The organism is Pseudomonas sp. KB_15 (genome assembly GCF_052114525.1).
Taxonomy (GTDB): domain Bacteria; phylum Pseudomonadota; class Gammaproteobacteria; order Pseudomonadales; family Pseudomonadaceae; genus Aquipseudomonas.
This window is the reverse complement of the sequence record NZ_JBFREX010000017.1, coordinates 56,426-113,116: the sequence shown is the minus strand read 5'-3', so window position 1 is coordinate 113,116 and position 56,691 is coordinate 56,426. Positions and strand designations below refer to the sequence as shown.

Here is a 56,691-nt window from a genome sequence, read left to right as displayed (position 1 = left end):
ACAAACAATGCCAGCAGCAGCCAGAACGTCAGGTGCAACGGCGCCGGGGCGAACTCGGCTAACGCACCGCAGCCCAACCCGCCAATGGCCATACCGGTCAACGGTGCAACGCTATTGACCAACGGCCCCCGTTCGCGGTCGGTATCCAGCAGCGTTGCGCCCAGCACCGCGGTAGCCATGCCGGTGGCAAAACCTTGCAGGACCCGGGCACTGATCAGCCACGCAACGCTATCGGCGTAGATAAACAGCAGCATCGCCAGGACGTTCAGCACCACCGCTGTGAAAATCACCGGTTTGCGCCCCAGGTAATCCGACAGCGATCCGACCGTCAGCAACGCCGCCAACAGACTGAGGGCGTAGACGGCAAAAATCAGGGTCAAGGTCGCGGCCGAAAACTGCATCTGCTCCTGATACAGGTGATACAGCGGCGTCGGCGCGGTGGAGGCCGCCAGGAAACTGAGCAAGGTAACGGCGAGAAACCACAGGCTGGCACGGTTTGAATGAGAATTGGGCATGGGCGCGCTCCACAAAAGCTAACTTTTTGCTTTTGCCGAGTGTGCTACTGGATCCCTCTTAAAGCAAATTCTTTGTGTTAAGGTCCGAGGCATGGCTTTTACGGGAAACCCAGGATGACAGCTCCCACCTTACGCCCGGGCGGACGCAGCGCGCGGGTACAAGAATCGATTCATTCGGCCGTGCGTCAACTCCTCGAGGAGCAGGACCGCGCCAGCCTGACCGTGCCGCAAATTGCTGTGCGCGCAGGCGTTACACCCTCGACCATCTATCGTCGCTGGGGTGATTTGTCGGCGCTGCTGGCCGACGTCGCCCTCGCCCGTATGCAGCCCGACAACGACCCCACCCACACCGGCAGCCTGCGCGGCGATATTCGAGCCTGGGCGGAACAGTACCTGGACGAAATGAGCTCCGAACCTGGCCGCAATATGCTGCGCGACGTACAGGCGGCTCTCAAGCCAAGTTACTGCGCGACTATTATTGCCGGRCAGTTGCAGACAATCCTCGACCGTTTTCCCAACGAGTCCGTGCCGGGTGTCGATCGGCTGATCAACCTGATCGCCGCCCCCATCGTTTTCCGCATTCTGTTTTCCGAGGCAGCGCTGGAGGTCGAAGAGCTGCATCGGTTGATCGAAATTGCGTTGATTGCGTAGTACCGCTATTCGCGAGCAAGCCCGCTCCCACAGTTGATCGCGTTTTTCCTGAAAGAAACCGCTCGAATGTGGGAGCGGGCTTGGTCCGGGCGGCGTTCCGACGAAGAGGCCCGTCCAGACACTGGAAACTCCCCTGCGACACCCCGCCACGCCACGACCTTGGTCGACACTGACTAACGCTGGCGGTCGTGCGAGACTGTCTGTCCGGGCGGGAGGTCCGGGTGTCTTTTGTCTGGAGTTCCCATGTCGCTGTCCAGCGGGTTGATTGCCGCCGTCGCCCTGGCCTATATGGCCATCATGTTCGCCATCGCCTTCTATGGCGACCGTCGCAGCGCGCCCTTGCCGCCGCGTGTGCGCGCCTGGGTGTACAGCCTGTCGCTGGCGGTCTATTGCACCAGCTGGACGTTCTTCGGCGCCGTGGGCCAGGCCGCCGAACAGCTCTGGTCGTTCCTGCCGATCTACCTCGGGCCGATCCTGTTGCTGGTCGGCGCGCCGTGGGTCCTGCAGAAAATGGTGATGATCAGCAAACAGGAGAACATCACCTCGATCGCCGACTTCATCGCCGCGCGCTATGGCAAATCCCAGTCATTGGCGGTGGTGGTGGCGCTGATTTGCCTGGTCGGCGTGCTGCCCTACATCGCGCTGCAACTCAAGGGCATTGTGCTCGGCGTGAACCTGCTGATCGGCGCCGGTGCCGACGCCATGGGCACCCGCGCCCAGGACACCGCACTGATCGTGTCACTGGTATTGGCGCTGTTCACTATTGTCTTCGGTACCCGCAACCTCGACGCCACGGAACACCACCGCGGCATGGTGTTGGCCATTGCCTTCGAATCACTGGTCAAGCTGTTCGCATTTCTCGCCGTCGGCGCCTTCGTGACCTACGGCCTGTACGATGGTTTCGACGACCTGTTCGACCAGGCCATGCTGGCGCCGCGACTCGAACAGTACTGGAAGGAAACCATCAACTGGCCGTCGATGGTGGTGCAGACCGGTGTGGCGATGATGGCGATCATTTGCTTGCCGCGGCAGTTTCACGTGACCGTTGTCGAGAACATCGAGCCCCAGGACCTGCGCCTGGCCAAATGGGTATTTCCGGCCTACCTCGCCCTCGCCGCATTGTTTGTCGTGCCGATCGCGCTGGCCGGCCAGATGATGCTGCCCAGCTCGGTGTTGCCGGACTCGTTCGTCATCAGCCTGCCTCTGGCCCAGGCGCATCCGGCATTGGCCCTGTTGGCGTTTATCGGTGGCGCATCGGCGGCCACCGGCATGGTGATTGTGGCCAGCGTGGCGCTGTCGACCATGGTTTCCAACGACATGCTGTTGCCGTGGCTGCTACGTCGCAATAACGCCGAGCGCCCTTTCGAAGTGTTCCGCCAGTGGATGTTGTCGGTGCGCCGCGTCAGCATCGTGGTCATTCTGCTGCTGGCCTACGTCAGTTATCGCCTGCTGGGCTCGACTGCCAGCCTGGCGACCATTGGCCAGATCGCCTTCGCCGCCGTGACCCAACTGGCCCCCGCCATGCTCGGTGCGCTGTACTGGAAACAGGCCAACCGCCGGGGCGTTTTCGCTGGTCTCGCCGCGGGCACGTTCCTGTGGTTCTACACCTTGATCCTGCCGATTGCTGCCCTCAGCCTCGGCCTGTCCTTGAGTACATTCCCGGGGCTGGCCTGGTTGCACAGTAATCCACTGAACCTGCCAATCACCCCGCTGACCCAGGGCGTGGTCCTGTCGCTGGCCGGCAACTTCACGCTGTTTGCCTGGGTCTCGGTACTGTCCCGCACCCGGGTTTCCGAGCACTGGCAGGCAGGCCGCTTCATCGGCCAGGAAATCAGCGCCCGCCCTAGCGCACGCTCGATGCTGGCCGTACAGATCGACGACCTGCTGCAACTGGCGGCTCGCTTCGTCGGCGAAGAACGCGCCCGTCAGAGCTTCATCCGTTTTGCCTATCGCCAGGGCAAAGGTTTCAACCCGAACCAGAACGCCGACGGTGAATGGATCGCCCATACCGAACGCCTGCTGGCCGGTGTGCTCGGTGCCTCTTCGACCCGCGCGGTGGTAAAAGCGGCCATCGAAGGTCGGGAGATGCAACTGGAGGACGTCGTACGGATCGCCGACGAAGCCTCTGAAGTCCTGCAATTCAATCGGGCGTTGCTGCAAGGCGCCATCGAAAACATTACCCAGGGCATCAGCGTGGTCGACCAGTCGCTGAAACTGGTGGCCTGGAACCGTCGCTACCTGGAGCTGTTCAACTACCCGGACGGCTTGATCAGCGTCGGTCGGCCGATTGCCGATATCATCCGCTACAACGCCGAGCGTGGCCTGTGCGGCCCCGGTGAAGCCGAAGTGCACGTCGCCCGTCGCCTGCACTGGATGCGTCAGGGACGAGCGCATACTTCCGAACGCTTATTCCCTAACGGCCGGGTGATCGAACTGATCGGCAACCCGATGCCGGGCGGCGGCTTCGTCATGAGTTTCACCGACATCACCCCGTTCCGCGAAGCCGAATACGCGCTGACCGAAGCTAACGAGGGCCTGGAGCAGCGGGTGGCGGAACGTACCCATGAACTGTCGCAGCTCAACGTGGCCCTGACCGAAGCCAAGGGCACCGCCGAAGCGGCCAATCAGTCGAAAACCCGTTTCCTGACGGCCGTCAGCCATGACTTGATGCAACCTTTGAACGCTGCTCGACTGTTTTCCGCAGCCCTGACCCATCAGGAGGAGGGCTTGTCGGACGAGGCGCAAAAACTGGTGCGGCATCTGGACAGCTCACTGCGTTCAGCTGAGGACCTGATCAGTGACTTGCTGGATATTTCCCGCCTGGAAAACGGCAAGATCAATCCGGATGCCAAGCCGTTCGCGCTAAATGAATTGTTCGACACCCTCGGCGCCGAATTCAAGGTACTGGCCCGGGAACAAGGGCTGGAGTTCCGCGTCCGGGGCAGCAGGCTACGTATCGACAGCGACATCAAACTGTTGCGGCGGATCTTGCAGAACTTCCTGACCAACGCCTTCCGCTACGCCAAAGGCCCTGTGCTACTGGGGGTTCGCCGGCATAAGGAAGCATTGAGCCTGGAAGTCTGGGACCGTGGGCCGGGTATCCCGGAAGATAAACGACAGGTGATTTTCGAAGAGTTCAAGCGCCTCGACAGTCACCAGACCCGGGCCGAAAAAGGCCTCGGCCTGGGGCTGGCGATTGCCGACGGGCTCTGTCGCGTGCTCGGCCATACCTTGCGCGTACGCTCCTGGCCGGGACGCGGTAGCGTGTTCAGCGTCAGCGTGCCGCTGGCCCGGGCGCAAACCGCAGCGCCAGTCAAAGTCGCCGAGCTCAATGGCAAATTGCTCAATGGGGCGCAGGTGCTGTGTATCGACAACGAGGACAGCATCCTGATCGGCATGAACAGCTTGCTCAGTCGCTGGGGCTGCCAGGTCTGGACCGCGCGCAATCGCGAGGAATGCGCAACGCTGCTGGGCGAAGGCGTACGCCCGCAATTGGCGCTGGTGGATTACCACCTCGATCATGGCGAGACCGGAACCGATTTGATGGCCTGGTTGCGCACGCAAATGGGCGAGCCGGTTCCAGGGGTGGTGATCAGCGCCGATGGCCGGCCGGAGACGGTCGACCAGGTGCATGCAGCGGGGCTGGATTACCTGGCCAAACCGGTGAAACCGGCGGCGTTGCGGGCGTTGTTGAGCCGGTATTTGCCGTTATAGTCTTCTGGCTGGTAGTGCTGCATCTGACGCCTTCGCGGGCAAGCCCGCTCCCACAGAGGATTGTGGCGAAGCACAAAAACTGTGAACTTCACTGATTCCTGTGGGAGCGGGCTTGCTCCGGGCAGCGATCCGACGAAGCTTTTGATTGGAAGCTACTCCGGTAACTCTACCAACCCATCGACATCCGTCATCGCCCGCTCCAGCAAATCCGCCGGCAGGCTCTTGCTCGCCCGTGCCCCCAGCAACTTGAGCTGTTCACTGCGACTGACCAGGTTGCCACGCCCTTCTGTCAGCTTGTTGCGTGCCGAACTGTAGGCTTTGTCCAGCTGCTGCAGGCGATTGCCGACTTCATCCAGGTCCTGGATGAACAGCACGAACTTGTCGTACAGCCACCCGGCCCGTTCGGCGATTTCCCGGGCATTCTGGCTCTGGCGCTCCTGCTTCCACAGGCTGTCGATGACGCGCAGGGTCGCCAGCAGCGTGGTAGGGCTGACGATCACGATGTTGCGATCGAATGCCTCCTGGAACAGCGTTGGCTCGGCCTGCAACGCGGCAGAAAACGCCGCTTCGATCGGCACGAAGAGCAACACGAAATCCAGGCTGTGCAAGCCATCGAGGCGTTTGTAATCCTTGCCGGCCAGGCCTTTGACGTGATTGCGCAACGACAGCACGTGCTGCTTGATGGCGATCTGGCCGATGGCCTCGTCCTCAGCCGCGACGTATTGCTGATAGGCCGTCAGGCTGACCTTGGAGTCGACCACCACCTGCTTGTCGCCCGGCAGGTAAATGATCACGTCCGGCTGGAAGCGCTCGCCGTCCGGTCCCTTGAGATTGACCTGAGTCTGGTACTCGCGCCCCTTCTCCAGCCCCGCATGCTCAAGCACACGCTCAAGAATCAGTTCGCCCCAATTGCCCTGGGTCTTCTGCCCTTTCAAGGCACGGGTCAGATTGGTGGCTTCATCGCTCAAGCGCAGATTCAACTGCTGCAGACGCTCCAGCTCCTTGGCCAGGGAGAATCGCTCGCGAGCCTCGTTCTGATAGCTTTCCTCGACACGCTTTTCGAAGGACTGGATGCGTTCCTTGAGTGGATCGAGCAACTGCCCCAGACGCTGTTGACTGGTTTCGGCAAAACGCTGCTCACGCTCATCGAAAATTTTCCCCGCCAGCTCGGCAAACTGCGCACGCAACTCGTCCCGCGAACCTTGCAGGTCATTGAGGCGTTGCTGGTGACTGTCCTGTTGCTCGCGCAATTCGGCGTTGAGCGACGCGGCCTGGGCATCCAGGCGGCGCAATTCGGTTTCCTTGCCGGCGCGCTCGATATTCCACGCATGGGCGGCGTCCCGGGCGTCGTCGCGCTCGATCTGCAGCAGTTCGACTTCACGACGCAGCGCAGCCAGATCAGCCTGTTTGGCGGCGTTGGCCTGGGTCAGATCAGCGACTTCATCACGGCTGGATTCGAGCTGTGCATTCAATCCGTCCTGCGCCAGTTGCGCCATAACCAGGCGCTCCTGCAGCAGTGCAACGTCCGCTTGCGTGGTGCTGGCCCGACGCTGAAGTTGCCAGGCCAATACCAGCAACGGCAACGCAGCCGCTGCCAGGCCCAGCAATACGCTGGTCAAGTCCATTGCCATAGCCACTCCTGCCATTCGGATTAAGCCTGAAGGTTAACCAAGGCGTCCGGTCTTGGACAGCTCAGTCTTCGATCAGCCCCAGTTCCCGTTGAGCGCGGCGATCGCCTGCCCGAGCGGCCTGACGCAGCAGGTCCTGACCGATCCGGCGGTCCCGGGCGTTCCCGCACTCCCGGCACATCAACTGGCCAAGGCGACTTTGCGCAGCCACCACGCCTTCACGGGCCGGTTGCTTGAGCAAACGTCCGGCGATGTGTTTGACGTTACGGTTTTCACCCAGATGCGGACTGTCCAACAGCCACTCCGCCACGCGCATGGAAAAGCGCTTGGTAGGGGCAATAGAGGGTATTGTGGAGGAAGAGGAAACAGGGGCTGAGCGAAACTTCATAAAGCACTGTGGGGCAGATCAGAAGGCGCGCAACTTTACTCTCTTTTTCTTACAGGTAAAGCTGAAAATATCCCGGCACGCCCGTGCTAGAGCAAGCGCTCGGGACAATCCACAGAAGCTGTGGATAACWCAGTGGACAACCGCCCTCGAACCCGCTCAAAGCCCTGTGGAATGGGGCTCGCAGTCAAACTGACGATTTTTTCACCAGTAAAAAAAAGCGATGTTTTTCATTGACTTAAATTTTCGTTACAGGCAGCCATTGCGCTTGAACGTGAGATGACAGCGGGGTGACAGACTGCGCAACTAATGTGCACAAGTGCCTTTGCGACGGTTATCTCCATGCACTTTTTCGGCGCATTTTTTTGTCATGCCTGGGGATAAGCCTTGGCAAACCCGGTGTTTAGACGGCTGCGTTGCTACCAACGTCGATGACCGATGGTCGGATTTTGCTCTGCTACAGGGCGTATCAATCGGAGGCAGCGCAGCTTCATACGCTTATCTACAAGGCAAAACAGCCCGATTGAGCACCTGTTGGAAAATTCTTTTTGCTAACACACTTCCCTTGGCCAGTTCAATCCGTTAGTATCCGCGGCGTTAGTACCAAGCTGAAAGTCAATTCTGGTCGAACAAATCCCCCCGGTCAGCCTTCCCGACGGAAGCCTCCACCGAACAAGCGGGATCGACCACCTCGATGGTTTCCAGGTAAATCTTGCGCCAACACAACCTTTGAATCGAAAGCAAAGGGCGTTGCTCCGCCTGCTTACTCTGCTCGAACCAACCTGCAAATTGATCAGGATCTTCACCCCGGGCCCAGAACCTTTGCCCTTGATGTGTTGCCTGCCCTCCTAAGTACCTACCTGCCAGCCCAAGCGCGCCAACTTGTCAGCGCTTCAAACTGGCTGCTTTGTTCCAGTCGGGTTCTTCGTTCGATCAATGGTGATCGACGTTACTGGAACGTTTTAACGTTGCACGGTTCTTATCCGTGTCATATGCAGGAACACCATTAATGTCTACTCAAATCCACGCTCAGGATGCCATTCGCACCCTAACCAACGCTTTTGCTCCAATGAACTGCCTGATCATGGCCGCTCGCAAAGGCTGCTTCAGCTTCACACTGGTCAACGAACACGGTATCGCTCGTCACAGCGAACGCCTGTACCCCGATCAATACTCCAGCGCCGAGCCGCTGCAGGCCGTGATCGAGCGTACCCGTCAGGCACTGGTTGCCTGAAACGCCAGAAAGGCTGGAAACCCGAAAGCCCTGCCCGAAAAGCAGGGCTTTTTATTGCCCGATGTTTCCCTCACCCTCGAACCACGACTAAGCACGATCCGATATAACGGTTATAACTGCTCGCTGGAAATATTTTAAAAACAGGCCTTTACAGCGCGAATATGACACTACACTTCAACTCAAGCGGCTTGACCCGCTTGCGGCGAGCCTGAGTCGATTCACTGCTGCCAAGCCCCCCTTCAGGTATCGCCGTCCATTTCAGGTTTCGAGGGTTTTATGGGTATCGCTGCCAGCGAACTGTGCCGCTACGTGATTCGTCCGACCTTGATCTACCTCGGACGTCATAGCGCTACTGCCGAATCCCTGCTGCTGGGCATTGCCGCCAGCCAGTCTGCCCTCGGTTCCGCCCTGCATGACCGCCGCGGGCACGGCCTGTACCGCATTGCCGAGCCCCGCCACCAGGCCCTTTGGGACCATTACCTGGCCCTTGATCCGGAACGTGCGAGCCTGGTCCGCGGCCTGGCCAGCCAGCATGCGTTTCTGAGTGGCCCGCACCTCGAACTGACCGTCAATCTGCGTTACGCCACAGCCATCGCCTGGCTGCTGGTGGAAGAACAGAATACCCCCCTCCCCGCCCCTGATGATTTGTTGGGTATGGCCAGAATCTGGCGCCAGACCTTTCAGCCCCAAGGGCGTCTGCGTGACTTCACCTGCGCCTGGCAAACCTGTGTTTCACCCCTGAATCAGGTAGCCTGCTGACACCTCTGGATCCAAAAATCGCGCAACACGTCGCGAATCTGGTCGGATTGTCCTACAAAACCGCTCTAAATCAAGGCATACAGCCTATGGCGCCGGGACGAAAATGTTGGTAATTTTCGCCCCGGTGATCACCCGGAGTTCTAATAATGAAAAAAGTAATGCTCAAAACCACCCTTAGTCTCGCCGTTGCCTTGGCATCCACCCAGATCTTCGCGAGTGGCTTTGCCCTCAACGAACAGAGCATCAGTGGAATGGGGACTGGTTTTGCGGGACGCTCTTCATCTGCCGATGATGCAAGCACTGTTTTTGGCAACCCTGCCGGCATGTYGCKAATCAAGCGCCAGGAAGTCACTGGCGGGATCGCAGCTATCGATGCCTCGTCTGATATCAAAGACGCCCAAGGCGCCCACCCGGGTACCAACAAAGGCGACATGGTGCCATTCACAGCCGTTCCGATGGGCTATTACGTCAAGCCGATTGATGATCACTGGGCATTCGGCCTCGGTGTCTACGCACCTTTTGGTCTGATTACCGACTATGAAAATGGCTTCCAGGGTGCCGGTTTCGGCAGCAAGAGTGAAGTCAAGGTTGTCACCTTCCAGCCTACCGTCAGCTACGCCTTTAACGACAAAGTTTCGATTGGTTTCGGCCCGACCATCAACCGCATTGGCGGCACTCTGGAGTCGGATGTACCTCTTTTTGGCGATACCCACGTCAAAATCAAAGGGGATGATGTCGCTCTTGGCTACAACTTCGGGGTCCTGGTACAAGCAACAGACACCACTCGTGTCGGCCTGACCTATCACTCGAAAGTGAAATACAAGATTGAAGGTCATACCGATATCACCGCAGGCGCAAATTCACCTTCCGCCTTCCTGAAAAGCAATCGATACGATGCTTCGCTGAAAATCGAAACACCTGAATCTGTCGACTTCTCCGTGACACAACAGCTGACGGATGCGTGGACCCTTTATGCAGGTTCCACCTGGACTCGCTGGAGCCGTTTGAAAGACATCACCGTCAACAACGACGGCGTAACAGCGGCACAAGGCGGTGCATTGTCCCCGGCCCTGTTCAGCACCATTACGGAAGAGCAGAACTGGCACGATACCTGGGCCTACGCCATCGGTACCTCCTACCAGCTGAATAAGCAGTGGGTATTGCGCACCGGCCTGAGCTTTGACCAGTCGCCTACCAACAATACCGACCGATCCCCACGTATTCCTACAGGTGACCGCACAATCTTCAGCCTTGGCGCCGGCTACAACGTCACCGATGATCTGACCATCGACGTCGCCTACTCCTACCTGAAGGAAGAAGCTGTCAAGGTGAATCACTCCAACCTGGTAGACAGTTACAGCGCCAAGTACGAAAACAGCGCCAACGGTTTCGGTGTCGGTGCGACCTACCGCTTCTGATGATTCCCGGCGAGCCTGAACCGCTCGCCATCGGAATCAAAAAAGCCCCGCTCTCCTCACGGAGGCGGGGCTTTTTTTGTGGGAGCGAGCCTGCTCGCGATGGACGCGAACGATGACGCGTGCTTTCAGGATGTACGAGGCGCCTTGAGGTTTTGGTTTTCGCGAGCAAGCTCGCTCCTACAGGTCAAGGGGTCGAAACCAGCGGTGGCGAAGCCAGGGCTTTTTCTACCGCGGCGATGAGTTCGGGATCATCCGGCTTGGTCAGGCTGGAAAAACTGGCGATCACCTTGCCTTGGCGATCCACCACGTACTTGTAGAAATTCCACTTCGGCGCGCTGGCTTGACTGGCGAGCACCTTGAACAAGTGCGTCGCCTCTTCGCCGCGAACCTTTTGCGGCTCGGTCATGGTGAAGGTCACGCCATAGTTGACGTAGCAGACCTTGGCGGTCTCGGCGCCATCCTTTGACTCCTGCTTGAAGTCGTTGGACGGAACGCCAATCACCTCCAGCCCTTGATCCTTGAAGCGCTGGTTCAGCGCCTCAAGGCTTTTGAACTGCGGAGCAAAGCCACAGAAGCTTGCGGTATTGACCACCACCAACGGTTTACCAGCGAAGCGCTGGCACAAATCGATGGACTCCCTGGCATGCAACTTGGGCAAAGAGCCTTGCAAAAGATCCGGGCAATCTGCCGCTTGAGCCAACCCGGTGAACGCGACCAGTAACGCAGGAACTGCAAGCCAGCGCATCAACATGTCTGGACATCCTTGAGAAATCGTCAGGATTCGACGTTACTCGCCCCGCCATCCCCCTAGCAAGTCCCCATGCCCAACTGCAAAAGCGCCAGCCCGCCCTGATGCCAGCCCCACCACGTCAGGGCAAGCAGCAAGGTGAAGACCGCGAAAATCGTGATACGAGGCCAGAGACTGTTCATGTTGCACTCATTTGTGTTTGCAGACGCTCCACCGGCCGCTCACGCACCGGCCAGTTCAGGGCGGCAGCCAACAGACTGAGAAGAATCGCGACCTGCCAGATCAAGTCATAGCTGCCGGTACGATCGTACACCACGCCACCCAACCAGCCGCCCAGGAACGAACCGAGCTGGTGAAACAGGAAAACAATCCCACCGAGCATGGACAGGTTTCGCACGCCAAACAAGGTCGCTACCGTGCCGTTGGTCAAGGGCACCGTCGACAGCCACAGGAAACCCATGGCCATGCCGAACAGGTAGGCCGTGGTCGTGGTCACCGGCGCCCACAGAAACAACGCAATGACCACCGCCCGCAACAAGTACAAACCGGTGAGCAAACGCGGCTTGGACATGCGCCCGCCAAGCCACCCAGCGGTATAGGTGCCGAAAATGTTGAACAGGCCGATCAGTGCCAGCACCGTGGTGCCGACCGTCGCCGGAAGATGTTGATCCACCAGATAGGCCGGCAAATGCACCCCGATGAACACCACCTGGAATCCGCACACAAAGAAACCGAACGCCAGCAGCCAGAATCCGGAATGCGAGCAAGCCTCGCGCAGCGCTTCGCCAAGGGTTTGCTCGTGACCCAGGACGGGCAGCGGCTTGTCCTTGAGCATGCTCACCAGCGGCACGATCAACGCGACCAGCAAGCCCAGCGCCAGCAGAGCCATCGACCAGCCCAGCCATCCGATCAAACCGAGCGTGCCGGGCAACATCGCGAACTGGCCGAACGAACCGGCAGCACTGGCGATCCCCATGCCCATGCTGCGTTTTTCCGGCGGTACTGCGCGACCAACCACCCCCAGAATCACCGAGAACGACGTACCGGACAGTCCGATGCCGATCAGCAGGCCGGCGCTCAGGGACAGGGTCACCGCCGAGTCGGAGAGCCCCATGCAAATCAGCCCCGCCGCGTACAGGATGCCACCGACCAGCACCACTTTCGCCGCGCCGAAGCGGTCGGCCAGGGCGCCGGTGAATGGCTGGGCAAGACCCCAGATCAGGTTCTGCAGGGCGATGGCGAAGGCAAAGACTTCACGGCCCCAACCGAACTCGGCGCTCATCGGCGCCAGAAACAGCCCGAAGCCGTGTCGAACGCCCAGAGACAACGCAAGGATCAGCGCACTCCCCAACAGAACCCAGCCGCATGTACGCCACATCGATGTCATTATTGTTCTCCGGTAGCGGGTATATACCCGCTTAAGATCGAAAAAACCGGCATCACGCCAGTTCGTCCAGCAGCTTCAATAAGGTTTCACGCTTCTCGGCGCCCAGGCGATCGATCAAACGCTGCTGCGCGGCTTCCCAGGCCGGCAAGGCCGCTTTCAGGCGCTCTGCCCCGGCCTCGGTCAGCAGGACGATGCGGTTGCGCATGTCCTCGCCCTCGACCAGTCTCACCAGGCCCTCGCCCTCCAGCACCCGCAAATTGCGCCCCAAAGTGCTGCGATCCAGGCCCATGGCCTCGGCCAGGGTTGAGATGCTCGGCTGATCCAGGCGCTGCAAATTGCACAGCAAAGAATACTGCGCAACATTGATCCCGAAGCCGTCGAGGGCGCCGTCGTAATGCCTGCTGACGCCACGGGCGGCGCGACGCAGGTTGATGCATAAGCATTGGGAGTCGAGCATGGTGCGTGTATATACCCGTGAGTGTGTTAAATCAAGTTACAAGGGAGTGGCGCCTGTTAGATCGCTATCGCGAGCAAGCTCGCTCCCACAGTTGATCGCATTCCAATGTGGGAGCGAGCTTGCTCGCGATGAGGCCGGAACATTCAATGCAACCCAATCAGGCCAGCACCAAGCCTACCAGCACTGAAACTTCCAGCAACTCCAGCATCGCACCTGCCGTGTCACCCGTCGTACCACCCAGGCGCCGCAGCATCACCCGGCGCAGCCAGACGAACCCCAGCGCCGCCAGCACCACCGCCACCACACCACTCAAACCGGCAATCAGCACACAAGCCAGTGCACTGACCGCCAACACCTGCTTGCCCGCCGAACGCGGAAGATGATCGGCCAATGCCTGCCCCAGGCCACCGGCGCGCACATAGGGTGTAGTCAGGAACAAGCCGAGCAATGCGCTGCGACCTATCAGCGGTACGATGATCAATGCCAGCGAATGCGGCTGCTCGATCAGCGCCAGCAGCGCGGTGAACTTGAGCAGCAACACCAGCACCAGCGTCACCACGGCGATCGGCCCGCTACGCGGGTCTTTCATGATGGTCAGTGTGCGCTCACGATCGCCAAACCCACCGAGCCAGGCGTCGGCACTGTCGGCCAGGCCATCCAGATGCAACCCGCCGCTGAGCAGCACCCAAAGACTCAGCAACAACGCCGCATGCAACAACGTCGGCGTGCCCAGCAGCAGCCAGTTGAATGCCCACAGAATGGCGCCAAAGAGTAATCCCACCAGCGGATAGAACAGCAGAGACCGCCCCAGTTCCCGGGGCTCAGGCATACCGGGCAGGCGAACCGGCAGACTGCTTAGAAATTGCAGGGCGATCCAGAATGGCAGCATGGTCAGCGCATTTCCTTCAACAAGCCAGCAGGCTCCACGGTCAGCGAAAACAGCGCGCCATGCCCGACCTCAACGTTGAGTAGTTGCTCCCGCGGCAACCCGCGAGCTTGTGCCAGCAACAGGCGCATCACCCCGCCGTGGCTGATCAGCAGAATGCGCTCACCGGCACAGGTCGCGTGCAAACGCTCCAGCGCTGCCAGCACCCGCGCCGAAAAGTCTGCAACCGGCTCACCCTGAGGCGGCGTGAACGAATAAGGATCGGCCCAGAACAAGCCCAGGGCCTGTGCGTCAGTTTCCATCAACGCCGCCGCGCTTTGCCCTTCCCAGGCGCCGAAATGCAACTCCTGCAGGTCTTTATCCAGGTGCACCGGCACACCCAGTTGTGCACCGAGTTCCTCGGCAAACCGCGCACAACGCTGCAACGGCGAACTGACCAGCCGATCCCATGGCCCCTGCCCGACCACGGCGGCGCGCATCTGCGCCCAGCCCGTATCGGTCAACGCATCATCGATGCTGCCGCGCAAGCCGCCGCCGAGTTCGGTTTCACCGTGACGCAACAGATCCACGCGCAAGGTCATGCCGGGCGATCTGCCACAGCGGCTTCGGCGAAGGTCGCCATCTGCCCGTGCAGGTCGCAAGCCAGGCGCAGCAGCGGTACGGCCAATGCCGCGCCACTGCCTTCGCCCAGCCGCAGGCCGAGATCGAGCAACGGTTGCGCATTCAGGGTTTCCAGCACATGACGATGCCCAGGCTCGGCGCCGCGATGACCGAACAACAGCCACTGCCGACACTCGGGATTCAAGCGCACCGCAACCAACGCCGCGACACTGCAAATGAAGCCGTCCACCAGCACCGCGACACCCTCCTGGGCGCACGCGAGATAGGCACCGACCAGCGCGGCGATCTCAAAGCCGCCGAGGTTGAACAACGTCTGCAAGGCATCGCCACGCTGCGCGCCATGCAATGCCAGGGCGCGCTCGATCACCTGGGCTTTGTGGCTGACACCGTCAGCGTTGAGCCCGGTGCCAGGCCCGGTCAAATGGCCCACCGGGCAATCGAGCAGCGCACACGCCAGGGCGCTGGCGGCGGTGGTGTTACCGATGCCCATTTCGCCACCGACAAACAACTGCGCACCCGTGGCAATTGCCCGCTGCACACTGTCACGGCCGGCTTGCAGGGCAAGTTGCCCTTGGGCCGCGGTCATGGCCGGCCCCTGTACAAAATTGGCCGTGCCCGGGCCGACGTTCAGGTGGCGCACGCCCGGCAGGTTCAGCGACGGCGTCACCGTGCCAAGGTCAACCACCTCGAGGGAAGCGCCCAGTTGCCGCGCCAATACGCTGATCGCTGCACCACCGCTGACGAAGTTGAGCAGCATCTGCCCGGTGACTTCCTGGGGAAACGCCGACACGCCCTCGGCGACGACGCCATGGTCGCCGGCAAAAATCGCGATCCACACCTGCTCCAGACTCGGCTTGACCCGCCCCTGCAATCCCGCCAGTTGCACCGCCACCGATTCCAGCTGACCGAGGGAGCCGGCCGGTTTGGTCAGTTGCTGTTGCCGCGCCTGCGCCTGTTCGACCACTTGGGTATCGACCGGCTTGCACGGGTTCAGCCACCAGGATTGAGTCATAACGCAGTTCCTTTCAGAGTCAGGGGCAGGCCGGCGACGGTCAGGACGACACGCTGACAGCGCTCAGCCAGAGCTTGATGCAGCCAACCGGCTTCATCGACATAGCGGCGAGTCAATTCGCCCAGCGGCACGACGCCCATTCCGGTCTCGTTGCTGACAAAAATGATTTCACCCGGCAACGACGCCAGGCAGTCCATCAGGGCATCACGCTCGGCGGTCAGGCGCTCGGCATCGTCGAGCATCAGCAGATTGGTCAGCCACAGGGTCAGGCAATCCACCAGCAGGCAGCGGTCGGCGCGGGCGAATTCGCGCAGTACCCGGGCCAGCTCGACAGGTTCTTCGATCAATGCCCATTCGGCAGGACGACGAGCGCGGTGATGGGCCACCCGTTCGCTCATTTCTCCGTCCAGTGGCTGGCTGGTAGCGATATAGGTGACAGCCAGAGCGCTGTCGATGGCGAGTTTTTCAGCCAGGCGACTCTTGCCGGAGCGGGCGCCGCCGAGGATCAGTTGGAGCATGGTTACATCCTTTCAAATGGGCGGTGAGGCCACCTCAGTCTTCGCGAGCAAGCCCGCTCCCACATTAGAACGCGGTCAACGGTGGGAGCGGGCTTGCTCGCGAAGAGGCCAGAGCTTTCACCTCAGATTCCACAGAGTTGCCGCAACAGCCCGGTATCCAGATGCTTCTCCACCAGATCCGCCAGCCGCTCGATATCACGCTCGCGCAAGGCGTGGTAATCCACGTCCTGTACATCCTGCAAACCGGCCCAGCGCAACAGCGCACTGCACGCCGCCGGCGATTCGAACAGGCCGTGCAGGTAGGTGCCGAAAATCTGCCCGTCAGCACTTTGCGCACCATCACAGCGGCCGTCATCCAGTTGCACGGCGGCGTTTTCCAGCGCCGGCCCGGAGGTCACGCCAGCATGAATTTCATAGCCTGATACCTGCGCATCCTCCAGCGCCAGGCGACCACGCACATTGCGCAGTTGCTTCTCTTGTTCGAGCTGGGTCTGGAACGCCAGCAGACCCAAACCGGCGCTGGAACCCGGTGCACCTTCGAGGCCCAGGGGGTCATGCACCTGCTCGCCGAGCATCTGCAGGCCACCACAGATCCCCAGCAGTTTTCCGCCATAACGCAGATGCCGGGCGATGGCGGTTTCCCAGCCGCTGGCACGCAGGTGCGCGAGGTCGCTGCGCACACTTTTCGAGCCAGGAAGAATGATCAGGTCGGCGGGCGGAATCGCCTGGCCGGGGCCGATGAATTGCAGATCCACTTGCGGATGCAGGCGCAGCGGATCGAAATCGGTGTGATTGCTGATGCGCGGCAGCACCGGCACCACCACCCTCAGCACCTGTTCGGCTTTATCGGTCTGGCGTTGATCGATGCCGTCCTCGGCCTCCAGGTGCAGGTCCATCACGTACGGCAGCACGCCGATCACCGGTTTGCCGGTGCGCTCTTCGAGCCAGTCGAGACCGGGTTGCAGCAACGCGATGTCGCCACGAAAACGATTGATGACGAACCCTTTGACCCGCGCCTGTTCGCTCGGCGACAGCAGTTCGAGGGTGCCCACCAGATGGGCGAAAACCCCGCCGCGATTGATATCGGCGATCAGCACCACCGGGCAATCCACCGCTTCGGCAAAGCCCATGTTGGCGATATCGCCGGCGCGCAAATTGATTTCTGCCGGCGAGCCCGCTCCCTCGACCATCACCAGCGGATACGCCGCGCTCAAGCGCTCGTGGGAGGCCAGCACCGCTTGCATGGCGATGGTTTTGTAGTCGTGATAGGCGACGGCGTTCATGGTCGTGACGGCGCGGCCATGAATGATCACCTGGGCACCGGTGTCACTGTTGGGCTTGAGCAATACCGGGTTCATGTCGGTGTGCGGTTCGAGGTGCGCGGCCTGGGCCTGTACCGCCTGGGCGCGGCCAATCTCGCCACCGTCGGCGGTCACCGCACTGTTGAGGGCCATGTTCTGTGGCTTGAACGGCACCACCCCTACGCCCTGACGTGTGACCCAGCGGCACAGCGCGGTCACCAGCGTACTTTTACCGGCATCCGATGTGGTGCCCTGCACCATCAGCGTGGTCATTGGTTTTCCTTGGCGAAATCATCGAACGCCTGCGCCAGTCGCACCCAGGCGATTTCATCACCCGGCAAGCCGAATCGCAGGCTGCTGTTGTGCGTGAACAACCGCAGGAGAATGCCGCGCCGGGCCATGAATTCATGCAGTTCTTCGGCGCGTTCGGTGATCAGCCACTGGAACAGCGCGCAACCGCCTTCGGGCTTGAAGCCGTGTTGTTCCAGCAACGACGCCAGGCGCTCGCTGGCCGCTTCGGCGCGCACTCGTTGCCGCATCTGCCCTTCGGTATCGCGCAGACAGGCCTGGCCCACTACCCTGGTTGCCCCGCTCACAGCCCACGGCCCCACTTGTTCAGCCAGCAGCTTGAGCAACTTGCGCTCGGCCAGCACAAACCCCAGGCGCACACCGGCCAGGCCGAAAAACTTGCCGAACGAGCGCAAGACGATCAGCCCGACTTGATGGGCAAACGGCGCCAGGCTCAGTTGCGGCGTGTTATCCATGAACGCTTCGTCCACCACCAGCCAGCCACCGCGCTGGGCCAGTCGCGTGTGCCAGTCGAGCAGGCGACTGGGGGTCAGGCTCAGGCCCGTAGGGTTATTCGGATTGACCACCACCAGCACGTCGAAACTGTCGATAAAGAAGTCGACTTCCTGCTCCAGCACTTCCCGCACGATGTAGCCGTTGCGACGCCACGCTTCGGCGTGCTCGGCGTAGCACGGCGACAAAACACCCACCTTGCCCGCCCGCCGCAATCGCGGCAGCAGCTGGATCGCCATTTGCGAACCGGCCACCGGCAATGCCTGCAAGGTGCCGTAGTAATCACAGGCAGCTTGCTCCAGACCGTCGTCCGCCTCCGGCAAACGGGCCCAGGCCCGCAGCGGCACATCCGGCACCGGGAACGGCCAGGGCGCAAGACCCGTCGACAGGTCCAGCCAGTCGGCTTCATCTATGCCGTATTCGAGCGCGGCCTTGCGCAGTCGCCCACCGTGCTCAAGCATAAAATTCGGCCCCCAGGCAGAGAATCAGCAACCACAACCATACCCCGCGCTGGACCAATTGCCAGCCCCGGTCAATTGAGTCGGCATCCGCCGGCACGCCTTCGCCCAACTGCGGACGCTGATGCAGTTCGCCGTGATAAATCGCCGCCCCGCCCAGTTCGACGCCGAGGGCTCCCGCCCCTGCCGCCATCACCGGACCAGCGTTCGGGCTGTCCCAGGTCGGGCCCTGGGTGCGCCAGCATTTCAACGCAAGCCGGGTTTTGCCCAACAGCGCGTAGGTCAGTGCCACCAGACGCGCAGGAATGTAATTGAGCACGTCGTCGACCTTCGCCGCCGCCCAGCCGAACCGTTCGAAGCGCTCATTGCGATAGCCCCACATCGCRTCSAGCGTATTGCTCAGGCGGTAGAGCACCACGCCCGGCGCACCGGCCACGGCAAACCAGAACAACGCCGCGAACACCGCGTCGCTGCCATTTTCCAGTACCGACTCGGTGGCGGCACGGGCGACTTCGGTTTTATCCAGATCACTGGTTTTACGACTGACCAGATAACTCACGCGTTTGCGTGCTTCATCAAGATCATCGCCGCGCAAGGCCTTGGCTACAGGCGTGACATGTTCACCTAGGCTACGCATGCCGAGGGCGCAATAGAGCGCGAGAATCTCGACGATCCAGCCGATATAAGGTGCCCAGGAAAATGCCGTGACCAATAGCGTCAGCGGCAACACGGCAATCACCCACGCGGTGACGCCATGGCTGCGCCAGCCGCGACCGTCGCCATTGAAACGTTGCTCGATGCGGTCGGCAAAGCGGCCGAACGCCACCAGCGGATGCCAGCGTTTGGGTTCGCCCAGCAGCGCATCCAGCGCCACCGCGGCGACACTCAACAACGCCACACTCATTGACTCACTCCCCAATAGTTTTCATACAACAATTCATGCAGTGGACGCGCCTGCGCCCAGCCTTCGAGCACCAGCATCGGCGCCGGATAGAATTCCTTGACCGGCCCCAGGCACAGCACCGCCAGCGGTTTGGCTCCCGGCGGCAGCCTTAACAGGTCCGCCAGTGCCTGGGGTTCGAACAGCGACACCCAGCCCATGCCCAGCCCTTCCGCGCGGGACGCCAGCCACAGGTTCTGGATCGCACAGGACAGCGAAGCCATGTCCATTTCCGGCAAGGTGCGGCGGCCGAAGATATGCCGTTCGCGGTCGTCCATCAGCGCGGCGACCAGTACCTCGGCGCAATCGTGGATGCCTTCCACCTTGAGCTTCATGAACTCATCGCTGCGCTCGCCGAGGGCTTCGGCAGTACGGACGCGTTCTTCTTCCACCAGGGCCTGGATTTGCCCACGCAAGGCGCGATCACTGATGCGGATGAAGCGCCAGGGTTGCATCAGGCCGACACTGGGCGCCTGGTGTGCAGCCTCGAGCAGACGCCGGAGCAATTCGGGCTCGACGGTGCCGCCGCTGAAGTGGCGCATGTCGCGGCGCTCGGCGATGGCGCGGTAGACCGCTGCGCGCTCGGCTTCGGTGAATGCGTTGTCGGTCATGGCCTCTTCGCGGGCAAGCCCGCTCCCACATTTAAAGGTGAGCTGCCTGAAGAAATGCATTCCTCTGTGGGAGCGGCGGTGCGGCGATCCGACTTGCTCGCGAAGGCGGCCTCAAGGTCAGGCGCAAACAATGCGGCAATCGCCGAGGGATTGGACGGAAAATAAAAGTGCACATAAGAGGCGGTCATACGCCCCTCGCGATAAACCGCTTCCGCGCCGCGCCCACCATTCGGGCTCAAGCCTCGGGCAATCGGCGCCAGTTCCGTGCTAGTCAGCGAATGGTGATAGGTGTGCCCGCGCAGCGAACCTTCCGGCAACTCCACCGCTTGCAACGCCAGCGCTGCCAGACGCTTTTGCATGACCGCATCACCGGCCAGCAAGCCCGCCAGCTCGGCGCGAGTGCCCTCGACATCGGTCAGGGAGTCGAGCAGATACAGCATGCCACCACACTCGGCGAGCAACGGTTTGCCGGCGGTGTGGTGCGCGCGGATCGCGTCGAGCATCGCGGTATTTTGCGCCAGCGCAACATGGTGCAGCTCCGGGTAACCACCCGGCAGATACAGGCTGTCCGCCTCCGGCAACGCACGGTCGCGGATCGGCGAGAAGAACGACAACTCGGCGCCCATTGCCCGCAGCAAATCCAGGCTCGCGCCGTAAGTGAACGCAAAAGCTTCATCACGGGCGACGGCAATGCGCACACCGGCCAGCAGCGGTTCGACTGCGATGGCATCAGGTGCGGCGAACTCGACCGCCGGTGGAAGCGCGACCTCGCAACTGCTGGCCAGGGCATCAGCTGCCGCATCGAGGCGCAGGTCGAGATCGTTCAATTCACTGGCCTGCACCAGCCCAAGGTGTCGGCTCGGCAATTCGATCCCGGTTTCCCGGGACAGCGCGCCGTACCAGCGCAAACCTTCCGTCAGGCTGCCTTCGAGCAGTTGCGCGTGGCGCAGCGTGCCGACACGATTGGCCAGCACGCCGGCGAACGGCAAGTCCGGCTGATAACGCGCCAGCCCCAGGGCCAATGCACCAAAAGTCTGGGCCATGGCGGTGCCATCGATCACGCCCAATACCGGGACACCGAAATGCCGCGCCAGATCGGCGCTCGACGGCGTACCGTCGAACAGCCCCATGACACCTTCGATCAGGATCAGGTCGGCTTCAGCGGCGGCTTCCCACAACAGTCGACGACTCTCCTGCTCGCCGACCATCCACATGTCCAGTTGATACACCGGCGCACCGCTGGCGCGCTCGAGGATCATCGGATCGAGAAAATCGGGGCCGCACTTGAACACGCGAACCTTGCGCCCCTGATTGCGATGCAATCGGGCCAACGCCGCGGTGACGGTGGTCTTGCCCTGGCCGGAGGCCGGCGCGGCAATCAGTACCGCCGGACAGTGCCGAGGCTGACTCACAATTCGACGCCTTTCTGCGCTTTGATCCCGGCTTGAAAGGCGTGTTTGATCATGCCCATTTCGGTGACGGTGTCGGCCATCTCGATCATTTCCGGCTTGGCGGCACGACCGGTGACCACCACGTGTTGCATCGGTGGTCGGGACTGCAGGTCGCTGAGCACCTGATCGAGATCGAGGTAGCCGTGCTTGAGGGCGATGTTCAGCTCATCCAGCACCACCAGACCGATGGACGGATCACGCAGCAGTGCCTGCGACACCGCCCAGGCGGCTTCGGCGGCGGCGATGTCGCGCTGACGATCCTGGGTTTCCCAGGTAAAGCCTTCGCCCATCACGTGAAAGCGCACCTGCTCGGGAAAACGTCGGAAGAACAACTCTTCGCCCGTGCTGCTGCGGCCCTTGATGAACTGCACCACGCCGCATTGCATGCCGTGCCCCAAGGCGCGGGCGAGCATGCCGAAGGCCGAACTGCTCTTGCCTTTGCCGTTGCCGGTCAGCACCAGCAACAGGCCGCACTCGTTCGGGGAATTGGCGATGCGCTCGTCGATCACGGCTTTTTTGCGCTGCATGCGCGCCAGGTGGCGTTCGTCACGATCGGGGGTATCAGTCATGGGGGAGCTCTCCGTTGAGGCTGGAATAACGGCGGGCAGGCACAACAATAGAAGGCAAAAAGCCTGGCATCGCCCACCGTGATGCCGCTGGATGAATCAGGCCGGTCTCCGGGCTCATGAGTGGCGCAGGGCCAGACTGTGCGCCTTCCCGCATCGAATCGACACAGTGGCACCAGACACAGTTTTCACTCATTTACCGTTGCGGGGGCAGCGCCGGAATTGCGGGCCTTCGACCAACAGAAGAACTCACTCACCGGCTTCCCTGTTTCACTCTGTCGACCCAAGCCACAGAGCACCTGAAACAAGCCGCGAAGGTTAGAGGGTTGGGGGTGGAGCGTCAATTAAAGCCGGGAGGCCACCTGCCGAATAACTGCTGCCAATCAATAAACTGACGTCAATCTTGTGCCACGCTCTCAGCAATGATATCAAAGAGCCACAATCCCGTAACACAACAACAAGGGTGAGCCCATGCAAGGCATGATCATCAGCAATCCAAAGCTGGAATTCCTGCGCCCGGTGCTCGAGCGCTGGTTTGAATGCATCGACCGCTATAACGCCGTCCGCGGTGATGGCGACACACCGTACTGGCACGACGAAAAAGCCAATCTCGGATTGCTGTCTGCCGCCGCCTGGATGGCCGGGATGGTCACGCTGCAACAGACGCCAACCCGTAAACAGACCGAAGAAGGCGAACGCAACAGCCGCGCCGACCTGTTCCTCGCCTCACCCGAGACCCGCGCCTACATCCAGACCAGCCAGCGCTGGCCACGGGTCAACAGCCTGAATCTGAACCAGGCCCTGCTCGACATCGCCAGCGACGCGAAGCGAGTGAGCCATGCCAGCGACCTGAAGCTCGGCTGCCTGTTTGTCGCCCCGCAAAAAGCCCAGCAAGGCGCTACGCCGGAAGAACTCCAGGACATGGTCGACGACCTGCAAAAGGAACACACCTGCGCTGTCGCCTGGTATTTCCCTTACGCCTATCGCAAGTTGCGCAACGAAGCCGGCAACTATCACCCCGGCATTGCCGTGCTGTTCAAGGAGGCTCGCGGCTGAGAGGTTGAACCATCGGACGACAACGCTTCTCTATGATTAGAACAAGGCATTCATAGGGAACACCAGCATGCACACGCCCCCGCTCGTTCTCGTTATCGCGCTCTGCGGAGGGCTCGCCGCTTGTGGCGAGACCTCCAGGCTGCAAGTCTCCGACGGCACCGGCCCGTCACCTCAACTACCAGAACCCAACAAGACCCTGGTTCCGACCGTGAACATTGCACCTGCCATTGGCTGGCCGGTGGGTGCAAAGCCCATCGCCGCCAATGGCACCCAAGTGGCCGCTTTTGCCGAAGACCTGGATCACCCGCGCTGGCTTTATGTGCTGCCCAATGGCGATGTGCTGGTGGCGGAAACCGCCGCACCACCCAAACCCGAAGACGGCAATGGCATTCGCGGTTGGGTCATGAAGAAAGTCATGGGGCGTGCCGGCTCTACCGTGCCCAGCCCGAACCGCATCACGCTGCTACGGGACAAGGATCACGACGGCATCGCGGAAACCCGAACCGTGTTTCTGGAAAACCTCAACTCGCCGTTTGGCATGACACTGGTCGGCAAAGATCTGTACGTTGCCGATACTGATCGCTTGTTGCGATTCCACTATGAAACCGGCGAAACGGCGATCAAGTCGCAACCCGTCAAAGTGGTGGATTTGCCCGGCGGCCCGCTGAATCACCACTGGACCAAAAACGTCATCGCCAGCAAGGACGGCAGCAAGCTCTACGTCACCGTGGGCTCCAACAGCAACGTCGCCGAAAACGGCATGGACAAGGAAGAAGGTCGCGCAGCGATCTGGGAAGTGGATCGTGTCACCGGCCAGCACCGCATCTTCGCCTCCGGCCTGCGCAACCCCAATGGCATGGCCTGGGAACCGCACAGCGGCGCGCTGTGGACCGCGGTCAACGAACGGGACGAAATCGGCAGCGATCTGGTACCGGACTACATCACCTCAGTGAAGGACGGCGGGTTCTATGGCTGGCCGTTCAGTTACTACGGGCAGCATGTCGACATTCGCGTCGAGCCGCAAAACCCGGACCTGGTGGCCAAGGCCATTGCCCCGGACGGCTTGCTCGCGAATGCGGTACATCAGTCAAAATTTTAGTCGACTGACAGCCTGCATTCGCGAGCAAGCCCGCTCCCACGGGGTCTAGCATCAACGTTTGCGACAGAGTGTGAGCCCGTCACCCAGCGGCAACAACGACAGATCCACCCGCGCATCGTCTTTCAAGGCCCGGTTGAGCGCCTGGATCGCCCGGGTGTCCGCGCTCTCGGGACTGGTCTCAAGCACGCGCCCGCTCCACAGGGTGTTATCGAACACCACCAGCCCACCGGTGCGCAGCAATCGCAGGGCGTGTTCCAGATAACCCGGGTAGTTGGCCTTGTCGGCGTCGATGAACACCAGGTCAAACGACTCGCCCTGCCCTTGTCGCTCAAGCTCGTCCAGGGTTTCCAGTGCCGGTGCCAGGCGCAGGTCAATCCGCCCGGTGAGCCCCGCTTCCTGCCAGTACCGCCGCGCGGTGGCGTTGTAGTCGCCGGGGATATCACAGCAAATCAGCGAACCGTCAGCGGGCAATGCCGCCGCCATGCAAAGGGAGCTGTAACCGGTAAAGGTGCCGACCTCGAGCAAGCGCCTCGCCCCTGTCAGCTTCACCAGCAAAGCGAGAAACTGCCCCTGCTCCGGCGCCACCTGCCAACGTGCCATTGGCAGCGCCTGGGTCTCATCGCGCAAACGCTTGAGCAATGGCGTTTCGCGCAGGGAAACATCGAGCAGGTATTGGTACAGGGCGTCGTCGAGATTCAGCGTGCGAGCAGTCATGACCACCAGCTCCGGAAGTTACGGATTGCGCGCCAGATGTTCAGGCTGCAGAACACGCTTGGCGCTCAGATAAGCTTTTTGCCAATAAGCCTTGGACAAGCTGTCGAGCTTCACGGTGCCGCCGGTGGCCGGCGCGTGGACGAAACGGCCTTCTCCCACGTAGATGCCGGCATGACTGACCTGGGAGCCGCCATTGGTGGCGAAGAAAATCAGGTCACCGGTTTGCAGGCCTTCCTTGCCCACATTCGCCGCTTGCATGGAGATCATCTCGCGAGTGGTGCGCGGCAAGGAAATACCGGCGACATCGCGATACACGTAGGCGATCAGGCCGCTGCAATCAAATCCGGAATCCGGCGTATTGCCACCCCAGCGATAAGGTGTACCCACCAGACCAAGCGCGCGAAACAGCACGTCTTCCGCTTCGGGCGAAAACGCTTGCGAGGAGCCAAATACGATGGGGGCGCGAACCACCGGTGCAGGAGGCGGTGTGCGGCTGGCGCAGGCACTGAGCAGCGCTGCGAGGAACATGATTGCGAGGCGGGCCGACGTCGTCATAAGCAGAGCATCCTGATCTGGCTGCGGCTTTTTCTGCGGGGAGCGCAGAAAAGAAAACCGCCTGCGTGGGACGCAGGCGGTTTGCCATCATTTGTAGATCAAGATTCTAGCGGCTACGCGACAAACTTCAAGTAAGACTTTAAGTTCGCCTTACAAATCGTCCGCTTATTTACGTGCAGTGACGATTGGCGACGCGTTAGGTGCCATCGCCAGGGCGCGCTTGGCTTCGATGAAGGTCTTGCTCCAGTAGCTGTCACCCAGGCTATCGATGCGCACACCACCGCTGCGGCGGCTGCTGGAGTGGATGAACTGGTTGTCACCCAGGTAGATCCCGGCGTGACTGACGCGACCGCGACGGCCGTTGGTTGCGAAGAACAGCAGGTCGCCCGGCTCAAGCTTGCTGCGCGAGACCAGCGGAGCGTCCACGTTGATCATTTCGCGGGTGGAGCGTGGCAGGTTCATGCCCGCTTCTTCACGGAAGAGGTAACCGATGAAACCACTGCAATCGAAGCCGGCTTCAGAAGTACCGCCAAAACGGTAACGGGTACCGATCAGGGACATGCCGCGTTCGAGGATGCTGTCGGCCAGGACCGGAAGCTGGTAGGACTTGCCACCGGCGAAGTTTGCGAGCTCATTTTCGGTAGCCTTCTCTTCCTGGTAAAAAGCGTCCTGGTAAAGAGCGGAAGACTGGGCAGTTGCAGAATTCTTGGCCTGCTGTTGCTGCTCTTGCTGGGACACCGGAGTGTGGGCAGCGCAACCGAACAACAGGGTAACGAGTGCGAGAGGCACGAGGGGTGCGAAGCGATTTAGCATGGGCACGACCGTGGCTGAAAGTTGTAAAGAAGCCGAGACTATGCCCGCTATCAACCTCATTTGCAAATTCAATCGATCTTTTTGTGACTTATCCGTTTCTCGTTTACATCTAAGCGCTTAAGCCCATTTTAAACATACGCGCAGCCTGCAACCTGGCAGGAAAGCGGGGTTTCTGGCGCCTGAGATATGCCGAACTCGCTAAAGGCCCCGGCTTCAGCGGGTTTACCAGCCGAGGGTTTCTTTCAAAAACGGGATTGTCAGCTTGCGCTGAGCCTGGAGGGAGGCCTGATCGAGACGCTCGAGCAGCTCGAAAAGTGCACTCATGCTGCGGGTACCGCGAGTCAAAATGAAATGCCCGACTTCGTCGGTCAGATGCAGCCCACGACGGGATGCGCGCAATTGCAGCGCACGCAACTTGTCCTCATCGGACAACGGGCGCATCTGAAAGATCAAGGCCAGGGTCAGGCGGGACTTGAGATCCGCCAGCTTCACCGGCAACTCGCGCGGGGATGTCGAGGCGGCAATCAGCAAACGTCGGCCGCTGTCGCGCAAGCGATTGAACAGATGAAACAGCGCCTCTTCCCAGTCCGCTCGCCCGGCAACCACTTGCAAATCATCCAGGCAGACCAGTTCGTACTGCTCCAGGTTGTCGAGGATTTCGGTACCGCGATCCAGCAACTCGGCCAACGGCAGGTACACCGCCGGCTCCCCCAATTGCTCGAAGCGCAGGCAGGCGGCCTGCAACAGGTGCGTACGCCCTACCCCGTCCTTGCCCCAAAGGTAGATCAGGCTCTCGGTCCAGCCGGCGTCGGCTTCGCACAGCCGCTCGACATAGCCGAGTGCAGCGGCATTGGCGCCTGGGTAGTAGTTGATAAAGGTGGCGTCGTCACGCAGACGCACACCTAGGGGCAGCTGAATCGGTTTCATGCTGACTGAACAGTTCCAAAGGAACCGTTAGTGGCCTCTGTGTAAAGTTTGCGAAGTTTATACCCGTGAGCCGGGCCGCACAATGCGACAGACCACAAGCAAAATCAAAGGTTTGCGTTAATGCACCGGTTTTATGGCAGTTTCTTTGGCGGTGCATGTGACAGTCGCGTGAAGCAAGCAGGCTGACCTGGCACGAACCCGGGCAGCCTGCCATTGCCGATCGACGCCCCCTACAGCTGCGGTTCGTCGACACCGCCGTATACTTCAGAATCCTTATACAAATCATGCACATGACGCACCAGCACCATGATCACCGCCGCGACTGGCAATGCCAGTAGCACACCAGTAAAGCCAAACAGCTCACCACCGGCCAGAATCGAGAAAATCACCGCCACCGGGTGCAGGCCAATCCGGTCACCGACCAGCAACGGCGTCAGCACCATACCCTCCAGTGCCTGGCCGACCATGAACACCGCGACTATGCCGAGCATCGGGTAAAGATCACCGCCGAACTGGAACAACCCCGCAATCAGCGCGGCGCCAATGCCGATGATAAACCCCATGTATGGCACGATGGCCGCCAAACCGGCAATCAGGCCAATCAACAAGCCCAGCTCCAACCCGACCAGCATCAGGCCTGCTGCGTAGATCACACCCAAGGCCACCATCACCAGCAACTGTCCGCGAATGAACGCTCCGAGCACTACATGGCATTCACCTGCCAGCAATACCGCGCGTTCTTCACGATCGCGGGGCAGCAGGCTGCGGATCTTGGCCATCATCAAGTCCCAATCCCGCAACAAATAAAAGCTCACCACCGGAATCAACACCAGATTCGCCAACCAGCCAATCAACGCCAGCCCCGAGGCAGTAGCATGGCTCAGCACCACGCCGACAACATCGGAAGTCTGACTCATATGCTCGCTGATGGCGGCCTTGAGCTTGTCGAACTTCCAGAAACCTTCCGACAAGCCGAACTTCGATTGTGCCCAGGGCAACGCCGTGTGCTGTAGCCAGTCGAGCATCTGCGGGGCCAGCTCATACAAACGAAACAACTGCCTGGCGAGCAGCGGCACCAATACCAACAGCAGCGTGGTGAGGATCAATGCAAACAGGGTAAACACCGCCACGACACCCCAGGTTCGGGACAAGCCTGCCTTCTCCAGCCGATCCACCAGCGGGTCGAAAAGGTAGGCCAACAGCAGCGCCACCAGAAACGGCGTCAGGATCGGATGCAACAACCAGACAAACGCACAAAGCAGGACCACCCCGCCGAGCCAGAACCAACGCCGCGTATCGGCCATGAACCACTCCATTGCTTCTATATAAAGAAAGAAAAACTACCAGCGAAAACGCAGTTGCGGGGTTGGGGCCGGTGCTGCGGCAGGCACCGAACCGCCGGAGGCGGGCTGAACGGGCGCGGCCGGGGCCGGTGCTTGACCCGCCGGTGCTTCCTGGAGCCTGGCCAGCGACAGCTGTGCACGCAGCTGATCGACACTGCCATTGACCCGATAGAGAATCCGGTCGCCCTCGACACGTTGTACGCGCCCGCCAAATGGCTCCAGCAAACGGCCAAGCGACGCGTAGTGCTCAAGATTCATGCCTTGCACTTCCAGCAATTGCTCGCTCGAAGCACCGGGCCTGGCGACAAACCGCGGTGCCAGGCGCTCGTTGACTGCCAGCATCACCGCATCGGCCACGGCGGCCTGATCGGCGCCCTGCACGGTGCCGGCCTCTTTCTGATCGCCCAGCCACAGACGCCACTTGGCTTGCCATTGCCCGCCCTCTTCCTGGGCGTGTACCGCGAGCAAGGCGTCGGCGTTGTAGCGTTCCGATGCAGCATGCAAAGGCGCGGGATCTGCGCCTTCCAGATTCGGCGCGGTCGCGACGATCTGTTCGTTCAGGTCGGCCAATGGCAAGCGCAATGGCAAGCCACGGTGCTGGGCAGCCCGACGCAGCGGCGCCGCGCTGGCCTGGCCGTCGCCCACCAGACTGGAACCCTCGGTGGAATCATTCAACCACCAGCCGAGGATCGACGGCCGATTGGGCCCCCACATGGCCAGGCCGGCGCGGCGCAAGGCCTGCTCGGTGGTACCCGGATCGAAATCGACTTTCAGGACTTCCGGTGGCCCGGCATCAAAGCCGTATTGGCTGATGATCTGTTGCGGGTCTTTGCGAATCGCTGCCAACCCCGGACTTTGAGCGGCCTTGGGGTCGCCGGTCAGGCGCAATACCAATGTGTCCAACGCACGCTGAGTCGCCTGATCGCGCTCCTCGGGCGACTGGCCATTCACTGGCTCGCGCACCTGATAAAGGCCTTTGACAGTTTCGGCATGACTGACCAGGCTGACCACCGACAAACAACTCACAAGCAAGAATTTACAAAAACGCATGGAAGATTCCTGACGACAAGAGCGGCTGAAACAGACCGCATGAAGACGATCGAGCAAGGCTGTGACCACTGCCCGACGCAAAACATTCACACGTTCCGGGTAAGTTTTCGCACTGTCATAACGATAGACCGTTAATCGCGATAGCTTATACAGCCATGCAGGATGCCACCGACACCGCGCTTTTATGGTTTTTTTGAGCGGATATGGCCCTGCTGTCGGCCTGAGGATGGCCGCTGCGGCTCAAGCCTGATAAAATCGCGCGCCTTCGCAGACCGGCAACAGCCGGGTACCCTGAAATTCGCGTACGGCCCTCGCCTTCGCCTGTTTCGGCGGTCCCGATGGACTCGGTCGTTACCCAGAAATCCCCCCCTAAAGGCCTGGATCATGAGCAAGCAACCCTCCCTGAGCTACAAGGACGCCGGTGTAGACATCGACGCCGGTGAAGCATTGGTCGAACGCATCAAGAGCGTCGCCAAGCGCACTGCGCGCCCGGAAGTCATGGGCGGCCTGGGCGGTTTTGGCGCCCTCTGCGAAATCCCGGCCGGCTACAAGCAGCCTGTGCTGGTTTCCGGTACTGACGGCGTCGGCACCAAGCTGCGCCTGGCACTGAACCTGAACAAGCACGACAGCATCGGCATCGACCTGGTTGCCATGTGCGTCAACGACCTGGTGGTGTGTGGCGCCGAGCCGCTGTTCTTCCTCGACTACTACGCCACCGGCAAACTGAACGTCGACACCGCTGCCCAGGTTGTGACCGGCATCGGCGCTGGCTGCGAACTGTCGGGCTGCTCGCTGGTCGGCGGCGAAACCGCTGAAATGCCTGGCATGTACGAAGGCGAAGACTACGACCTGGCCGGCTTCTGCGTCGGCGTCGTGGAAAAATCCGAAATCATCGACGGTTCCAAAGTCGCTGCCGGCGATGCCCTGCTCGCCCTGCCGTCTTCCGGTCCGCACTCCAACGGCTACTCGCTGATCCGCAAGATCATCGAAGTGTCCGGCGCCGACATCGAAAACACCCAGCTCGACGGCAAGCCGCTGACCGACCTGCTGATGGCCCCGACCCGCATCTACGTGAAGCCGCTGCTCAAGCTGATCAAGGAAACCGGCGCTGTCAAAGCCATGGCCCACATCACCGGTGGCGGCCTGCTGGACAACATTCCGCGCGTTCTGCCAAAAGGCGCGCAGGCTGTGGTTGACGTGGCCAGCTGGAACCGCCCGGCAGTGTTCGACTGGCTGCAAGAGAAAGGCAACGTCGACGAGAACGAAATGCACCGCGTGCTGAACTGCGGCGTGGGCATGGTCATCTGCGTGGCTCAGGAGCACGTTGAAGCCGCCCTGAACGTACTGCGCGAAGCGGGCGAGCAGCCTTGGGTCATCGGCCAGATCTCCACCGCTGCCGAAGGCGCAGCCCAGGTTGAACTGAAGAACCTCAAGGCTCATTGATGTCCCAGACCTGTGATGTGGTGGTGCTGTTGTCCGGCACCGGCAGTAACTTGCAGGCCCTGATCGACAGCATGCGGACCGGCGACAGCCCGGTCCGCATCGCTGCGGTGATTTCCAACCGCGCCGACGCCTACGGCCTGCAACGTGCCAGGGACGCGGGTATCGACACCCGCACCCTGGATCACAAGGCTTTCGAAGGTCGCGAGGCCTTCGACGCCGCGCTGATCGAACTGATCGACGCCTTCAATCCCGAACTCGTGGTACTGGCCGGATTCATGCGCATTCTCAGCGCTGGCTTCGTACGCCACTATCAGGGTCGCCTGCTCAATATCCATCCATCGCTGCTACCCAAATACAAAGGGTTACACACTCATCAGCGCGCGCTGGAGGCTGGCGACACCGAGCACGGCTGCTCCGTGCACTTCGTCACCGAGGAACTCGATGGCGGACCACTGGTCGTACAGGCTGTAATACCGGTAGAGTTACAGGATTCGCCGGAGAGTCTGGCGCAGCGGGTCCATGTTCAGGAACACCTGATCTACCCGATGGCCGTCCGCTGGTTTGCCGAAGGTCGTCTGGCCCTCGGCGAGCAAGGTGCTTTACTGGATGGACAGTTACTCGCGGCCAGCGGCCACTTGATTCGAAACTAGGAGATTTTATGCGTCGCGCCCTGCTCTTCGCTTGCGCTCTGCTCGCCTTGCCCTTCGCCCAGGCGGCAGACCTTCAACCTTTCTCCGCCAGCTACACCGCCGACTGGAAACAGCTGCCCATGAGTGGCACTGCCGAGCGCAGCCTCGAAAAAACCAGCGACGGCAAATGGAAACTGAGTTTCAAGGCGTCGATGATGATCGCCAGCCTGTCCGAGGAAAGCACCCTGACACTGGACAAGGACACGCTTCTTCCAGAGTCGTACCACTTTGAACGTGGCGGCCTGGGCAAGGCCAAGAAGTCGGACCTGGACTTCGACTGGAACACCAAAATGATCACCGGCACCGATCGCGGTGACGCAGTGAAGGTTCCACTGAACCGTGGCATGCTCGACAAATCCAGCTATCAGCTGGCTTTGCAGCAAGACGTTGCCATCGGCAAGAAAAGCATGACCTATCAGGTAGTCGATGGCAGTGAAGTCGATACCTATGACTTCCGCGTGCTGGGCGCTGAGAAGGTCGACACCAAGGCCGGCAAGATCGATGCGATCAAGGTTGAACGTGTGCGCGACCCGACACAAAACAAACGCATCACCGTGATGTGGTTCGCCAAGGACTGGGATTACCTGCTGGTCCGCCTGCAACAGGTCGAAACCGACGGCAAGGAGTACAACATCATGCTCCTGAACGGTACGGTCAACGGCAAGGAAGTCAAAGGCAGCTGATCCGGATCGATACCATGAAGCCCCGCCATTGCGGGGCTTTTTTGTGAGTTCGAAAATTGGAACGCCGACAAGCGCGATGGCTCTATACCTTCAAGGTCTTTTTTGATCGAATGAGATTTCCTGTCGCCCGCGAGGTTTCCCATGACCGTTACTGTCAACACCGTTTCTGCCGAAGGCTTTCGCCACAGCGTCCAGATCGATGACCATGAACTCTTCGCCGACGTGCCCGTCACGGCTGGCGGAGAGGGCTCGGCGCCGGAGCCGCACGATTATTTCGATGCCGCGCTGGGTGCCTGCAAAGCCTTGACCTTGAAGCTGTATGCCAGGAAGAAGGACATCCCGCTGACCGGTGTCGGCGTCGAGGTCAAGCGCGACAACAGCCTGGAACAGAAGGGCCAGTACGCGCTGCACGTCAAACTGACCCTCAAGGGCGTGCTCACCGACGCCCAGCGCGACGAACTGCACCGCGTGGCCGATCGCTGCCCGATCCACAAGCTGATGACCACGTCTGAAGTCAGCATCGAAACTCATTTGTCCGAAGGCGCGTTCAGCCAATAGCGGCAAGGGCTGCGCAAGCGGGTTATGCTCGAATGCATTACCCGCTCAGCCTGGAACGCACCATGAACACTCCACTCGTGATCCGCCCCCGCACCGAAGATGTCGAAGGTCAGCCAATTCTGCGTCCACTGCCATCTGCCAAGTGCCGCAGCGTCGGGCCATTCGTGTTTTTCGATCACATGCTGGAAACCCGTTATCCGCCGGGCAAAGGCATGAACATCCGCCAGCATCCGCACATTGGCCTGTCCACCCTCACTTACTTGTTCCAGGGGCAGATCCAGCACAAGGACAGCCTCGGCTCCGATCAAGTGGTCGGGACTGGCGACGTCAGCTGGATGACGGCTGGCAGTGCCATTGCCCACGTGGAACGCACGCCTGAGGCCCTGAAAAAAAGCGGTTTCACGATGCACGGTTTGCAGATCTGGCTGGCCTCGCCCAAGGATAAAGAACAAGGTCCGGGGCATTACAGCCACCATCCGGCTTCCACATTGCCGGTCAGCGAAAACCTGGGGGTGAAGATTCGCATGATTGCCGGGTCAGGCTTTTGCCTGGAATCACCAGTGCCGGTGCTTTCTCCTACGTTGTACGCGGAACTGCACCTGCAAACGGCGACAACGCTGTTGATCCCCACCGAGCATGAGGAACGTGCGCTGTATGTGTTGAGCGGCGAAGTGCAACTGGATGGCGAGCCACTAGAGCCGCATTCGCTGGTGGTACTGCCTGCCGGGGAAGAGATGACCCTGTTTGCTGAAAGCGACAGTCACGCCGTGTTGTTTGGCGGTGCACCGCTGGACGGGCCACGGCGGATCAACTGGAATTTCGTCGCGAGCGATCCGGCAGCGATTGATGAAGCACGGCGGCGCTGGGCGGCCGGGGACTGGCCGACGGTGCCGGGGGAAAGCGAGCGGATCGAACTGCCTTAGTTTTTATATCGTTTGTCAGGCCGCCTTCGCGGGCAAGCCCGCTCCCACAGGGAATTGTGTTACCGACTCGGTCAAATGTGGGAGCGGGCTTGCCCGCGAAGGGGCCGGCACTCACACCGACCAAATCACGATCAACCCTTGAACACTTCATCCAGCAAGTTATGCATCGAGGTGAACGCCCGGGCAGCGATCTTCGCGTCATACATCATCATGCCCGGCACCTTGGCGTGCGGGTCGGTGAATGAGTGGAACGCACCGCCGTAGCTCAGCAACTGCCAGTCCACACCTGCCGCGTTCATTTCATCTTCGAATGCCGGCAACTGCTCCTTTGGCACCAGTGGATCGGAGGCACCGTGCAGTACCAGCACCTTACCCTGGATATTTTTTGCATCGGCCGGATTCGGTGTGTCCAGCGTGCCGTGGAACGATACCGCAGCTTTCACTGGCGCGCCGGTACGGGCAAATTCCAGGGCGCAGCAACCGCCGAAGCAGAAACCGTAGGTCGCCAGCTTCGACGTATCGACTGCCGCCTCGCCCTGCCCCTGCAACTGCTCGAACGCCGCCTGCATGCGCTTGCGCAGCAATGCGCGGTCATTCTTCAACGGCATCATTGCCGCGCCGGCCTCGTCATTGTTCGTCGGACGAACCGATTGACCGTAAAGGTCTGCGATCAGCACCACATACCCCTTGGATGCCACCGACCTGGCGATCTCTTCGGCACCGGCGCTGACGCCCATCCAGTTCGGCGCCATCAACAAACCCGGACGCGGGCCTTTATGGTCGGCATCGAAGGCCAGACGGCTTTCGTAAGCCTGGCCGTCAATCTGATAGGCAACGGAACGTACAGTGATCTGGCTCATTTCTGACTCCTGATTTTTTAGCACCGGAATGAAAAAACCCGCCGAAGCGGGTTTTTCTACAACACAATCAAGCCGACAGTTCGACCAACAGCTTGTTGAGACGGCGCACATACGCGGCCGGGTCTTTCAAGCTGTCGCCGGCCGCCAGGGCCGCCTGATCGAAGAGGATGTGCGACAGATCGCCGAAGCGCTCGTCGCTCTGCTCGTTGTCGAGCTTCTCGATCAGCGGGTGAGCCGGGTTGAATTCGAAGATCGGCTTCGAATCCGGAACCTTCTGACCGCTGGCTTCCAGGATCTGGCGCATCTGCAGGCCCAGGTCCTGCTCACCGATGGCCAGGATCGCCGGCGAGTCGGTCAGGCGATGGGACACCCGAACTTCCGCAACGGATTCGCCCAGCGCGGTCTTCAGACGCTCAACCAGACCTTCTTTGGCCTTGGCGACTTCTTGCGCTGCCTTCTTGTCCTCTTCCGAGTCCAGGTTGCCGAGGTCCAGGTCACCGCGCGCCACGTCGACAAAGCTCTTGCCGTCGAAGTCGCTGAGGTAGCTCATCAGCCACTCGTCGATGCGATCAGTCAGCAGCAGCACTTCGATGCCTTTCTTGCGGAAGACTTCCAGGTGCGGGCTGTTTTTGACCTGCGCGTAGGTTTCGCCGGTCAGGTAGTAGATCTTGTCCTGACCTTCTTTGGCGCGCGCCAGGTATTCGGCCAGGCCAACAACCTGTTCGCCATCATCGCCATTGGTCGATGCGAAACGCAGCAGACCGGCGATTTTTTCCTTGTTGGCGAAGTCTTCTGCCGGGCCTTCTTTCATGACCTGACCGAAGTTTTTCCAGAAGCCTTTGTACTGCTCGGGCTCGTTCTTCGCCAGTTTTTCCAGCATGTCCAGAACGCGCTTGGTCAGCGCCGACTTCATGGAATCGATGATCGGGTCTTTCTGCAGGATTTCCCGCGACACATTCAGCGACAGGTCGTTGGAATCGACCACGCCCTTGATGAAGCGCAGGTACAACGGCAGGAAGGACTCAGCCTGATCCATGACGAATACGCGCTGCACGTACAATTTCAGGCCTTTCGGCGCTTCACGCTGGTACAGGTCGAACGGAGCGCGGGTCGGCACGTACAGCAGCGAGCTGTATTCCAGCTTGCCTTCGACCTTGTTGTGGCTCCAGCTCAGCGGGTTTTCGAAGTCGTGAGCGATGTGCTTGTAGAACTCCTGATATTCCTCGTCCTTGATTTCGGTACGCGGACGGGTCCACAGGGCGCTGGCGCGGTTGACGGTTTCCCATTCAACGGCAGGCTTCTCCTCGCCCTCGGTGGCTGCCACTTCTTTCGGCAACTCGATTGGCAAGGCGATGTGGTCGGAGTACTTCTTGATGATGTTGCGCAGGCGCCAGCCATCGGCGAACTCGTCTTCACCGGATTTCAGGTGCAGGACGATGCGAGTGCCGCGCTCGGCCTTGTCGATGGTCGCAACTTCGAAGTCGCCTTCGCCCTTGGACGACCAGTGCACGCCTTCGCTGGCAGCGCTGCCGGCACGACGGCTGAACACATCGACTTTGTCAGCGACGATGAATGCGGAGTAGAAGCCGACACCGAACTGGCCGATCAGGTGCGAGTCTTTCTTCTGGTCGCCGGTCAGGTGCTTCATGAAATCGGCGGTGCCGGACTTGGCGATGGTACCCAGGTGGGTGATCGCGTCTTCGCGGCTCATGCCGATACCGTTGTCTTCGAGGGTGACGGTTTTAGCGTCCTTGTCGAAGCTCACGCGGATTTTCAGTTCGGCGCCACCTTCCAGCAGCTCTGGCTTGGCCAGGGCTTCGAAACGTAATTTGTCGACAGCGTCAGAGGCGTTCGAGATCAATTCGCGAAGGAAAATTTCCTTGTTGGAATACAACGAATGGATCATGAGATGCAGCAGTTGCTTCACCTCGGTCTGGAAGCCCAGGGTTTCCTTTTGAGTTTCCACACTCATGGTCATCAAACTCCAATCAGATGGCATAAGCCGCGACCTTGAGGGTCGGCGGCGGGTTGTCCTCAGAGTTTGGGGCACCGTTCAGGATTTCAAGGGCTCTTCGAGTTTGAAATGTGCACGGGCCGTGGCAATGGGTTCGGCTTCGGTGCTTTGCCAGGCGGTAATCGCCACGTTGGCGACCCGGCGACCCTGGCGACACACCTGACATCGGGCCCAGGTATCGCGAAACTGCCCGGCACGCAGGTAATCCAGGGAGAAGTCGATGATCTTCGGCACCCCTGGCGATCCGGTAAACACCAACAGGTGCAGCGCGGCGGCCAACTCCATGAAACCGGCGATCACACCGCCATGAATCGCCGGCAACAACGGGTTACCGATGTTGTCCTTGTTCGCTGGCAGCTTGAACAGCAACTCATCTCCCACCCGTGAACATTCGACGCCGATCAGCCGGGCATAGGGAATCAAATCCAGCAGCGAGGCGTAATCGCCCTGCTCGTGGGCCTTTTGCAATTGCTCCTTTAGAGACTCGCTCACTGCGCACCTCCGGCAACCGCACCACCAAAGCCCTTGGTGCCCTTGAGACCCTTGCCCATGCGCATGAAAGTGCCCATCACATGAGCAATGGGTTGCTCGGGGTCATCCTGATAGGCAAAGCCACGGGCGAAAATTACGTCGGTGGTGACGCGATAGCATTGGGCAAAGCCGTAGACATCTTTATGCGGCTCGGCGGCATGCATGTAGTCGATGCGTAGATCGAGGGTCGGGCAGACCTCGAATTCCGGGAGCACGCAGAGCGTCGCCATGCCACAGGCCGTGTCCATCAGCGAAGTCAGCGCCCCGCCATGAATCACGCCGGTTTCGGGATTGCCGACGATCTGCGGGCTGTACGGCAGCACAATCGTCAGCCCTTCGCTGTTGGCGCTGTGAACGCGTAGTCCAAGTACCTGACAGTGTCGCAGCGCCGACAGAAAGCGCATCGCACGCTCAAAAACGGGGTTTTCAGCCATTTGATAAAAACTCTTGTTTAAATCCGTTCAATGCGGTGGCGCTCCGGGTAAAAGTTCCGCATTAGAACAAACTTATATATCTGAAATAATTAAGGAACTTAACCCTGATGCGTGGGTTCTTAAGGCCAGTAGATGCTTTTCATCAGGAGAAACACCCCATGCGTAAGACTTTAGCTATTGCCTTGATGTTGACCGCTTCCCTCGGTCTCGCTGCCTGCGATAAAAAATCCGAGGACAAAGCTCAAGAAGCTAACAAACATGCTGAGCAAGCTCAGCAAGATATGAGCAAAGCTCAGGATAAAGTGAACGACGCGGCGAAAGAAAACGCCGAAGCTGCCAAAGCTCAGGCTGAATCGAACGCGGAAGCGGCAAAAGAGGCTGCTCCGGCCACTCCGGCCGCTCCGGCCGCTCCGGAAGCGCCTAAGAACTAATCCGGTTTTTAGCGTGATAAAAGAAAACCCGCCAAGTGCGGGTTTTCTTTTGCCTTCAAAAAAATGCTTAGAGCAAAATCGTTCGAAAAGTCGGACTAATCATCAGCAACAGCGAGCAGATTAATCCCACCAGCCAGACCAGACTGCGTTGCCAGGCCAGGTCCTTCCAGTAACACACCAGATAAATAACCCGAGTGATCACAAAGATGATCGCGAGCAAATCGATGAGCCAGCCTGCCGTCTGCGTTGTATGCGCCATCAACACACCCACCGCAAATAATATGAAGGCTTCAAAACTATTCTGATGCGCCGCCACCGCACGGGCACCGAAACCTGTGAGTTGGCCCTGCTGTTGGCGCGGTAGGTGATTGTTGTAACCGCCCTGCTCTTTCATGGCCTTGGTCACGGGCATACGCGCCACGTAAATCAGCACGGCACTGATAAACACACACCAGAACGGAATACTCATCAAGCAGCCTCTTTGATCACCTCGGGCAATGGCGCCTCTGTAGGGGTATAGACCATCACGTCGAGTACGTCAGAGTGAAACTCGCGACGGTACAACACAAATACCACACCGGCACTCATCAACATGAACAGCCATGGGCTGACGAACCAGGCCAGCATGGTCATGCCGAAGTAATAAGAGCGCAGGCCAAAGTTGAACTGGTTGGCGGCCATGGAGATGACACGGGCTGCACGGGCGGCAAAGGCCTTGCGCTCCTGCTCGGACACATGGCGTTCACCGACCATCGGCGCCGAGCCGACCAGAATGGCGGCGAAGTTGTACTGGCGCATGCACCAGCTGAACGTGAAGAACGCATAGACAAACACCAGCGCCAGGCACAACAACTTGATTTCCGACATGCCCTGGGACGCCTGTTGCACCATCGGGATATCCGCCAGCAACGACACCGCCCGCTCCGACGCCCCCAGCACCGTGAGAATACCGGCCAGGATAATCAATGTACTGGAAGCGAAGAACGAAGCATTGCGCTCCAGATTGCCGATCACGCTGGCATCGGCGATGCGGTTGTCACGCAGCAGCATGCGGCGCATCCAGTCCTCACGATACAGGTGCAGCACACTGGCCAGACACGCGGTGTCACGGCCTTTCCAGGTGGCATAGCGGGTGTACCCGCCCCAGCAGATGACGAACCAGATAGCGGCAAGAATGTGTATCAGATTGGCTTGGATGAACGACATGCAGGTCCTTGTGATGTATTTGCGGATTACACAGACCCTGTGGGAGCGAGCTTGCTCGCGATTGCGGCGGGTCAGCCGACATCAATCTTGAATGTACTGCCCCCATCGCGAGCAAGCTCGCTCCCACAAAGGGTTTTGCAGTGATTCGACGTTAGCCTAAGAAAAAAGACACTGCCTGATGCCCATAAAAAATGCCCCGTATCGATTGATACGGGGCATTTCTGTTTTGTTCACAGACCCGCTTGTGACGGGCCGGTAAAGCTTAAGCCAGCGCTTCTTCGCGCTTGCCCAGCAGACGGTCGCAGACAACGGCAACCACCAGCGTCATCACCGAAGGCACCAGCCAGGCCAGGCCCTGCTCGCTCAGCGGCAGGTGGGCCATTTGCGTTGGCATCCAGTCCGCCAGGCCTGCACCCTTGAGGGCGTCGATCAGGCCGAAGATGAACGACACCAGCATGACCGGGCCGAGGATACGACCCTGCTCATGCCAGAAGTCCTTGCAGAAGCTCAACGCCACCAGAACGATGCACGGTGGGTAGATCGCGGTCAGTACCGGGATCGAGAACGCAATCAACTTGGTCAGGCCCAGGTTGGACACCAGCAGGGAAAACGCCGCCAGGATAATCACCAGGGTCTTGTAGGACAGTGGCAGCACGCGGCTGAAGTATTCGGCACAGGCACAGGTCAGACCAACCGCAGTCACCAGGCACGCCAGAGAAATCAGCACCGCGAGGAAACCGCTGCCCAACGAACCGAAGGTGTGCTGCACGTAAGCGTGCAATACCGCCGCGCCATTGGTCGCACCTGCGGCCACTTCATGGCTGCCCGAACCGAGACGGAACAGGCTGACATAAACCAGTGCCAGGCCCACACCGGCAATCAGACCGGCGATGATCGCGTAGCGGGTGATCAGTGCTGGCGACTCGACGCCGCGCGAACGGATGGCATTGACGATAACGATGCCGAACACCAGGGCACCCAGGGTATCCATGGTCAGGTAACCATTGATGAAGCCTTGGGAAAACGGTGCCGCTACGTATTCAGGCGTGGCTTGGCCAATGTCACCGGCCGGCAGGGCGAATGCTGCAATGCCCAGCACGGCCAGGGCGATGATCTTCAGCGGAGCGAGAAAGCGCCCTACGGTATCCAGCAAACGGCCCGGGTACAGCGAGATGAAGAACACCAGCAAGAAGTAAACCGAGCTGTACAGGAACAAAGCCAGCGGGCTCTCGCCGGTCAGCGGCGCCAGGCCCACTTCGAACGATACCGTCGCGGTACGTGGCGTCGCGAACAGCGGTCCTACGGCCAGGTAGCAAGCAGCCGCCAACAGGCCACCTGCCACTTTACCGATCGGGCTGCTCAACGCATCCATTGCACCACCGACCTTGGCCAGCGCCACAACGGTGATCACCGGCAAACCTACCGCGGTGACCAGGAAACCCAGCGCCGCCATCCAGACATTAGGCCCGGACTGCAAACCGACGATAGGCGGGAAGATGATGTTGCCAGCCCCGACGAACAGGGCAAACGTCATAAAACCAAGTGCCAGGATGTCCTGGCCTTTCAACACTTTCATTAAGGAAATACCACACTACTGAATCGGAATTTAGAGAGGGATTTCCCTATGGATGAGGGAAATGCTGTCAGTCCGTATAAGACCGACCCTTTTAGCGCGTTGCAGCCTTGTGGGCCGCGGACGCAAAAATGGCGAGTAGCCTAACGAATTTGGCCGATAAACGCACTGTTAGTGGGCAAACATTCCGATATACGACATTTTTGTGTCGCGTTTATGCATGTAAATGGTTGGTGCCTGTAAGTCCGCCTTCGCGGGCAAGCCCGCTCCCACATTGGAACGCGTACAAAATGTGGGAGCGGGCTTGCCCCGGGCGGCGTTCCGACGAAGGGGCCAGCAGAGCCAACACAAATCCCGGAAACGACAAAGGCCACCCGAAGGTGGCCTTTGTTTGGTGAAGCGTCAGCCAAGCGCGAGGCTTACTTGACAGCCCAACCAGTCAGCTCGGCCAGGGCCTTGCCGATGTCTGCCAGCGAACGCACGGTTTTAACGCCTGCGTCTTGCAGAGCAGCGAATTTCTCGTCTGCAGTGCCTTTGCCGCCAGAGATGATTGCGCCAGCATGGCCCATGCGCTTGCCCGGAGGAGCAGTCACACCAGCGATGTAGGAAACAACCGGCTTGGTCACGTGTGCCTTGATGTAGGCAGCCGCTTCTTCTTCAGCCGAACCGCCGATCTCGCCGATCATCACGATCGCTTCGGTCTTCGGGTCTTCCTGGAACAGCTTCAGGATGTCGATGAAGTTCGAACCCGGGATCGGGTCACCACCGATGCCGACGCAAGTCGACTGACCGAAACCGGCGTCAGTAGTCTGCTTTACAGCTTCGTAGGTCAGGGTGCCGGAACGGGAAACGATACCGACCTTGCCTGGCAAGTGAATGTGACCTGGCATGATGCCGATCTTGCATTCGCCTGGAGTGATCACGCCTGGGCAGTTAGGGCCGATCAGGGTAACACCCAGCTCGTCGCACTTAACTTTAGCGTCCAGCATGTCCAGGGTAGGAATGCCTTCGGTGATGCAGACGATCAGCTTGATGCCGCCGAAAGCAGCTTCCAGGATCGAGTCCTTGCAGAAAGGAGCCGGAACGTAGATCACGCTGGCGGTAGCGCCAGTGGCAGCTACTGCGTCTTTAACGGTGTTGAACACTGGCAGACCCAGGTGCTCGGTGCCGCCTTTGCCTGGAGTTACACCACCAACCATCTTGGTGCCGTACTCGATGGCTTGCTGGGTGTGGAAACTACCTTGCGAACCGGTAATACCCTGGCAGATAACTTTGGTGTCTTTATTGATCAGGACGCTCATTATTTGCCCTCCGCAGCTTTGACAACTTGTTGAGCAGCGTCGGTCAGGCTGGTAGCAGCGATGATGTTCAAACCGCTTTCTGCCAGTACTTTAGCGCCCAGCTCAGCGTTGTTGCCTTCAAGGCGAACAACAACCGGGATTTTCACGCCGACTTCTTTCACTGCACCGATGATGCCTTCGGCAATCATGTCGCAACGAACGATGCCGCCGAAGATGTTGACCAGTACTGCAGCGACGTTAGTGTCGGACAGGATGATCTTGAACGCTTCGGTAACGCGTTCCTTGGTAGCACCGCCGCCCACGTCGAGGAAGTTGGCTGGCTTGCCGCCATGCAGGTTGACGATGTCCATGGTACCCATGGCCAGGCCAGCACCGTTGACCATGCAACCGATGTTGCCTTCCAGCGCTACGTAGTTCAGTTCGAACTTGGCAGCGTGCGCTTCGCGCGGATCGTCTTGCGACGGATCGTGGAAAGTCTTCAGCTTAGGCTGACGGTACATGGCGTTGGCGTCGATGTTGATCTTGGCGTCCAGGCAGTGCAGATCGCCGTCAGCCTTGATCACCAGCGGGTTCACTTCCAGCAGGGCCAGATCGTGATCCTGGAACAGTTTGGCCAGACCTACGAAGATCTTGGCGAACTGGGCAACTTGCTTGCCTTCCAGACCCAGCTGAAAAGCCAATTCGCGACCCTGGAATGGCTGAGCGCCAACCAGTGGATCGATAGTGGCTTTCAGAATTTTTTCTGGAGTGTCGTGAGCGATTTTCTCGATGTCCACGCCACCTTCGGTGGAAGCCATGAACACGATACGACGGCTCGAACGGTCAACGACAGCGCCCAGGTACAGCTCTTTAGCGATATCAGTGCACGATTCAACCAGGATCTTGGTGACTGGCTGACCATTGGCGTCAGTCTGGTAAGTCACCAGACGCTTGCCCAGCCACTGCTGTGCGAAGGCTTTGGCGTCTTCTTTGTTGCGAACCAGCTTTACGCCGCCCGCTTTACCGCGACCACCGGCGTGGACCTGGGCTTTGACAACCCACTCGCTGCCGCCGATTTTGTCGCAAGCTTCTGCTGCTGCTTCCGGGGTGTCTACCGCGTAACCGGTGGAAACTGGCAGGCCGTACTCAGCGAACAGCTGCTTACCCTGATACTCGTGAAGATTCATGCTTATTACCGTCTTCGTTAGGTACTGCGCATTCGGTGCTGCACTCATTCAAGTGCCGCACCACCTGTGACTGCTGCTTGCATAGCTGAGCTATGCAAGACTGCGTCCAGCGGATATTCCGCGGTGAGTCTTGCGTGCAAGGCTCACGACGGGCCAAACCGCCGTGGTTTCTTATTATGTCTTAACGCTTCTTGCGGTTGGCGATGTGGATGGCGCCGCCATTCACTGCCAAAGCAGCTTCGTGCAAGGCTTCAGACAGGGTCGGATGGGAGAAAACCATCATGCCCAGGTCTTCAGCGCTGGTGCCGAATTCCATACCGATCGCGCCCTGCTGAACCAGTTCGGCAGCGCTTGGGCCAATCACGTGGACGCCCAGTACGCGGTCTGTCTTGGCATCTGCGATGACCTTGACGAAACCGCCGGTATCGTTGGCAGCCATGGCACGGCCAGAGGCTGCGAACGGGAAGGTGCCGACGTTAACTTCAACGCCTTCGGCTTTCAAGGCCTGCTCGGTTTTACCGACCCACGCGATTTCCGGGTGAGTATAAATAACCGAAGGGATCAAATCATAGTTCATCTGGGCCTTGTGGCCCTTGATGCGCTCGACAACCATGATGCCTTCTTCGGACGCCTTGTGCGCCAGCATCATGCCGCGAACCACGTCGCCGATGGCGTAAACGCCCGGTACGGTGGTGGCGCAGTGATCGTCAACGTGCACGAAACCGCGCTCGTCCAGGGTCACGCCGCAGTCGGCAGCCAGCAGATCAGTGGTCACCGGACGGCGACCAACGGCTACGATCAGCTTGTCGAACGTGATGTTCTGTTCGCCCTTGGCATCGGTGTAGTTCACCACGACTTCGTCGCCGTTCACTTTGGAACCGGTGACGCGAGCGCCCAGCTTGATGTCCAGACCCTGTTTGGTCAGGGTTTTCAGCGCTTCCTTGGAAACAGCGGTGTCCGCTGCCATCAGGAAGGTGTCCAGGGCTTCCAGGACAGTCACTTCTGCACCCAGACGCGACCAGACCGAACCCAGTTCCAGACCGATCACGCCAGCGCCGATCACGCCCAGACGTTTTGGAACGGATTGGAATTCCAGAGCGCCAGTCGAATCGACGATCACATTCTGGTCGACCGGAGCCGGTGGAATGTCGATCGGACGCGAGCCCGGAGCGAGGATGACGTTTTCGGCTTCGATGATTTCTACCGAACCGTCTGGCTTGGTGACTTCAACTTTCTTGCCGGCCAGCAGCTTGCCGTGACCCTGGATGGAGGTCACACCGTTGGCTTTGAACAGGGTCGCAACACCGGAGGTCAGGCCTTTGACGATATTGGCCTTACGGCCGACCATCGCTGGCACGTCCATGGTCACGCCAGCGTGATTGATACCGTGGATCGCGAAACCGTCCTGGGCTTCGTGGAATTTCCACGAGCTGTCCAGCAGGGCCTTGGATGGAATGCAGCCGACGTTCAGGCAGGTACCGCCCAGAGCCAGTTTGCCTTCCTTGTCGGTGTACTTCTCGATGCAAGCAGTGGAGAGACCCAACTGCGCGGCCTTGATGGCAGCGACATAACCGCCAGGGCCCGCACCGATCACTACTACGTCAAATTTCTGCGACATTCAAAAAATCCTCTTTAGCGAAAAGCTTCAAGCCGCGAGCGGCAAGCCAGGCTGCGGGTTTTCCGACAGCACAGGCTTGCAGCTCATGGCTGCTTCTATCAGATATCCAGCAACAGACGAGCCGGATCTTCCAGCAGGTTCTTGATGGTCACCAGGAAGGTCACAGCTTCTTTGCCATCGATCAGACGGTGATCGTAGGACAGTGCCAGGTACATCATCGGACGGATAACGACCTGGCCGTTGATGGCCATAGGACGCTGGATGATGTTGTGCATGCCCAGGATGGCTGCTTGTGGCGGGTTGACGATCGGAGTCGACATCATCGAACCGAAAGTACCGCCGTTGGTGATGGTGAACGTACCACCGGTCATTTCGTCCATCGACAGCTTGCCGTCGCGGGCCTTCTTGCCAAAGGTGGCGATGCCGCCTTCGATTTCAGCCAGGCTCATCAGTTCGGCGTTACGCAGAACCGGTACAACCAGGCCGCGATCGCTGGAAACTGCAACGCCGACGTCGGCGTAGCCGTGGTAAACGATGTCGCCGCCGTCGATCGACGCGTTGACAGCCGGGAAGCGCTTCAGCGCCTCGGTAGCCGCTTTCACGAAGAAGGACATGAAGCCCAGGCGTACGCCGTTATGGCTCTTCTCAAAGAGATCCTTGTACTTCGAACGCAGCGCCATGACTTCGGTCATGTCGACTTCGTTGAAAGTGGTCAGCATCGCCATGTTCGACTGAGCTTCAACCAGACGCTTGGCCACGGTGGCACGAACGCGAGTCATCGGAACGCGCTTCTCGATGCGATCGCCAGCAGCGAACACAGGAGCAGCGGCAGCCGGAGCAGCAGCCTTGGCAGGTGCGGCAGCAGGAGCAGCTTTCTTGGCTTCGACAGCGGCAACCACGTCTTCCTTGGTTACACGACCATCTTTGCCGGTGCCTTTGACGGAAGCCAGGTTGATGCCGTTTTCTTCGGCCAGCTTGCGAGCAGCTGGAGCTGCGATAGCGTCTTCATCAGCGCCGGCAGCTTGAGTGGCAGCAGCGGCCGGAGCAGCAGCGGCAGCCGGAGCTGCGGCAGCAGCGCCGCCTTCAACGATGGAGCCCAGGACTTCGTCGGACAGAACGGTGTCGCCTTCGTTCTTGACGATAGCGCCCAGCACGCCGTCAGCGGTAGCCAGCACTTCCAGCACGACCTTGTCGGTTTCGATGTCGACGATCAGTTCGTCGCGCTTGACCGCGTCGCCCGGTTGTTTGTGCCAGGTGGCAACGGTGCCATCGGCAACCGATTCCGGGAAAGTGGGGGCTTTGATCTCGATAGCCATTGTCTGTGGTTCCTTAAATTCGGTTTCAGGTGCGCGAAGGCGTTAAACAGTAAAGGCGTCTTGCAGCAGTTGTTCCTGCTGTTCGGCGTGCATCGATGCGTAACCGCATGCAGGTGCAGCAGAAGCCTCACGGCCCGCGTACTCGAGTACGAGAGACTTGTTGAGGTTGCTGATGCTGCGACGCATGTGGTGTTGGCTGCAGTACCAGGCACCCTGGTTCATCGGCTCTTCCTGACACCAGACGGCATGCTTGACGTTGGTGTAAGGCGCCAGGACTTCTTTCAGGTCGTCCTCAGGGAATGGGTACAGCTGCTCGATACGCACGATGGCGATGTCGTCACGACCTTCGGCACGGCGTTTTTCCAGCAGGTCGTAGTAGACCTTGCCGCTACACAGAACAACGCGCTCGACCTTTTTCGGGTCCTGGGCATCGATTTCCGGGATAACGGTCTGGAACGAACCTTCGGCCAGATCTTCCAGCGTCGAGATGGCCAGCTTGTGGCGCAGCAGCGACTTCGGAGTCAGGACTACCAGTGGTTTGCGCAGCGGGCGAATGACCTGACGGCGCAGCAAGTGGTAGATCTGAGCCGGCGTCGTCGGCATGCATACCTGAATGTTGTGCTCGGCGCACAGCTGCAGGTAACGCTCCAGACGAGCCGAGGAGTGCTCCGGACCCTGACCTTCATAACCGTGCGGCAGCAGCATCGTCAGACCGCACAGACGGCCCCACTTGTGCTCGCCACTGGTGATGAACTGGTCAATCACTACCTGGGCGCCGTTGGCGAAGTCGCCGAACTGGGCTTCCCAGATAACCAGGGCATTCGGCGTGGTGGTCGAGTAACCGTACTCGAACGCCAATACCGCTTCTTCGGACAGGAACGAGTCGTACAGGTCGAAGCGCGGCTGACCGTCGTACAGGTTCTGCAGCGGGATGTAGGTGCCCGCGTCTTTCTGGTTGTGCAGGACAGCATGGCGGTGCGAGAACGTACCGCGGCCGATGTCCTGGCCAGTCATACGAATCGGGTGACCTTCGAACGCCAGAGTCGCGTACGCCATGGTTTCAGCGTAACCCCAGTTGATCGGCAGGCCGCCGGCTTGCATCTTCTGGCGGTCTTCGTAGATCTTGGCAACCTGGCGCTGAACCACGAAGCCTTCCGGGATTTCCAGCAGCTTGGCGGACAGTTCCTGCAAGGTCTTGAGATCGAAGCGAGTGTCGTGACGCGCGGTCCAGGCGTGGCCCAGATACGGACGCCAGTCCACGAACAACTCTTTGTTCGGCTCTTTGACCAGGCTTTTCACTACGTGCAGACCGTTGTCCAGCGCGTTGCGGTATTCGTCGACTTTCGCCTGAACACGCTCTGCGTCCAGCACACCGCCCTGGGTCAGACGATCGGCATACAGCTCACGGGTGGTGCGCTGTTTGGTGATCTGCTGATACATCAGAGGCTGGGTACCGCTTGGCTCGTCGGCCTCGTTGTGGCCGCGACGACGGTAGCAGACCAGGTCGATCACCACGTCACGCTTGAACTGCATGCGGTAGTCGATGGCCAGCTGGGTCACGAACAATACGGCTTCCGGATCATCACCATTCACATGGAGGATCGGCGCCTGGATCATTTTCGCAACGTCGGTCGCGTACTCGGTGGAGCGCGAGTCCAGCGGGTTGCTGATGGTGAAACCAACCTGGTTGTTGATCACGATGTGCACGGTACCGCCGGTCTTGAAACCGCGGGTTTGCGACATCTGGAAGGTTTCCATGACCACGCCCTGACCTGCGAACGCAGCGTCACCGTGGATGGAGATCGGCAGAACCTTCTCACCGGTTGGATCGTTGCGACGGTCCTGACGGGCGCGAACCGAACCCTCGACCACCGGGGAAACGATTTCCAGGTGGGACGGGTTGAACGCCATGGCCAGGTGAACTTCACCGCCGGTGGTCATCACGTTGGACGAGAAGCCCTGGTGGTATTTGACGTCACCGGAACCCAGCTCGACCTTCTTCTTGCCTTCGAACTCGTCGAACAGCTCGCGCGGGTTCTTGCCGAAGGTGTTGACCAATACGTTCAGACGGCCACGGTGGGCCATGCCGATGACGATTTCCTTGGTGCCGTAGGAACCGGAACGCTGGATCAGCTCGTCGAGCATCGGAATCAGGCTTTCGCCGCCTTCCAGACCGAAACGCTTGGTACCCGGGTATTTGGTACCGAGGTATTTTTCCAGGCCTTCGCCGGCGGTCACGCGCTCGAGCAAGTGGCTCTTGATGTCGGCGGAGTACGTCGGACGACCGCGCACGCTTTCCAGTCGCTGCTGGAACCACTGGCGCTGCTCGGAATCGGTGATGTGCGTGAATTCAGCGCCGATGGTGCGGCAATATGTCTGCTGCAACGCTTCGTGAATTTCGCGTAGGCTCGCTTCCTCTTTGCCGATGAACAGGTCGCCGGCACGGAAGGTCGTATCAAGATCGGCATTGGTCAAGCCGTAATGATTGATCGACAGGTCTGCAGGTGCAGGACGCTGCCACAGCCCCAGCGGGTCAAGCTGGGCTGCCTGGTGGCCACGCATACGGTAGGCCTGGATCAATCGCAGCACTTCAACTTGCTTCTTCTCGTGCTCACTGCTCACGCTGCCGGCGGAAACCGGTTGGGCGCGGCGCTGGTTCTTTGCCAGCAAGACGAAATGATCGCGAATTGTGGAGTGCGAAACATCGGTGGCAGAGTTGCCGTCAGCAGGCAACTTCTGGAAGTAGGTGCGCCACTCTTCTGGCACAGCGTTAGGGTCGTGCAGGTAGAGCTCGTAAAGCTCTTCCACATAGGCAGCGTTACTACCGGATAGGTAGGCACTGTTCCACATGCGCTGCATCACGCTTTCTTGCATGCTTGGTCACCCTCGGTTAGGGGAACACCATCGGTGTCGACACCGAGCAAACTTGCAGAAGTCCGAATGCAGCGACCAAAACAAGCCACTAGGATCACACTGATAGTCCGGGTACCAGCCCGGATGCCCCTGCTTGTCTCATTTCTTCAAAATAAGAGCCGCAGCCTTTTAAGCTGTTGCTCAGGTTAAAACTACGGCGCCGGTTGAAGCCTGCGCCGTAGCATCTACGGGTACAGCGGGTACAGCAGCTGAATCACACGCCGCTGGAAAGCAGCATGTTACGGATGTGACCGATGGCCTTAGTCGGGTTCAGGCCTTTCGGACATACGTTGACGCAGTTCATGATCCCGCGGCAGCGGAATACGCTGAACGGGTCATCCAGCGAAGCCAGACGCTCGGACGTCTTGGTGTCACGGCTGTCTGCCAGGAAGCGGTACGCTTGCAGCAGGGCAGCCGGACCCAGGAACTTGTCCGGGTTCCACCAGAAGGACGGGCAAGAGGTCGAGCAGCAAGCGCACAGGATGCACTCGTACAGACCGTCGAGCTTTTCACGCTCTTCAGGGGACTGCAGACGCTCGATGGCCGGAGCCGGCGTGTCGTTCTGCAGGTATGGCTTAACCTTCTCGTATTGCTTGTAGAAGATGCTCATATCGACGACCAGGTCACGGATAACCGGCAAACCTGGCAGAGGACGAACGATCAACTTGTTACCTTTTACGACAGCAGACAGCGGCGTGATGCACGCCAGGCCGTTTTTGCCGTTGATGTTCATGCCGTCGGAACCGCAAACACCTTCACGGCAAGAGCGACGATAGGAGAAACCCTCGTCCTGCTCTTTGATCAGGGCCAGCACGTCCAGCACCATCAGGTCTTTACCACCGGTATCGACCTGGAATTCCTGCATGAACGGCGCAGCGTCCTGATCAGGGTTGTAGCGATAAACACTGACTTGCAACATGGCGGTCACCCTTAATAAGTCCGGACTTTAGGTTCGAAAGTCGGAACAGTCTTCGGCGAGAAGTTCACAGCACGCTTGGTCACGCGCTTGTCACCCGGGAAGTACAGGGTGTGGCACAGCCAGTTTTCGTCGTCACGGTCTTCGAAGTCTTCACGGGCGTGAGCACCGCGGGACTCTTTACGCACTTCGGCAGCGATGGCGGTAGCTTCAGCCACTTCCAGCAGGTTTTGCAGTTCCAGCGCTTCGATACGGGCAGTGTTGAACGCCTGCGACTTATCGTTGATCTTCACGTTGGCGATGCGCTTGCGCAGGTCAGCCAGCTGGGCAATACCCTTCTGCATGTATTCGCCGGTACGGAATACACCGAAGTAGTTCTGCATGCAGTTTTGCAGTTCGCGACGCAGGGTAGCCACGTCTTCACCTTCGGTACGCTCGTTCAGAGCGGACAGGCGCGCCAGGGCCGCATTGATGTCGGCGTCGGTGGCGTCGTCGTATTCGATACCGTCGGTCAGTGCTTTTTCCAGGTGCAGGCCGGCAGCGCGGCCGAATACCACCAGGTCGAGCAGCGAGTTGCCACCCAGACGGTTTGCACCGTGAACCGATACGCAAGCCACTTCGCCCACGGCGAACAGACCAGGAATGATCTGATCCACGCCATCGGCGTCCTGGGTGATCGCCTGGCCATGAATGTTGGTGGCAACGCCGCCCATCATGTAGTGGCAGGTCGGAACAACCGGAACCGGAGCGACAACCGGGTCAACGTGTGCGAAAGTCTTCGACAGTTCGCAGATGCCTGGCAGACGGCTGTGCAGCACTTCCTCGCCCAGGTGGTCGAGCTTGAGCATTACGTGGTCGCCATTCGGACCGCAACCGTTGCCGGCGATGATCTCTTTAACCATCGAACGGGCAACCACGTCACGACCGGCAAGGTCTTTGGCGTTCGGAGCATAACGCTCCATGAAACGCTCGCCGTGCTTGTTGATCAGGTATCCACCTTCACCACGGCAACCTTCTGTAACCAGTACACCGGCGCCGGCGATACCGGTCGGGTGGAACTGCCACATTTCAATGTCTTGTACCGGTACGCCGGCACGCAGCGCCATACCAACGCCGTCACCGGTGTTGATCAGGGCGTTGGTGGTCGAAGCGTAGATACGACCGGCACCGCCAGTCGCCAGCACGGTGGCTTTCGCGCGGATGTAGGTGGTTTCACCGGTTTCGATGCAGATCGCGATCACGCCGACGAACTCGCCTTCGCCGTTCTTCACCAGATCGACAGCGTAGTACTCGTTCAGGAACACGGTACCGGCTTTCAGGTTGCCCTGATAAAGGGTGTGCAGCAGCGCGTGACCAGTACGGTCTGAAGCGGCGCAAGTACGGGCAGCCTGCCCGCCTTTACCGTAATCCTTCGACTGACCGCCAAACGGACGCTGATAGATACGGCCCTGTTCGGTACGCGAGAACGGCATACCCATGTGGTCCAGCTCGTAGACCGCGGCCGGGCCTTCCTGACACATGTATTCGATAGCGTCCTGGTCACCGATGTAGTCGGAACCCTTGACGGTATCGTACATGTGCCAGCGCCAGTCATCGTTCGGGTCGGCGGACGCGATCGCGCAGGTGATGCCGCCCTGGGCGGATACAGTGTGCGAACGGGTCGGGAAAACCTTGGTGATCACGGCAGTCTTGTGACCGCCCTGTGCCAGTTGCAGCGCTGCGCGCATGCCGGCACCGCCACCACCAATAATGATGGCGTCGAAAGAAATCGTTGGAATGTTAGCCATGAATCAGATACCCCAGAGAATCTGCACGCCCCAGACGAAGTAAGCGAACATCGCAACGCCGCATACTGCCTGGAATAGGAAACGTACTGCAGTCGCGGACTTGCCCAGCGCCATTGGCGTCAGGTAGTCGGTCGCGATGGTCCACATGCCGACCCAGGCGTGAGCGCCCAGGGCCACAAGGGCCAGCAGACTGAAGATACGCATCCCGTTGTGGGCGAACAGGCCATGCCATTGGTCATAACCAATGCCAGGATTCGCAGCGAGGTATCCGATCAGGAAAATGAAATAAGCCGCGAGAACGACCGCAGACACACGTTGCGCCATCCAGTCATAAAGACCGGAACGCGAAAGGTTCGTAACGCTGGTTACCATATCCAAACTCCTGCCAGAACGATCAACACCACGGAAACGGCGATGATAATTTTCGAGCCCAGGCGGCCGCCTTCCAGCGTCTCACCGATGCCCATATCCATGATCAAGTGGCGCACACCGGCTACCAGGTGATACAGAAGAGCGGACAGGAGGCCCCATGCTACGAACTTGGCCAGAGGACTGGTCAAGGTTGCCTTCACGTCGGCAAAGCCTTCCTCGGAACCCAGGGATTTGCCCAATGCATAAAGCATGAAGCCGAGGCCCAGGAAGAGGATGATGCCGGAAACACGGTGAAGAAACGACGTAACGCCGGTGATGGGGAGTTTGATGGTCCTTAGGTCTAGGTTTACAGGTCGTTGGCTTTTCACGGCTTTTTTTTCACACTGAAGAGCCCCTAACAATCAGGGCAAAGTTGTTGGGGAGTGCACTGGTCAGGTAACCACCACCCAGGGATGCGACCCCCAATAAAGCAGGCCCAAAAGCCCTTGGCGGTCGGTGGCCGAGTATAGACAGTTAGGCTACTAATGACAACGCAAACACCTAACCCGAACAGCGGATTGCGCAACTGACATAAAAGGCGTAAATGGCAGCCAATTTCGAGAAAAAAGTCCGGTTAAAGCCTTCTGGAGCAAGACTTTAGGCAAATTGACATTCGAATTTATCTCACTATAGTGGTGCGGGCCCTGCGTGGGGGGTCTGTCTGATGATTTCAAGCATAAATAGGAGGCCACATGGCTGACAAAAAAGCGCAGTTGATCATCGAGGGCGCAGCCCCCGTCGAGCTGCCCATTTTAACCGGCACCGTTGGTCCCGATGTTATCGATGTTCGGGGCCTGACGGCCACGGGCCGTTTCACCTTTGACCCAGGCTTCATGTCGACCGCCTCGTGCGAGTCGAAGATCACCTATATCGACGGCGACAACGGCATTCTGCTGCACCGCGGCTACCCGATCGAACAGCTGGCTGAAAAGTCGGACTACCTGGAAACCTGCTATCTGCTGCTCAACGGCGAACTGCCGACCGCAGAACAGAAGGCCCAGTTCGTCAGCACCGTGAAGAACCACACCATGGTTCACGAGCAGCTGAAGACCTTCTTCAACGGCTTCCGTCGCGACGCCCACCCGATGGCCGTCATGTGCGGCGTAGTCGGCGCCCTCTCGGCGTTCTACCACGACTCCCTGGACATCAATAACCCGCAGCATCGCGAAATTTCCGCGATCCGCCTGGTTGCCAAGATGCCGACCCTGGCCGCAATGGTTTACAAGTACTCCATGGGCCAACCCATGATGTACCCGCGCAACGACCTGTCGTACGCGGAAAACTTCCTGCACATGATGTTCAACACCCCGTGCGAGATCAAACCGATCAGCCCGGTACTCGCCAAGGCCATGGACCGGATCTTCATCCTCCATGCCGACCACGAGCAGAACGCCTCGACGTCCACCGTACGCCTGGCGGGCTCTTCGGGTGCCAACCCGTTCGCCTGTATCGCCGCCGGTATCGCTGCACTGTGGGGCCCTGCCCACGGCGGTGCAAACGAAGCCGTACTGACCATGCTCGATGAAATCGGCGATGTTTCGAACATCGACAAGTTCATCGCCAAGGCCAAGGACAAGAACGATCCATTCAAACTGATGGGCTTCGGTCACCGCGTTTACAAAAACCGCGACCCACGCGCCACAGTAATGAAGCAGACCTGCGACGAAGTGTTGAAGGAACTGGGCATCCAGAACGATCCGCAACTCGAACTGGCCATGCGCCTGGAAGAGATCGCCCTGACCGACCCGTACTTCATCGAACGCTCGCTGTACCCGAACGTCGACTTCTACTCGGGGATCATCCTCAAGGCGATCGGCATTCCAACTAGCATGTTCACCGTGATCTTCGCCCTGGCGCGGACTGTCGGCTGGATCTCCCACTGGAAAGAAATGCTCTCCAGCCCGTACAAGATCGGCCGCCCGCGCCAGTTGTACACCGGCTACGAGTCGCGTGACATCACCAGGCTGGAAGACCGCAAGTAAGAGCTGTCTTGCTGTAGCGTGTTGAGTTTTACCGGGAACGGCCTCTGCTTTTTATATAAAGAGCAGGAGGCCGTTTTTGTTTGTGCCTGGCGGTTTTTTTGATCGTGGGCATATCCGTTATTTAGGTAACTGCGGCTTATGGTTCCGCCCTTACGGCGGGTTACTTTGGAAAAGCCGGAGTGCCGGCCCAGCCCAAAGTAACCAAAGGGCACTTGCCCCTGACGTTCGGCCTCTCGAAAGGGCAAGAAAATCAAAAGCCAAAGCAAGGCGGCCTACTGGCCGGCCTGATCGCAATTGAACTCGTTTCCCTGTAGGAGCGACGGTGCGGCGATCCGACCTGCTCGCGAAAAACGCCAGGACAACACGATCATTCAGACAGCACGCGTTATCGTTGACGTCCATCGCGAGCAAGCTCGCTCCTACAGTAAATCTGGTACATCCACGAAATTCAGGTCGATTACCGCCCAATAAAAAATGCCCCGATCTCTCGACCGGGGCATTGGGTTTCAGTGCAACTTATATATAAAGCGTTGAAGCCTTAGTGCGATACCGCCCCACTCGCCCCAAGCCCCGTCTGCGAACGAACAAACTGCGGGAAGAACAGCGCCCGCTCATTGTCAGCCGCAGTGGACTTATCGGTAACCGAGAAGAACCAGATCCCGACAAAGGCAATCATCATCGAGAACAGCGCCGGGTACTCATACGGGAAGATGGCTTTCTCGTGATGCAGGATCTGCACCCAAATGGTCGGGCCAAGGATCATCAGGCCTACAGCACTGATCAGGCCCATCCAGCCGCCAATCATCGCACCGCGGGTGGTCAGCTTTTTCCAGTACATGGAAAGCAGCAGTACCGGGAAGTTGCAGCTCGCCGCGATGGAGAACGCCAGGCCCACCATGAACGCGATGTTCTGGCTTTCGAACAGAATACCCAGAACGATGGCCAGCACACCCAGAGCAACGGTGGTGATCTTCGAAATACGAATCTCATCCTTCTCGTTAGCCTTGCCCTTCTTGATCACGCTGGCATACAGGTCGTGGGACACCGCCGAAGCACCGGCCAGGGTCAGACCGGCAACGACCGCCAGAATGGTCGCGAACGCCACCGCCGAGATGAAGCCCAGGAAAATGCTGCCACCGACCGCGTTGGCCAGGTGTACCGCCGCCATGTTGTTACCACCGAGCAACGCGCCGGCCGCGTCTTTGAAGGCCGGGTTGGTGCTGACCAGCAGGATCGCGCCGAAACCGATGATGAACGTCAGGATGTAGAAGTAGCCAATGAAGCCGGTTGCGTACAGCACGCTCTTGCGAGCTTCCTTTGCGTCACTCACGGTGAAGAAGCGCATCAGGATGTGCGGCAGGCCAGCAGTACCGAACATCAGTGCCAGGCCGAGGGAGAACGCCGATACCGGATCTTTCACCAGGCCGCCCGGGCTCATGATCGCGTCACCTTTAGGGTGAACCTTGATTGCCTCGGAAAACAGCATGTTGAAATCGAAGTTGACGTGCTTCATCACCATCAGCGCCATGAAGGAAGCGCCGGACAGCAGCAGAACCGCCTTGATGATTTGTACCCAGGTGGTCGCCAGCATGCCGCCGAACAACACGTAAAGGCACATCAGCACACCCACCAGAATCACCGCGACGTGATAGTCGAGGCCGAACAGCAGCTGGATCAGCTTGCCGGCCCCCACCATCTGGGCAATCAGGTAGAACGCCACCACCACCAGCGAACCGCAGGCGGACAGTGTGCGAATCTGGGTTTGCCCGAGGCGGTAGGACGCCACGTCGGCAAAGGTGTACTTGCCCAGGTTACGCAGGCGCTCGGCGATCAGGAACAGAATGATCGGCCAGCCCACCAGGAAGCCGATCGAATAGATCAGCCCGTCATAGCCGGAAGCGAACACCAGCGCGGAAATCCCCAGGAACGAGGCGGCCGACATGTAGTCGCCGGCAATCGCCAGGCCGTTCTGGAATCCGGTGATCTTGCCACCCGCCGCATAGTAGTCCGCAGCGGACTTGTTGCGCTTGGAGGCCCAGTAAGTAATGCACAGGGTTGCCCCCACGAACACCACGAACATCAGGATCGCGGCAACGTTGAGGGGTTGTTTGTGCACTTCACCGGTCAGGGCATCAGCCGCCCAGGCGCCCGGTGCAAAAGCTGCAATGCTCAATAGAGCCAGTAGACGCCGGATCATTGCTGAGCCTCCTTGAGAATCGCATTGTTCAGGTCGTCAAACTCGCCATTGGCACGTCGTACGTAGATACCGGTCAGGACGAAGGCCGAAACAATCAGCCCGACGCCAATCGGTATGCCCC

54 protein-coding genes, 1 pseudogene and 1 riboswitch (2 of these 56 only partly in view) are annotated in these 56,691 nt (G+C 59.6%); of the genes and pseudogenes, 14 read left to right on the top strand and 41 right to left on the bottom strand.

Annotation, left to right across the window (positions count from 1 at the left end; translation table 11 throughout):
- Positions 1–515: the start of an MFS transporter gene (locus tag AB4Z35_RS16215; RefSeq protein WP_442098092.1), read on the bottom strand. Its footprint begins 676 nt before the window's first position; 515 of the gene's 1,191 nt are visible here — the first part of the coding sequence; its start codon is at positions 513–515; its stop codon lies beyond the left edge, outside the window.
- Between the two features lie 114 nt (positions 516–629).
- Here AB4Z35_RS16215 and AB4Z35_RS16210 point away from each other — a divergent pair, with 114 nt between their 5' ends.
- Positions 630–1,166, top strand: coding sequence for a TetR/AcrR family transcriptional regulator (locus tag AB4Z35_RS16210; RefSeq protein ID WP_442098091.1), 537 nt, complete (start codon positions 630–632; stop codon positions 1,164–1,166).
- Positions 1,167–1,409: 243 nt separating this feature from the next.
- On the top strand, positions 1,410–4,880 hold the full coding sequence (locus tag AB4Z35_RS16205) for a hybrid sensor histidine kinase/response regulator (protein WP_008001236.1): 3,471 nt from the start codon (positions 1,410–1,412) through the stop codon (positions 4,878–4,880).
- A gap of 152 nt (positions 4,881–5,032) precedes the next feature.
- Here AB4Z35_RS16205 and rmuC read toward each other — a convergent pair whose 3' ends face one another.
- Together rmuC and AB4Z35_RS16195 are read right to left on the bottom strand one after the other, a co-directional pair.
- The gene (rmuC, locus tag AB4Z35_RS16200) at positions 5,033–6,397 is read right to left on the bottom strand and encodes a DNA recombination protein RmuC (protein ID WP_442098150.1); all 1,365 of its coding nucleotides are present in this window, start codon (positions 6,395–6,397) and stop codon (positions 5,033–5,035) included.
- Positions 6,398–6,572: 175 nt separating this feature from the next.
- On the bottom strand, positions 6,573–6,896 hold the full coding sequence (locus AB4Z35_RS16195; protein WP_442098089.1) for a sel1 repeat family protein: 324 nt from the start codon (positions 6,894–6,896) through the stop codon (positions 6,573–6,575).
- 1,006 nt (positions 6,897–7,902) lie between these two features.
- Between AB4Z35_RS16195 and AB4Z35_RS16190 the strand changes: the two genes are divergently transcribed.
- From AB4Z35_RS16190 to AB4Z35_RS16180, 3 genes are all read left to right on the top strand, one after another.
- The gene (locus tag AB4Z35_RS16190; protein WP_003204606.1) at positions 7,903–8,127 is read left to right on the top strand and encodes a hypothetical protein; all 225 of its coding nucleotides are present in this window, start codon (positions 7,903–7,905) and stop codon (positions 8,125–8,127) included.
- 276 nt (positions 8,128–8,403) lie between these two features.
- Positions 8,404–8,886, top strand: coding sequence for a hypothetical protein (locus AB4Z35_RS16185; RefSeq protein WP_007984504.1), 483 nt, complete (start codon positions 8,404–8,406; stop codon positions 8,884–8,886).
- A gap of 146 nt (positions 8,887–9,032) precedes the next feature.
- Complete coding sequence (locus AB4Z35_RS16180; protein WP_442098087.1) at positions 9,033–10,304, top strand: OmpP1/FadL family transporter; 1,272 nt, start codon at positions 9,033–9,035, stop codon at positions 10,302–10,304.
- A 184-nt stretch (positions 10,305–10,488) separates the two neighbouring features.
- Here AB4Z35_RS16180 and AB4Z35_RS16175 read toward each other — a convergent pair whose 3' ends face one another.
- The 14 genes from AB4Z35_RS16175 to cobO form a co-directional block, all read right to left on the bottom strand.
- Positions 10,489–11,055, bottom strand: a complete 567-nt coding sequence (locus tag AB4Z35_RS16175) for a glutathione peroxidase (RefSeq protein ID WP_442098086.1) — start codon at positions 11,053–11,055, stop codon at positions 10,489–10,491.
- 56 nt (positions 11,056–11,111) lie between these two features.
- Positions 11,112–11,234, bottom strand: a complete 123-nt coding sequence (locus AB4Z35_RS16170; protein WP_277535903.1) for a hypothetical protein — start codon at positions 11,232–11,234, stop codon at positions 11,112–11,114.
- Positions 11,231–12,439: an MFS transporter gene (locus AB4Z35_RS16165; RefSeq protein ID WP_442098084.1), complete on the bottom strand. Its 1,209-nt coding sequence runs from the start codon at positions 12,437–12,439 to the stop codon at positions 11,231–11,233. Before AB4Z35_RS16165 ends, AB4Z35_RS16170 begins: the two co-directional genes overlap by 4 nt.
- A 52-nt stretch (positions 12,440–12,491) precedes the next feature.
- Positions 12,492–12,896 (bottom strand): MarR family winged helix-turn-helix transcriptional regulator, encoded by a 405-nt coding sequence (locus AB4Z35_RS16160; protein WP_442098082.1) that lies wholly within the window; start codon positions 12,894–12,896, stop codon positions 12,492–12,494.
- A 157-nt stretch (positions 12,897–13,053) separates the two neighbouring features.
- Positions 13,054–13,785 carry an adenosylcobinamide-GDP ribazoletransferase gene (locus AB4Z35_RS16155; RefSeq protein ID WP_442098080.1) on the bottom strand — a complete coding sequence of 244 codons (732 nt, stop codon included), beginning with the start codon at positions 13,783–13,785 and terminating at the stop codon, positions 13,054–13,056.
- A gap of 2 nt (positions 13,786–13,787) precedes the next feature.
- A complete protein-coding gene (cobC, locus tag AB4Z35_RS16150) occupies positions 13,788–14,363 on the bottom strand; it encodes an alpha-ribazole phosphatase family protein (RefSeq protein WP_442098079.1) in 576 nt (191 codons plus the stop codon).
- Entirely contained in the window at positions 14,360–15,415 is a 1,056-nt protein-coding gene (cobT, locus tag AB4Z35_RS16145) for a nicotinate-nucleotide--dimethylbenzimidazole phosphoribosyltransferase (protein ID WP_442098077.1), read from the bottom strand. The genes cobC and cobT overlap by 4 nt, the downstream gene beginning before the upstream one ends.
- The gene (gene cobU, locus AB4Z35_RS16140; protein WP_442098075.1) at positions 15,412–15,933 is read right to left on the bottom strand and encodes a bifunctional adenosylcobinamide kinase/adenosylcobinamide-phosphate guanylyltransferase; all 522 of its coding nucleotides are present in this window, start codon (positions 15,931–15,933) and stop codon (positions 15,412–15,414) included. Before cobU ends, cobT begins: the two co-directional genes overlap by 4 nt.
- 122 nt (positions 15,934–16,055) lie before the next feature.
- On the bottom strand, positions 16,056–17,507 hold the full coding sequence (locus tag AB4Z35_RS16135; RefSeq protein ID WP_442098073.1) for a cobyric acid synthase: 1,452 nt from the start codon (positions 17,505–17,507) through the stop codon (positions 16,056–16,058).
- Positions 17,504–18,496, bottom strand: coding sequence for a threonine-phosphate decarboxylase CobD (gene cobD, locus AB4Z35_RS16130; RefSeq protein WP_442098072.1), 993 nt, complete (start codon positions 18,494–18,496; stop codon positions 17,504–17,506). Before cobD ends, AB4Z35_RS16135 begins: the two co-directional genes overlap by 4 nt.
- Entirely contained in the window at positions 18,489–19,397 is a 909-nt protein-coding gene (gene cbiB / locus AB4Z35_RS16125; protein ID WP_442098070.1) for an adenosylcobinamide-phosphate synthase CbiB, read from the bottom strand. Before cbiB ends, cobD begins: the two co-directional genes overlap by 8 nt.
- Positions 19,394–20,044 (bottom strand): 5,6-dimethylbenzimidazole synthase, encoded by a 651-nt coding sequence (bluB, locus tag AB4Z35_RS16120; protein WP_442098068.1) that lies wholly within the window; start codon positions 20,042–20,044, stop codon positions 19,394–19,396. The genes cbiB and bluB overlap by 4 nt, the downstream gene beginning before the upstream one ends.
- Positions 20,041–21,456, bottom strand: a complete 1,416-nt coding sequence (locus AB4Z35_RS16115; RefSeq protein WP_442098067.1) for a cobyrinate a,c-diamide synthase — start codon at positions 21,454–21,456, stop codon at positions 20,041–20,043. The genes bluB and AB4Z35_RS16115 overlap by 4 nt, the downstream gene beginning before the upstream one ends.
- Positions 21,453–22,064, bottom strand: a complete 612-nt coding sequence (cobO, locus tag AB4Z35_RS16110; protein ID WP_442098065.1) for a cob(I)yrinic acid a,c-diamide adenosyltransferase — start codon at positions 22,062–22,064, stop codon at positions 21,453–21,455. The genes AB4Z35_RS16115 and cobO overlap by 4 nt, the downstream gene beginning before the upstream one ends.
- An 82-nt stretch (positions 22,065–22,146) precedes the next feature.
- Positions 22,147–22,379, bottom strand: a riboswitch (cobalamin riboswitch).
- 153 nt (positions 22,380–22,532) lie between these two features.
- Between cobO and AB4Z35_RS16105 the strand changes: the two genes are divergently transcribed.
- Positions 22,533–23,117, top strand: coding sequence for a hypothetical protein (locus tag AB4Z35_RS16105; protein ID WP_008001274.1), 585 nt, complete (start codon positions 22,533–22,535; stop codon positions 23,115–23,117).
- Positions 23,118–23,184: 67 nt separating this feature from the next.
- A pseudogene (locus AB4Z35_RS16100) lies at positions 23,185–24,177 on the top strand (PQQ-dependent sugar dehydrogenase); the annotation flags it as partial.
- Between the two features lie 90 nt (positions 24,178–24,267).
- Here AB4Z35_RS16100 and AB4Z35_RS16095 read toward each other — a convergent pair.
- The 6 genes from AB4Z35_RS16095 to AB4Z35_RS16070 all read right to left on the bottom strand — a co-directional run bounded on the left by AB4Z35_RS16095 (position 24,268) and on the right by AB4Z35_RS16070 (position 29,618).
- The gene (locus AB4Z35_RS16095; protein ID WP_442098064.1) at positions 24,268–24,930 is read right to left on the bottom strand and encodes an O-methyltransferase; all 663 of its coding nucleotides are present in this window, start codon (positions 24,928–24,930) and stop codon (positions 24,268–24,270) included.
- 18 nt (positions 24,931–24,948) lie between these two features.
- Positions 24,949–25,485, bottom strand: a complete 537-nt coding sequence (locus tag AB4Z35_RS16090; protein ID WP_442098063.1) for a C40 family peptidase — start codon at positions 25,483–25,485, stop codon at positions 24,949–24,951.
- Between the two features lie 165 nt (positions 25,486–25,650).
- Complete coding sequence (locus AB4Z35_RS16085) at positions 25,651–26,298, bottom strand: C40 family peptidase (protein ID WP_442098062.1); 648 nt, start codon at positions 26,296–26,298, stop codon at positions 25,651–25,653.
- A gap of 222 nt (positions 26,299–26,520) precedes the next feature.
- Complete coding sequence (hda, locus tag AB4Z35_RS16080; RefSeq protein WP_007998108.1) at positions 26,521–27,225, bottom strand: DnaA regulatory inactivator Hda; 705 nt, start codon at positions 27,223–27,225, stop codon at positions 26,521–26,523.
- Positions 27,226–27,455: 230 nt separating this feature from the next.
- Positions 27,456–28,529 (bottom strand): AI-2E family transporter, encoded by a 1,074-nt coding sequence (locus tag AB4Z35_RS16075; protein ID WP_007998106.1) that lies wholly within the window; start codon positions 28,527–28,529, stop codon positions 27,456–27,458.
- Between the two features lie 36 nt (positions 28,530–28,565).
- On the bottom strand, positions 28,566–29,618 hold the full coding sequence (locus AB4Z35_RS16070) for a DUF2066 domain-containing protein (RefSeq protein WP_442098061.1): 1,053 nt from the start codon (positions 29,616–29,618) through the stop codon (positions 28,566–28,568).
- A gap of 384 nt (positions 29,619–30,002) precedes the next feature.
- On the opposite strand from AB4Z35_RS16070, the gene purM reads away from it, so the two are divergent.
- The 5 genes from purM (at position 30,003) to AB4Z35_RS16045 (ending at position 33,914) form a co-directional block, all read left to right on the top strand.
- Complete coding sequence (gene purM, locus AB4Z35_RS16065) at positions 30,003–31,061, top strand: phosphoribosylformylglycinamidine cyclo-ligase (protein WP_008049708.1); 1,059 nt, start codon at positions 30,003–30,005, stop codon at positions 31,059–31,061.
- On the top strand, positions 31,061–31,711 hold the full coding sequence (gene purN / locus AB4Z35_RS16060) for a phosphoribosylglycinamide formyltransferase (protein WP_442098060.1): 651 nt from the start codon (positions 31,061–31,063) through the stop codon (positions 31,709–31,711). The genes purM and purN overlap by 1 nt, the downstream gene beginning before the upstream one ends.
- An 8-nt stretch (positions 31,712–31,719) precedes the next feature.
- Positions 31,720–32,433 carry a DUF3108 domain-containing protein gene (locus AB4Z35_RS16055; RefSeq protein ID WP_442098058.1) on the top strand — a complete coding sequence of 238 codons (714 nt, stop codon included), beginning with the start codon at positions 31,720–31,722 and terminating at the stop codon, positions 32,431–32,433.
- Between the two features lie 141 nt (positions 32,434–32,574).
- Positions 32,575–32,991 carry an OsmC family protein gene (locus AB4Z35_RS16050; RefSeq protein WP_008049704.1) on the top strand — a complete coding sequence of 139 codons (417 nt, stop codon included), beginning with the start codon at positions 32,575–32,577 and terminating at the stop codon, positions 32,989–32,991.
- A 62-nt stretch (positions 32,992–33,053) separates the two neighbouring features.
- Positions 33,054–33,914 (top strand): pirin family protein, encoded by an 861-nt coding sequence (locus AB4Z35_RS16045; protein ID WP_442098057.1) that lies wholly within the window; start codon positions 33,054–33,056, stop codon positions 33,912–33,914.
- Positions 33,915–34,045: 131 nt separating this feature from the next.
- Here AB4Z35_RS16045 and AB4Z35_RS16040 read toward each other — a convergent pair whose 3' ends face one another.
- The 4 genes from AB4Z35_RS16040 to AB4Z35_RS16025 all read right to left on the bottom strand — a co-directional run bounded on the left by AB4Z35_RS16040 (position 34,046) and on the right by AB4Z35_RS16025 (position 37,753).
- On the bottom strand, positions 34,046–34,774 hold the full coding sequence (locus tag AB4Z35_RS16040) for a dienelactone hydrolase family protein (protein WP_007998095.1): 729 nt from the start codon (positions 34,772–34,774) through the stop codon (positions 34,046–34,048).
- A gap of 67 nt (positions 34,775–34,841) precedes the next feature.
- On the bottom strand, positions 34,842–36,746 hold the full coding sequence (gene htpG, locus AB4Z35_RS16035) for a molecular chaperone HtpG (RefSeq protein ID WP_442098056.1): 1,905 nt from the start codon (positions 36,744–36,746) through the stop codon (positions 34,842–34,844).
- 81 nt (positions 36,747–36,827) lie between these two features.
- The gene (locus tag AB4Z35_RS16030) at positions 36,828–37,280 is read right to left on the bottom strand and encodes a PaaI family thioesterase (RefSeq protein WP_007984572.1); all 453 of its coding nucleotides are present in this window, start codon (positions 37,278–37,280) and stop codon (positions 36,828–36,830) included.
- Positions 37,277–37,753 (bottom strand): PaaI family thioesterase, encoded by a 477-nt coding sequence (locus AB4Z35_RS16025; RefSeq protein ID WP_108231350.1) that lies wholly within the window; start codon positions 37,751–37,753, stop codon positions 37,277–37,279. Before AB4Z35_RS16025 ends, AB4Z35_RS16030 begins: the two co-directional genes overlap by 4 nt.
- A 158-nt stretch (positions 37,754–37,911) precedes the next feature.
- Between AB4Z35_RS16025 and AB4Z35_RS16020 the strand changes: the two genes are divergently transcribed.
- Positions 37,912–38,184: a hypothetical protein gene (locus AB4Z35_RS16020; protein WP_015096182.1), complete on the top strand. Its 273-nt coding sequence runs from the start codon at positions 37,912–37,914 to the stop codon at positions 38,182–38,184.
- Positions 38,185–38,251: 67 nt separating this feature from the next.
- On the opposite strand, the gene AB4Z35_RS16015 is transcribed toward AB4Z35_RS16020, so the two are convergent.
- From AB4Z35_RS16015 to sdhC, 12 genes are all read right to left on the bottom strand, one after another.
- Positions 38,252–38,653, bottom strand: a complete 402-nt coding sequence (locus tag AB4Z35_RS16015) for an MAPEG family protein (RefSeq protein WP_116582318.1) — start codon at positions 38,651–38,653, stop codon at positions 38,252–38,254.
- The gene (locus AB4Z35_RS16010; RefSeq protein ID WP_442098055.1) at positions 38,653–39,390 is read right to left on the bottom strand and encodes a DUF599 domain-containing protein; all 738 of its coding nucleotides are present in this window, start codon (positions 39,388–39,390) and stop codon (positions 38,653–38,655) included. The genes AB4Z35_RS16015 and AB4Z35_RS16010 overlap by 1 nt, the downstream gene beginning before the upstream one ends.
- Positions 39,391–39,652: 262 nt before the next feature.
- Positions 39,653–40,966: a branched-chain amino acid transport system II carrier protein gene (gene brnQ, locus AB4Z35_RS16005; RefSeq protein ID WP_442098054.1), complete on the bottom strand. Its 1,314-nt coding sequence runs from the start codon at positions 40,964–40,966 to the stop codon at positions 39,653–39,655.
- Positions 40,967–41,382: 416 nt separating this feature from the next.
- Positions 41,383–42,264, bottom strand: coding sequence for a succinate--CoA ligase subunit alpha (sucD, locus tag AB4Z35_RS16000; protein ID WP_003223019.1), 882 nt, complete (start codon positions 42,262–42,264; stop codon positions 41,383–41,385).
- Positions 42,264–43,430: an ADP-forming succinate--CoA ligase subunit beta gene (gene sucC / locus AB4Z35_RS15995; RefSeq protein WP_003223015.1), complete on the bottom strand. Its 1,167-nt coding sequence runs from the start codon at positions 43,428–43,430 to the stop codon at positions 42,264–42,266. The genes sucD and sucC overlap by 1 nt, the downstream gene beginning before the upstream one ends.
- A gap of 181 nt (positions 43,431–43,611) precedes the next feature.
- Positions 43,612–45,048 carry a dihydrolipoyl dehydrogenase gene (gene lpdA / locus AB4Z35_RS15990; RefSeq protein WP_007998079.1) on the bottom strand — a complete coding sequence of 479 codons (1,437 nt, stop codon included), beginning with the start codon at positions 45,046–45,048 and terminating at the stop codon, positions 43,612–43,614.
- Positions 45,049–45,146: 98 nt separating this feature from the next.
- Positions 45,147–46,364 (bottom strand): 2-oxoglutarate dehydrogenase complex dihydrolipoyllysine-residue succinyltransferase, encoded by a 1,218-nt coding sequence (odhB, locus tag AB4Z35_RS15985; RefSeq protein ID WP_442098053.1) that lies wholly within the window; start codon positions 46,362–46,364, stop codon positions 45,147–45,149.
- 42 nt (positions 46,365–46,406) lie between these two features.
- Positions 46,407–49,238, bottom strand: coding sequence for a 2-oxoglutarate dehydrogenase E1 component (locus AB4Z35_RS15980; RefSeq protein WP_116263110.1), 2,832 nt, complete (start codon positions 49,236–49,238; stop codon positions 46,407–46,409).
- A gap of 253 nt (positions 49,239–49,491) precedes the next feature.
- The gene (locus AB4Z35_RS15975; RefSeq protein ID WP_003223007.1) at positions 49,492–50,196 is read right to left on the bottom strand and encodes a succinate dehydrogenase iron-sulfur subunit; all 705 of its coding nucleotides are present in this window, start codon (positions 50,194–50,196) and stop codon (positions 49,492–49,494) included.
- An 11-nt stretch (positions 50,197–50,207) separates the two neighbouring features.
- Positions 50,208–51,980 (bottom strand): succinate dehydrogenase flavoprotein subunit, encoded by a 1,773-nt coding sequence (gene sdhA, locus AB4Z35_RS15970; protein WP_007998069.1) that lies wholly within the window; start codon positions 51,978–51,980, stop codon positions 50,208–50,210.
- Positions 51,981–51,983: 3 nt separating this feature from the next.
- Positions 51,984–52,352, bottom strand: a complete 369-nt coding sequence (gene sdhD / locus AB4Z35_RS15965) for a succinate dehydrogenase, hydrophobic membrane anchor protein (protein WP_007977503.1) — start codon at positions 52,350–52,352, stop codon at positions 51,984–51,986.
- Positions 52,346–52,720, bottom strand: coding sequence for a succinate dehydrogenase, cytochrome b556 subunit (sdhC, locus tag AB4Z35_RS15960; protein WP_033052382.1), 375 nt, complete (start codon positions 52,718–52,720; stop codon positions 52,346–52,348). Before sdhC ends, sdhD begins: the two co-directional genes overlap by 7 nt.
- A 363-nt stretch (positions 52,721–53,083) precedes the next feature.
- Between sdhC and gltA the strand changes: the two genes are divergently transcribed.
- Complete coding sequence (gene gltA, locus AB4Z35_RS15955) at positions 53,084–54,373, top strand: citrate synthase (RefSeq protein WP_007998067.1); 1,290 nt, start codon at positions 53,084–53,086, stop codon at positions 54,371–54,373.
- Positions 54,374–54,911: 538 nt separating this feature from the next.
- Here the strand turns inward: gltA and AB4Z35_RS15950 are convergent.
- Together AB4Z35_RS15950 and AB4Z35_RS15945 are read right to left on the bottom strand one after the other, a co-directional pair.
- Positions 54,912–56,570 (bottom strand): cation acetate symporter, encoded by a 1,659-nt coding sequence (locus AB4Z35_RS15950; protein WP_442098051.1) that lies wholly within the window; start codon positions 56,568–56,570, stop codon positions 54,912–54,914.
- On the bottom strand, positions 56,567–56,691 hold the end of the coding sequence (locus AB4Z35_RS15945; RefSeq protein ID WP_007998061.1) for a DUF485 domain-containing protein. Its footprint extends 187 nt past the window's final position; the window shows 125 of its 312 coding nt (coding positions 188–312); the start codon falls outside the window, past its right edge — the gene reads right to left on this strand; the stop codon is at positions 56,567–56,569. Before AB4Z35_RS15945 ends, AB4Z35_RS15950 begins: the two co-directional genes overlap by 4 nt.

What these genes read in the sequence shown, in the direction of transcription:
- AB4Z35_RS16105 (WP_008001274.1), top strand. Translation starts at nt 22,533, where the DNA reads ATGCAAGGCATGATCATCAGCAATCCAAAGCTGGAATTCCTGCGCCCG.
- AB4Z35_RS16135 (WP_442098073.1), bottom strand. Translation starts at nt 17,507, where the DNA reads ATGACCACGCTGATGGTGCAGGGCACCACATCGGATGCCGGTAAAAGT.
- AB4Z35_RS16010 (WP_442098055.1), bottom strand. Translation starts at nt 39,390, where the DNA reads ATGTCGTTCATCCAAGCCAATCTGATACACATTCTTGCCGCTATCTGG.
- cobT (WP_442098077.1), bottom strand. Translation starts at nt 15,415, where the DNA reads ATGACTCAATCCTGGTGGCTGAACCCGTGCAAGCCGGTCGATACCCAA.
- sucC (WP_003223015.1), bottom strand. Translation starts at nt 43,430, where the DNA reads ATGAATCTTCACGAGTATCAGGGTAAGCAGCTGTTCGCTGAGTACGGC.
- AB4Z35_RS16040 (WP_007998095.1), bottom strand. Translation starts at nt 34,774, where the DNA reads ATGAGCCAGATCACTGTACGTTCCGTTGCCTATCAGATTGACGGCCAG.
- AB4Z35_RS15980 (WP_116263110.1), bottom strand. Translation starts at nt 49,238, where the DNA reads ATGCAAGAAAGCGTGATGCAGCGCATGTGGAACAGTGCCTACCTATCC.
- sucD (WP_003223019.1), bottom strand. Translation starts at nt 42,264, where the DNA reads ATGAGCGTCCTGATCAATAAAGACACCAAAGTTATCTGCCAGGGTATT.
- sdhA (WP_007998069.1), bottom strand. Translation starts at nt 51,980, where the DNA reads ATGGCTAACATTCCAACGATTTCTTTCGACGCCATCATTATTGGTGGT.
- brnQ (WP_442098054.1), bottom strand. Translation starts at nt 40,966, where the DNA reads ATGAAAGTGTTGAAAGGCCAGGACATCCTGGCACTTGGTTTTATGACG.
- hda (WP_007998108.1), bottom strand. Translation starts at nt 27,225, where the DNA reads ATGAAACCGATTCAGCTGCCCCTAGGTGTGCGTCTGCGTGACGACGCC.
- AB4Z35_RS16045 (WP_442098057.1), top strand. Translation starts at nt 33,054, where the DNA reads ATGAACACTCCACTCGTGATCCGCCCCCGCACCGAAGATGTCGAAGGT.
- AB4Z35_RS16205 (WP_008001236.1), top strand. Translation starts at nt 1,410, where the DNA reads ATGTCGCTGTCCAGCGGGTTGATTGCCGCCGTCGCCCTGGCCTATATG.
- cobC (WP_442098079.1), bottom strand. Translation starts at nt 14,363, where the DNA reads ATGACCTTGCGCGTGGATCTGTTGCGTCACGGTGAAACCGAACTCGGC.
- AB4Z35_RS16190 (WP_003204606.1), top strand. Translation starts at nt 7,903, where the DNA reads ATGTCTACTCAAATCCACGCTCAGGATGCCATTCGCACCCTAACCAAC.
- AB4Z35_RS16070 (WP_442098061.1), bottom strand. Translation starts at nt 29,618, where the DNA reads ATGCGTTTTTGTAAATTCTTGCTTGTGAGTTGTTTGTCGGTGGTCAGC.
- AB4Z35_RS16165 (WP_442098084.1), bottom strand. Translation starts at nt 12,439, where the DNA reads ATGACATCGATGTGGCGTACATGCGGCTGGGTTCTGTTGGGGAGTGCG.
- AB4Z35_RS16160 (WP_442098082.1), bottom strand. Translation starts at nt 12,896, where the DNA reads ATGCTCGACTCCCAATGCTTATGCATCAACCTGCGTCGCGCCGCCCGT.
- cobD (WP_442098072.1), bottom strand. Translation starts at nt 18,496, where the DNA reads ATGCTTGAGCACGGTGGGCGACTGCGCAAGGCCGCGCTCGAATACGGC.
- AB4Z35_RS16095 (WP_442098064.1), bottom strand. Translation starts at nt 24,930, where the DNA reads ATGACTGCTCGCACGCTGAATCTCGACGACGCCCTGTACCAATACCTG.
- gltA (WP_007998067.1), top strand. Translation starts at nt 53,084, where the DNA reads ATGGCTGACAAAAAAGCGCAGTTGATCATCGAGGGCGCAGCCCCCGTC.
- AB4Z35_RS16050 (WP_008049704.1), top strand. Translation starts at nt 32,575, where the DNA reads ATGACCGTTACTGTCAACACCGTTTCTGCCGAAGGCTTTCGCCACAGC.
- AB4Z35_RS16020 (WP_015096182.1), top strand. Translation starts at nt 37,912, where the DNA reads ATGCGTAAGACTTTAGCTATTGCCTTGATGTTGACCGCTTCCCTCGGT.
- AB4Z35_RS16195 (WP_442098089.1), bottom strand. Translation starts at nt 6,896, where the DNA reads ATGAAGTTTCGCTCAGCCCCTGTTTCCTCTTCCTCCACAATACCCTCT.
- AB4Z35_RS16055 (WP_442098058.1), top strand. Translation starts at nt 31,720, where the DNA reads ATGCGTCGCGCCCTGCTCTTCGCTTGCGCTCTGCTCGCCTTGCCCTTC.
- AB4Z35_RS15950 (WP_442098051.1), bottom strand. Translation starts at nt 56,570, where the DNA reads ATGATCCGGCGTCTACTGGCTCTATTGAGCATTGCAGCTTTTGCACCG.
- purM (WP_008049708.1), top strand. Translation starts at nt 30,003, where the DNA reads ATGAGCAAGCAACCCTCCCTGAGCTACAAGGACGCCGGTGTAGACATC.
- AB4Z35_RS16090 (WP_442098063.1), bottom strand. Translation starts at nt 25,485, where the DNA reads ATGACGACGTCGGCCCGCCTCGCAATCATGTTCCTCGCAGCGCTGCTC.
- AB4Z35_RS16155 (WP_442098080.1), bottom strand. Translation starts at nt 13,785, where the DNA reads ATGCTGCCATTCTGGATCGCCCTGCAATTTCTAAGCAGTCTGCCGGTT.
- lpdA (WP_007998079.1), bottom strand. Translation starts at nt 45,048, where the DNA reads ATGTCGCAGAAATTTGACGTAGTAGTGATCGGTGCGGGCCCTGGCGGT.
- purN (WP_442098060.1), top strand. Translation starts at nt 31,061, where the DNA reads ATGTCCCAGACCTGTGATGTGGTGGTGCTGTTGTCCGGCACCGGCAGT.
- AB4Z35_RS16025 (WP_108231350.1), bottom strand. Translation starts at nt 37,753, where the DNA reads ATGGCTGAAAACCCCGTTTTTGAGCGTGCGATGCGCTTTCTGTCGGCG.
- sdhD (WP_007977503.1), bottom strand. Translation starts at nt 52,352, where the DNA reads ATGGTAACCAGCGTTACGAACCTTTCGCGTTCCGGTCTTTATGACTGG.
- bluB (WP_442098068.1), bottom strand. Translation starts at nt 20,044, where the DNA reads ATGACCGACAACGCATTCACCGAAGCCGAGCGCGCAGCGGTCTACCGC.
- AB4Z35_RS16085 (WP_442098062.1), bottom strand. Translation starts at nt 26,298, where the DNA reads ATGCTAAATCGCTTCGCACCCCTCGTGCCTCTCGCACTCGTTACCCTG.
- cobU (WP_442098075.1), bottom strand. Translation starts at nt 15,933, where the DNA reads ATGCTCCAACTGATCCTCGGCGGCGCCCGCTCCGGCAAGAGTCGCCTG.
- AB4Z35_RS16170 (WP_277535903.1), bottom strand. Translation starts at nt 11,234, where the DNA reads ATGAACAGTCTCTGGCCTCGTATCACGATTTTCGCGGTCTTCACCTTG.
- AB4Z35_RS16175 (WP_442098086.1), bottom strand. Translation starts at nt 11,055, where the DNA reads ATGTTGATGCGCTGGCTTGCAGTTCCTGCGTTACTGGTCGCGTTCACC.
- AB4Z35_RS16015 (WP_116582318.1), bottom strand. Translation starts at nt 38,653, where the DNA reads ATGAGTATTCCGTTCTGGTGTGTGTTTATCAGTGCCGTGCTGATTTAC.
- AB4Z35_RS15975 (WP_003223007.1), bottom strand. Translation starts at nt 50,196, where the DNA reads ATGTTGCAAGTCAGTGTTTATCGCTACAACCCTGATCAGGACGCTGCG.
- htpG (WP_442098056.1), bottom strand. Translation starts at nt 36,746, where the DNA reads ATGAGTGTGGAAACTCAAAAGGAAACCCTGGGCTTCCAGACCGAGGTG.
- cobO (WP_442098065.1), bottom strand. Translation starts at nt 22,064, where the DNA reads ATGACTGATACCCCCGATCGTGACGAACGCCACCTGGCGCGCATGCAG.
- odhB (WP_442098053.1), bottom strand. Translation starts at nt 46,364, where the DNA reads ATGGCTATCGAGATCAAAGCCCCCACTTTCCCGGAATCGGTTGCCGAT.
- AB4Z35_RS16075 (WP_007998106.1), bottom strand. Translation starts at nt 28,529, where the DNA reads ATGGCCGATACGCGGCGTTGGTTCTGGCTCGGCGGGGTGGTCCTGCTT.
- AB4Z35_RS16185 (WP_007984504.1), top strand. Translation starts at nt 8,404, where the DNA reads ATGGGTATCGCTGCCAGCGAACTGTGCCGCTACGTGATTCGTCCGACC.